Raw genomic sequence first — 57,150 nt, 5'->3', positions numbered from 1 at the left:
TGATACCATCGCCCTATCATGCAACTTCTCGTGTTTCATGAGTTGGGTTGGCCGTGATCGGAACACGTCAGTCATTCACGCAGGTTCAGGAAAGGAGAAGGTGCATGCATGGCCCTCATGAAGTGATCGTGATCGGCGGCAGCTTTGCGGGGCTGTCGGCCGCGATGCAGCTTGCGCGGGCGCGCCGCCGCGTGCTCGTGATCGACGCCGGCCGGCCGCGCAACCGCTTTGCCGCGCACGCGCACGGCTTTTTCGGGCAGGACGGCAAGCCGCCCGCGCAGATCGTCGACGAAGCCGCCGCGCAACTCGCCGCGTATCCGACCGTGCGGCGCATCGCGGGCGACGTGCGCACGGCCGGGCGCGCTGCGGACGGTCGCTTCCACGTGACGCTGGCCGACGGCAGCCGTGCGAGCGCCGACCGGTTGATCCTCGCCACCGGCATCCGCGACGAACTGCCCGCGCTGCCGGGGCTCGCGGAGCGCTGGGGCGTCAGCGTGCTGCATTGCCCGTATTGCCATGGGTACGAGGTGAGCGGCCAGCGGCTCGGCGTGCTCGCCACGCATCCGCTGTCCGTGCATCAGGCGATCCTGATTCCGGACTGGGGCCCGACGACGTGGTTCACGCAGGGTGCGGCCGAAGCGAACGAAGAAGAGGCCGCGTTGCTCGAGGCACGCGGGGTGCGCATCGAGCGGTCGCCGGTCGTTGAAATCCTGGGCGATGCGCCGCGTATCGAAGCATTGCGGCTCGCTGACGGGCAGGTCGTGTCGATCGATGCGCTGTTCGTCGGTGCGCGCACGGCCATGGCGAGCGATCTCGCGCAGCAGCTCGGCTGCGCATTCGACGACGGGCCGCTCGGCCCGGTCGTTCGCGTCGATGCGGGGAAGCAGGCGAGCGTCGCCGGCGTATTCGTGGCGGGCGACGCATCGACACCGATGTCCAACGCAACGTTCGCGTCGGCGTCCGGTGTGATGGCCGGGGTCGCCGCGCACCGGTCGCTGATTTTCGGGCTCGACCGGTAACGGTGTGTGGTGCCGCGGGCTGCGTGATGCGAAGCGGCGATCCGATTCGATTCGATTCGATTCGATTCGATTCGATACACGGTCACCGCGATCCGCATCCGCATCAATGGATTCGCGTCATGCGAAGCGTTGGTGTGATCCAGTTCGATACGCTGACACTGCGATCCCCATCGATGGATTCGCGTCGCGATGTGCGGTTTAATGCTCGGCACATCCAGCATTAAGAGACATGAAATGCTCGACCTCGACGACCTTCGACTCGTGCGCGCGATCGGCACGTCGCGCTCGCTGGCCTCGGCCGCGCGGCTGCTCGATCTCACGCCGCCCGCGGTCACGATTCGCCTGCAGCGGATGGAAGCGCGCCTGAACGCACGGCTCGCCGTGCGGCAGCCAAAAGGGATCGCGCTGACCGACGAAGGGCAACGGCTGTACCAGGAGGCCGTCGACATTCTCGAGCGCGTGGAGGCGCTGCCGGTCAGCATCTCGGGCGACCACGGCGACGTGCGCGGCACGCTGCGTGTCGTCGCCCCGCTCGGCTTCGGGCGAAAGTACGTCGCACGGATCGTGCGCGACGTGCAACGCGCGCATCCGAAGCTCGACATCGCGCTCCACCTGTCGGAGAGCCCGTTGACCGGTGCATCGGGGGCCGACGTGGTCGTTCACGTCGGCAGCCTCAAGTCGTCGTCGTGGATCGGGTATCCGCTCGCGCCCAACGCGCGCTTTCTGTGCGCGAGCCCGGCCTATGCACGCCGCCTCAAGGAACTGAACCATCCGTCCGACCTGGCCCGCTACGACTGCCTGTGCCTGCGCGAGAACGACGAGGACATCCCGCGATGGCGCTTCTCGCAAGGCGGTGACGCCAAGGGCGAGCCGAGGCGGTCCGCCGTGATCCGCGTCACCGGCGCGCTGTCCTCCAACGACGGCACCGTCATCACGGAATGGGCGCTGGCCGGCCTCGGGATCGTCGAACGCTCCGAGTGGGACGTCGCCCCGCTGCTGGCGAACGGCAGGCTCGTCCGCTTGCTGCCCGACTGGCATCTGCCGCCCGCGCCGGTGACGGCGCTGCTGCCGTCGCGCACCGGCCGCTCCGCGCGGCAACGAGTGTTTCTCGAAGCCGCGACGCGGTTTCTGAGCCCGCCGCCGTGGCGCGGCAAGGCGTGAGCCGCGTCACGATCCGCACGATCCGCACGATTCGGTCGATTAAGCGGCGTTTAATGCCGGATTAGCCATGCGTTAAACACGGGGCCCGTCGACACCCCTACAGTGTCCGCATCGGCAACCCTCCGAAGCAACGCATCGTGGACCTTCAAACCCTCAACACCCCGGCCGCCCTGATCGACGTCGGCCGCATGCGTCACAACATCGGCCGCATGCAGGCGCATCTGGACGCGCTCGGCGTCAGGTTCCGGCCGCACGTCAAGACCACCAAATGCGCGCACGTCGTCGATGCGCAGATCGCCGCCGGCGCGCAGGGCATCACGGTGTCGACGCTCAAGGAAGCCGAACAGTTTTTCGCGCACGGCATCCGGGACATCGTCTACGCGGTCGGCATCGTGCCCGCGAAGCTGGGCCAGGCGCTCGCGCTGCGCCGGCAAGGTTGCGACCTGAAGCTGGTCGCCGACAGCCTGCCGGCCGCGCACGCGATCGCCGAATTCGGGCATGCGCACGGCGAGCGCTTCGACGTGTGGATCGAAGTCGACGTCGACGGCCACCGGTCCGGGATTCCGCCCGAGGCCGACCTGCTGATCGACGTGGGCCGCGCGCTGGTCGACGGCGGGATGGCGCTCGGCGGGGTGCTGGCGCACGCGGGCTCCAGCTACGAATACGACACGCCCGACGCGCTGGCGGCAATCGCCGAGCAGGAACGCAGCCGCACCGTGCGGGCGGCGGAGCGCCTCCGGGCCGCGGGGCTGCCCTGCCCGGTCGTGAGCATCGGCTCGACACCCACCGCCCTCGCGGCGCAACACCTCGACGGCGTCACCGAGGTGCGTGCCGGCGTGTACGTGATGTTCGACCTCGTGATGCACAACATCGGCGTGTGCGGCCTGACCGACCTCGCGCTATCGGTGCTGACCACCGTCATCGGGCACCAGGAAGAGAAAGGCTGGGCGATCGTCGACGCGGGCTGGATGGCGATGAGCCGCGACCGCGGCACGCAGCGCCAGGCGCGCGATTTCGGCTACGGGCAGGTCTGCACCGAACACGGCGACGTGCTCGGCGACTACGTGATGAGCGCCGCCAACCAGGAGCACGGGATCGTGTCGCGCGCGGGTTCGCCCGACGGCGGCATCGCACAACGCTTTCCGATCGGCACCCGCCTGCGCATCCTGCCGAATCACGCGTGCGCCACCGGCGCGCAACATCCCGAGTATCAGGCCATCGGCGAAGACGGCGACGCGCAGACGTGGCCGCGCTTCTACGGATGGTGAGCCCAACCGCGCGACCGCGCCGCCCATCGATTCATTGACTATTTATCCAAATCTGGACAAAATTTAAACCCCCTCCCCGATTCGCCGTGCACCGGAAAGGCCAACCCGACATGCCGACAGACGCCCGACTCCTGCTTCTCGACCGCGACGCCGTCGAACCCGCCCTCCAGGCCCCGCAAGTAACGGCGGCGGTTCGCGAAGCCTTCGTGCTGCACAGTCAACGGGCCGGACGCGTGTTCCCGGTGGTTCGCGAGAAGCTGCACACCGGCGGCGTGTTCGGCATCAAGTCGGGCGACGTTGCGTGCCAGGATCTGCTCGGTTTCAAGGCGGCCGGGTTCTGGCCCGGCAACCGGGCGCTCGGCGGCGAACCGCATCAGGCCACCGTCGCGCTGTTCGATCCGGCCACGGGCCGCCCGCTGTGCATCATGGACGGCAATGCGATCACCACCGCGCGAACCGGTGCGGCCGGCGGCCTCGGGCTGCAACTGCTCGCGCGTCGCGACAGCACGCGAATCTGCGTGTTCGGCACGGGCGTGCAGGCACGGGTCCAGCTCGACTACGCGCTCGCGCTGCTGCCGCAACGGTGCACGGTGCAGTACGTGAACGTCAGCGGCGAGCCGGATCCGGTGTTCGAATCGGCCTTCCGGGAACGATGCGCGATCGGCGTGGCCCGCGACCGGAACGACGCGGTGGCCGACAGCGACGTGGTCATCACCGCAACGCCGGGCGGCGGCGCGCTGTTCGATGCGGATGCGGTTCAGCCGGGCACCCACCTGACCTGCGTGGGCGCCGATACCGCCGGCAAGCGCGAGCTTCCGGCAGGCGTGCTGGCACGCGCGCGCATCGTCGTGGACGATCACGATCAGGCGCGCAGCATTGGCGAATGCCAGTGGGCGCCGGATTTGCCACGCACGGAAATCGGTGACATCCTCACCGGAACCGCGTCGGTCGAGCGCGCACCGCACGAGATCACTGTCTTCGACATGACCGGGCTCGCGCTTCAGGACCTGACCGTCGCACGCTTCCTGTATCGGCAGGCCCTCGAAAACGGCACCGGAATCGCCATTCCGTGGCCCTGGTAAACGAAACTCCCCGTCAATCGCCATGCGTCTCACCCAAGTTTCCGCCCTCTCGTTCGACCTGGACGACACCCTGTGGCCGTTCGGGCCGGCCGTCGTACGGGCCGAAGCCGCCCTCCGCGCGTGGCTGATCGAGCATGCGCCCGGTACCGCGAGCGTGCTGCCCACGCAGCAGGCGCTGAGCGAGCTACGTGAGGAATACGAACGATTGTGCCCCGAGCTCGCCGGCGACTTCCGAGCGATGAGAATCGGCTCGATCAGGCTGGCGCTGGAGCGTGCGAACGAAGATGCCGCGCTCACCGAGCCTGCGTACGCCGCCTTCTATGCCGCACGCAACCGGGTCGAATTCTATGAAGATGCGCTGCCGGCACTCGCGTGGTTGAGCGCGCGCTTCCCGTTGATCGCGGTGACCAACGGCAACGCGGATCTGCAGCTGACCGGCGGCGGCGAATTCTTTCGTGCGACGCTCAGCGCGCAGGCGTTCGGAGTCGCGAAGCCAGCGCCCGGGATCTTCCATGCGGCGGCGCAAACGCTCGATGTGCAGCCGGCGGAATTGCTGCATGTCGGCGACGACTATCACCTCGATATCGTCGGCGCATTGAACGCGGGACTTCAGGCAGCGTGGGTGGTGCGCGATACCCATCCGGAAACGGAGCGTGTTCAGCCGCAGGCCGGGACGCCGCACCTCACACTCAGCGACCTGTCGATGCTGTGTCGCGCGCTCGGCGGGCCTGACACCGTAGCGTGAGCGCCTGCGTGCGCCGCATTCGCGACGCACGCTTCCCCGCCATGACACGCGGCTGACCACCGTTCGCCGATGACGCAAATGCAGCGACCGGCCACGCCGATGCGACGCATGACCGGCCGCCGCCCATTCACGCCGCCTTGCGCGCGTCCGCGATCCGTTGCGGCGCCTTCGGCCGCGCATACAGCCGTTCGAGATACGCACGCAGCTGCGGGAACGATTCGATCAAGTTGCACTCGCCCGCCCAATCGATCAGGTAGGCCGTCACGCAATCGGCCACCGTCAGCGTGTCGCCGACGATGAACGCGCGCCCTTCGAGATGCTTGTCGAGGATCGCGGCCATCGTCTTGAAATCCTCGCGCGCCAGTTCGATATCGGCCGGCGAGCGCTTCTCCGGCGGATAGATGAACGAATGCCGCGTGATCCGCCACAGCGGCTGCTCGAGCTCCGTCACCGCGAACATCACCCACCGGTAAGCCTCGGCCCGCAGCGCCGGATCGACCGGCAGCAGCGCCTTCTCCGGGTACTTGTCCGCGAGATACAGCACGATCGCGGCCGACTCGGGAATCACGAGGTCGCCGTCCACCAGCACGGGCACCTTGCCGGCCGGATTGAGGCGCAGGAATTCGGGCCGCTTGTGCTCGCCCTGGAGCAGGTTCACCGAGATGAACTCGAAATCGGCATCCAGTTCTTTCAGCCCCCACAGCGCGCGTTGCGAGCGGGTGCCGGCAAATCCGTAAAGCTTCATCGCCAGTCTCCATCCAGAGTGTCGGGAAAATCTCCACTTGCCGGCCACGGCGCATCGCCGATACGCGATGCGCGGCCTCGCCCGTCGTTCACGCGCCGGGAATCGCCAGCACCGGCATCACGTCGATCGCCACGCCCGGGAACAGCGTGAAATGCGGATGGCCTTCGAACAGCGCGGCCGCGGCTTCGTGCGACGCGGCCCGCACGACGGTGAAACCGCTCATTGCGTTCGCCGTGTCCGTGACGCCGGCCGCATCGATGGTCTTGGTCTTGCCGAGCGGCCCGCCCATCTCGACGATCGCGTCGCGATGCCGGTCGACCCACGCATGCCATGCGGCGATGCCGTCGCGCTCGCGCGTGCGCCGCGCGTCTTCCGGCAGCGCCATCCAGGCCTTCATGGCCGGGCTATCCTTGGTCCCGAGAAATACCGCGAGATACAACTGCTGTTGAGCACTCATGCTGTCTCCTCCGGTGACGGACGCGACGGGCTGCCGCGCCTCGACCTTGACACGATAGGTTGATATCAACACAATTGCAACATGGCACGAAAAGAAAAGCTCCCTTTCGAAACGACGCTGATGGTGCGCGATTGCTGCCTGTGCCTGCACATGCAGCGCGCGGCGCGTAATCTTGCGCGGATTTTCGACGATGTGCTGCGCCCGCTGGATCTGACCAACGGCCAGTTTTCGCTGCTGATGTCGCTGAACCGGCCCCAGCCGGCGCCGATGAAATCGGTCGCGTCGCTGCTTGCGATGGACCGCACCACGCTCACGGCCGCGCTCAAGCCGCTCGAGCGGCGCGGCCTGGTCACGATCGCGCAGGATCCGGACGACCGGCGCAGCCGCCTGCTCGAACTGACGCCGGCCGGGAACGACCTGCTGGCCGAAGCGTTTCCGCTGTGGCAGCAGGCGCATGCCGAGATCGAACGGCCGTTCGCGCCCGGGGAAGTCGATCAGTTGCGCGGCCAGTTGCGCGCGCTGTCGGTCGATCCGGCCGCTCGCGACTGAACTGGCGCGCGGTTCGCAGCGGCGGCTAGGACGCTTGCTTCCGCCCCTTTTTCGGCAACAGCAGTTGCGCGAATTCCTGCAGGAAGGCCACGGGCCCGTGCGCATGCAGCGCCTGCCCGCTGCTCAGCGCACCGTCGATGACGGTCGCGAGCCGCAATGCGAAGGTTTCCGGCTCGTCGACGCCGATCGCCCCTGCCAGCTCGGTCAGCCGGCGCCGTAGCTCCTGCTTGTGCGCGACGGCCACCTTGCGGGCCGGATGGTTGCCGTCCGCATATTCGGCGGCGATGTTGATCTGCGGGCAGCCGCGATAACCGGGGCGCGCAATGCGTTCGCCGAGCCATTGCAGCTGCGCATCCAGTTCCTCGCGCGGCGTGCGCCGGTATTGCACGGCCACCGCATCCCAATGCGCCCAGAAATCGGCGTCCTCGCGCAGCAGGAACGCTTCGATCAGGTCGTCCTTCGTCGCGAAGTGCCGATAGAGGCTCGTCTTCGCGACGCCTGCCTGCGCGACGATCAGGTCCACGCCGACCGCGCGCGTGCCCTCCCGGTAGAACAGCTCACTGGCCGTTTGCAGAATGCGTTCGCGCGTATCGGGCGCGTTCGCTGATGTACCTGTTTCCTTTTTCATCCCGACCCGGCCGTGCTGGCCGCCCCTACCGCAACAGTGATCGGATCATAGCACCGCGTGCTTGACGACGCTACAGGTCTGTACTATAAAACAGACCGTTCTGTAGCGGAGTTGATCATGGATGATCGAATGACGGTTGCAGTCTATGGCGCCACGGGTCATACCGGGCGGTTTGTGGTCGCCGAACTGGCGCGGCGCGGCCTGCGCGCGATCCGCATCGGCCGCGATGCCGCGCGGCTCGCCGAAGACGGCGGCGACACGACGCTCGCGCGCGTCGCCGCGATCGACGATCCGGCCGCGCTCGACGCCGCATTGCGCGGCGCGGCCGCGGTGATCAACTGCGCGGGCCCGTACCTCGATACCGCGCTGCCGCTGGCCGATGCCGCGCTGCGGTCCGGCATCCCCTATCTCGACCTGACCGCCGAGCAGCCGTCGGTGCTGGCACTGGCCGAACACTGCGATGCGCGGGCGCGCGCCGCGGGCGTGACCGTCGTGCCGGCCGCGGCGTTCTACGGCGGCCTGGCCGACCTGCTCGTCACGGCCGTCGTGGACAAGAACCAGCCGATCGAGCGCGTCGACATCGCAACCGGGCTCGACCGCTGGCACCCGACGCGCGGTACGCGCGTGACGGGCGAACGCAATCGCGCGGTGCGGCTCGTGCAGAAGGCCGGCAAGCCGACGCCGGTGCCGTCGACCGCACGCGAACGCGCATGGCCGTTCCCGCCGCCGATCGGCCGCGTCGACGTGACGCTGCTGCCGTTTTCGGAAGTGATGACGCTGTCGCGTCACCTGCGCATCGATACGATCGAATCGTGGCTCGCGACGCTCGCGCTGCGCGACGTGCGCGATACGGCCACGCCGCCGCCCGAGGCGACCGACTCACTCGGCCGCTCGGCGCAGCAGTTCGCGATGGACGCAATCGTCGTGCAGGGCGGCACGACGCACCGCGCGACGGCGTCCGGCCGCGACATCTACGCGGTCAGCGCCCCGATCATCGTCGAGGCAGCCGTGCGCCTGATCACGGGCGACACCGTGACGTCAGGCGGCGTGCGCAGTCTAGGCGAGTTGTTCGACGCGCGCGACTTTCTCGCGGCGCTCGATTCGGTGGCAGTATCGTTCGGCACGACAACCGACCCGGTTTTCCACAAGGAGACACAGGCATGAGCAGCAATGAGAAAGGCGCGTATTTCCGTTCGCTTCACCGCGCGGGCCAGCCGCTGGCGCTGTTCAACGTGTGGGACGCCGGCAGCGCGCGCACGGCGGCCGACGCGGGCGCCGTCGCGCTGGCAACCGGCAGCTGGTCGGTCGCGGCGGCCAATGGTTTCGTCGACGGCGAGCAGATGCCGCGCGCGCTGATGATGGAAGTGCTCGAACGGATCACGCGTGCCACGGACCTGCCCGTCACCGTCGATCTCGAAAGCGGGTACGGCGAGCGGCCGGAAGATGTCGCCGAGACAATCGCGCTGAGCATCGACGCCGGCGCGATCGGCTGCAACCTCGAGGACAGCTTCCCGGCAACGGGTGAATTGCGTGACGTCGATGCGGCGGCGGCCCGTCTCGCGGCAGCCCGCCACGCTGCGGATCGCGCGGGCGCCGACTACTTCATCAACGCGCGTACCGACGTGTTCTTCAAGGCGCCGGCCGATACGCACGACGAGCGCCTGCTCGATGCCACGCTGGCCCGCGCACGCGCGTACGCAGCGGCCGGTGCCGACGGGTTGTTCGTGCCGGGGCTGCGCTCGCCCGCGCTCATTCGTGCGCTGACGGCCGCCTCGCCGCTGCCGGTGAACGTGATGCGCGTCACGGCCACACCGACGCTCGCCGAATTCGCGGCATACGGCGTGGCCCGCATCAGCCACGGGCCGTATCCGTACCTGCAGGCGATGAAGACGCTGGCGGAGATGGTCAGGCAAGGCGGCTGACGCACGTTTCATCGCGATCCAGGGCGGGCCGGCATCGCAATGCCGGCCGCACGCCGCACCGACCGTCACAGATCGCCGGGCTTCTCCCAGACCTTGACGTGCTCCATCGCCCGCTCGACGTCGTCCATGTCGTCGGCGCCGAGCGACCGATCGAATTTCGCGGTGATGATCTTTCGCACCTCCGCCAGCCGCCGGGTCACGCGGCCCTCGTCGATGAACCGGTTGGTTTCCTGCGCATAGTCCGGATCCGGGCCGGCAGCGGCTGCCGGGCCAGCGTGATAGTAGCGGCCGATATTGCGCAACGAGATGAGGATGTACTCGATCTCCGCGAGCACACGCAACGCCTCCTCGCCGGACAGTTCGATCGTTTCGTTATCCTTCTTCATCTCGCGTTCCGTCGTGCGCATGCGTCGATTGCCTGGCTATTTCCGGATGTCGATACCGTCGCGCCCGACGGTGTGGTCGAATTCGATCTCGCGAACGTCGAATGCGGGATCGGGTGCCCTGCCGGCCAGCACCTGAAAAACATCGCGAACATAGTTCTCCTTGTCGGTCACGTCGTCCAGCGGAATCGCGTGCGGCACGATGCCACGCCAGTGCGCCAGCCATGAACCCGACACCAGCACATACTCCAGTGCGTCGACGACGCGCGACCGGGATTCGGCACCGTACCGCTCGAATCGGGTTTTCATCTGCTGGAGCAGCCACGCCCGCCCGTCATCGGAGTTGATGGTGAAATCGTCCAGCTCGTCATCGGTCATGATGAACAAGCACGTGTACAGCGGCGACAGATAATTGAAGTTGATTACCGTCTTCATTGACCCAAGCGCTTCAAGAATGCTGTTGTTGCGTGGAAAAATCCGGGAAGCCCGTCGCGCCGCGCATGCGAACGGCCAACGCGGCCGCGCCCTCCCCCCAACACCGGCCAACGATCGCCCGCCCTTTCCGGCCACCGGCACCAGCATCGCGCCACGGATGCTCGCACATCATACGATCGCATGCGCGCGCCACGCGAATCGGCCCGCTGGACCCGGGTGTGCCGCGCGATCGATGCGCGCCGTTCGCCGCCCCGTCACGCCGGATGATTACATCGCATGTAATTGGCGCACGACACGACCGCTCCTACGCTTCGGGTGTCGCGCCGCCATTCCGGCGGCGCCCCTCCCCCGGAGACATCATGTCCGCCTATCCGCTTCACACCATCGACTCCGCGCCGGCCGAATCGAAGCCCGTCCTCCAGCAGCTCCAGCACACCTTCGGCGTGATTCCGAACATCGCGGCGGCCATGGCCGCATCGCCGGTGCTGATCAACGGCTTCATCGGCCTGTTCGAGCGCGTGCACGCCAGCAGCCTCACCGAGCCGCAGATCCAGACGCTCCTGCTCACCAACGCGGTCACGAACGCGAGCGAGTGGCCGGTCGCCTTCCATACCGCGCTTGCGCTGAAACAGGGTGTGACCCACGCCGACGTCGATGCGATCCGCCGCGGCGGCCTGCCCGGCGATGCGACACTGGCCGCGCTGTCGGCCACGGCGCGCAAGCTGATCGACACCCGCGGCCGCCTGGCCGATGCCGACCGGCAGTCGTTCCTCGACGCCGGCTTCAGCGCCGAACAGTTGCTGGAAGTGATCGCGGTGGTCGCCGCGTCGACGATCACGAACTACGTCGGCAGCGTGACGCGGCCCACGCTCGAAGCGCCGTTCGACGCATTCGCGTGGCATGCGAACGCCGCGTGAGTCCGATATAGTCGATCGGTCGCTCATGGAACGCCGAGGGAGGCACGATGCACGCCAGCCGTCGCGATCGGCACGCGCCGCAGCATGAACTGGGCCAGTTGCTGCGCTACTGGCGCGACGTGCGCGGCGTGAGCCAGCTGGACCTGTCGCTCGATGCGGGCATTTCGCAGCGCCAGATCAGTTTCATCGAAAGCGGGCGCAGCGTGCCGGGCCGCGACACGCTGCTGACGCTCGCGCAGACGCTGGACGTGCCGCTGCGCGAGCGCAACGCGCTGCTGCTCGCGGCCGGCTATGCACCCGTGTATTCGGAAGCGCCGTGGGACGCGCAGGAGATGCAGGGCGTGATCGGCGCGCTGGAACGGGTCGTGCGCCAGCACGATCCGTTTCCGGCGATCGTGATGGACCGTCACTGGAACGTGCTGATGACCAACGACGCGGCGCCGCGCTTTTTCGGCTGCTTCATCGACATGGCCGCGCGCGACGGCCCGCGCAACCTGCTGCGCCTGATGTTCGATCCGCACGGCATGCGGCCGTTCCTGGCCGACTGGGATACCGTGTCGCGCAGCCTGCTGCAGCGCGTGCAGCGCGAATCGGTCGGCCGCGTGATCGACGACGACACCCGGCGGCTGCTCGACGACCTGCTCGCCAGCCCCGATGCGCCGCGCGACTGGAAAACGCCGCTGGCGCCGGCCGCCGCGCCGTCGCTGCCGGTCATCCCGATCGGCTTCGTGCACGAAGGCGTCGTGCTGCGTTACTTCTCGCTGGTCACGACGGTGGGTACGCCCCAAAGCGCCGCCGCGCAGGAGCTGCGCATGGAGTGCATGTTCCCCGCCGACGACGCGACCGAAGCGCGCCACCGGCAGTTGCTCGACGCGCACGCACCGGTGCGCTGAGCGGCGGGCCGAACGGCCCGCCGGTGCGACTCACTCCGCCAGCGGCACGGACACCACGCCGACACGCTTCGGCACGCCGGTCACGATCGTCGCAACCGCGACGGCCAGCACGACGGCTGCCGCAACGAACACGCCGGCCGCGCCGTTCGCGTCGAATACGACACCGCCGGCTGCCGCGCCCGTCGCGATCGCAAGCTGGATCGCCGCGACGATCAGCCCGCCTGCGCTCTCGGCTTCATCGGGCACGGTACGCGTGACCCACGTCGACCAGGCGACGGGCACGCCGCCGAACGCCATCCCCCACAACGCGACGAGCACCGCGTCGATCATCGGCGCACGGCCGAGCGCGACGAGCGCGACGCCGAGCACGACCATCAGCGCCGGCATCCCGATCAGCATCGGCCGCAACCGGTGTTCGAGCACGCGGCCGGCGAGCGACGTGCCGACGAAGTTCGCGATGCCGTAGCCGAGCAGGATCGCCGACAGCCCGTTCACGCCGACGCCCGCGACCTGTTCGAGGAACGGCCGCAGGTACGTGAAGAACGCGAAATGCCCGGTGAACACGAGGATCGTCGCGAACATGCCGAGGCCGACGGTCGGCCGGCGCAGCACGTCGATCAGCGTGCGCAGCCGCGTCGTGCCGCTCGGCGGCATCGACGGCAGCGTGATGATCTGCGACACGAACGAAACGGCGCCAAGCACGGCCGCGATCAGGAACACGTTGCGCCAGCCGATCAGGTGACCGAAGTAGCTGCCCATCGGCGCGGACGCGATCGTTGCGACCGCCACGCCGCTGAAGATGATCGACAGCGCGCGCGGCACCATCGCCGTCGGCACGAGCCGCATCGCGGTGGCCGTCGCCATCGTCCAGAAACCGCCGAGCGCAATGCCGAGCACGACGCGGCCGACCAGCAGCACGCCCAAGTTCGGCGCGAACGCGACCGCCAGGTTCGAGGCGACGAGCAGCACCGAGAACACGAGCAGCACGCGCCGCCGGTCGATCGTGCGCGTCAGCGCCGAGATCAAGAGGCTCGTGACGAGCGCGACCGTCGCGGTGGCCGTGACGGCCTGCCCGGCCACGCCTTCGGTCACGCCGAGGCTGTCGGCCATCGGCGTCAGCAGGCTGGCGGGCAGGAATTCGGCCGTGACGAGCCCGAAGACGCCGAGCGTCATCGCGAATACCGCGCCCCAGGCCGGTTCGCGGGGGGCCGCCGTCGAGGCGGCCGTGGAGATTCCGGGATTCATGCGTGGTTCCGTGTCGGTTAGGGAAAGTACTGATGAGGGCGTATCGTAAGGAACCACGTCAGGACGGTCTATGACATACAATCCGCTCTTGTTGATCGATCGTCCGAATCTCAAAATGTCCGAGCCCCTGCTGCCTCCCATCCCCGACGTGCACGACCTCGTCAGCGAGCTGCTGCTGGGGATGCGCCTGAGCGGCGTCCAGTACCGCCGCATCCAGGTCGCGCGGCCGTTCGGGCTGAATTTCGGCCATGTGACGGGCCGCGCGCAGTTCCATTTCGTCGGGCGCGGGCCGGTGCTGCTGCGCGACGCGTCGGGCAACACGATGCGGCTCGAGGCCGGCGACGCGATCCTGCTGCCGCATGGCGGCATGCACGCGCTGGTGTCGGACCCCGATGCACCGTGCCGCGAGATCAACGGTTTCGAGGTCGCGAAGATCTGCGATACGGTGGCGTCGGTCGCGTCGGCCGGCGTGTCGCCGGCCAGTTGCGCGACGACCGAGCCGGGCGCCGGCGATGCGCTGATCTTCAGCGCGTGCATGGAGCTCGACCTCGGCGGCATGCAGCCGCTGGTCGGCACGATGCCCGAGTTCATGCACGTCGGCACGCTGCTCGCGCGCTACCCGGAAATCCGCCCGATGCTCGACGCGATGGAGCGCGAAGCATGCTCGGCGCGCGCGGGTTTCGCGGGCATCCTCGCGCGGCTCGCGGACGTGGTCGCAGCCTTCATCGTGCGCGGCTGGGTCGAGTGCGGATGTGGCGATGCGACGGGCTGGGTGCAGGCGCTGCGCGAGCCGAAGCTCGGCCGCGCGATCGTCGCGCTGCATCGCGACCCGGGCCGCAACTGGAGCGTGGCGGAACTCGCGACCGAAGCGGGTGTGTCGCGCTCGGTGTTCGCCGAGCGCTTTCTCGCGGCCACCGGGATGACGCCCGTGCGCTACCTGACCGAACTGCGGATGCGGCTCGCCGCACAATGGATCACGCGCGACCACGAGACGATCGAGGCCGTCGCATACCGGCTCGGCTACGGCTCGCTCGCCGCGTTCAGCCGCGCGTTCAAGCGCGTGGTGGGCAAGCCGCCGGGCGCGGTGCGCGCGGACGGCGAGGTGGTCAGCCCGCACTGAACCTCGCCGGCAATCACCGGATGCATCATCAACGCGACTAATACAAAGAATCAGAAAACGCACTTTTACTTATTGTTTTTGGCTTCCGATAAAGGCGCACATGCCGCGCACGCCGCGCGGTCCGTCATCTCAACGCTGACCGCCCCACCCCGGAGAAAGCCATGGCCACGGTTCGTCCCGCCGCCTCATCCCCCGCCCTTCCTGCTGCGCCCAACGACCTGAAGCGCATCGCCATCGCGAGCGTGATCGGCACGACGGTCGAATGGTATGACCTGTTCGTCTTCGCCACCGCGTCCGCGCTCGTCTTCAACAAGGTGTTCTTCCCGAGCTTCGTGCCGCTCGTCGGTACGCTGCTCGCATTCGGCACCTTCGCGTCCGCGTATCTCGCGCGCATCGTCGGCGCCGCGCTGTTCGGCCATTTCGGCGACCGGCTCGGACGCAAGTCGATGCTGCTCGTGTCGCTGGTCCTGATGGGCTGCGCGACGTTCGCGATCGGCCTGTTGCCGGGCTATGGCGCGATCGGCATCTGGGCGCCCGTGTCGCTGCTGACGCTGCGCATCGTCCAGGGGCTCGCGCTCGGCGGCGAATGGGGCGGCGCGGTACTGATGGCGGTCGAGCATGCCCCGGCCGGCAAACGCGGCCTGTTCGGTTCGTGGGTGCAGATCGGCGTACCGGCCGGCACGCTGATCGCGAATCTCGCGTTCCTCGTCAGCAGTGCGATGTTGTCGCCCGCGGCGCTGCTCGCGTGGGGCTGGCGCATTCCGTTCCTCGCGAGCGCACTGCTCGTCGGTGTCGGCCTGTATATCCGTCTGAACACGACGGAAACGCCGACCTTCGCGAAGGTCAAGGAATCCGCTGCGCAGGTGAAGCTGCCGATCGCCCAGGTGCTTGGCCGCTACGGCAAGCAGGTCGTGCTTGGCGGCGTCGCGACGATGTCGACCGGTACCGCATTCAACCTGATGGTCGCGTTCGGGCTCACCTACGGCACCCAGACGCTCGGCTATTCGCGCGGCGCGATGCTGTCGATCGCGTTGATCGCCTGCGCGCTCTGCATCGTGATGCTGCCGCTGTTCGGCCGCCTGTCGGACCGCATCGGCCGCAAGCCCGTCATCATCGGCGGCATTCTGGCCGAGGCGCTGTTCGCGTTTCCGATGTTCTGGCTGCTCGACAGCCGCGAGTTCTCGCTTGCGCTCGCCGGCTACCTGCTGATGATGACCGCGTTCGCGGCAAACTACGGGCCGATCGCGACCTTCCTCGCCGAACTGTTCGGCACCGAAGTGCGCTATTCGGGGCTGTCGGTCAGTTACATGCTGTCGGGCCTGCTCGGCAGCGCCGCCACGCCGATCGTGACGACCGCGCTGCTGTCCGCGACCGGGCGCGGCTCGTCGGTCGCGTGGTACATGGTTGCGTCCGCACTGGTCTCCGCGCTCGCGCTCCTGCTGCTCACGGAAACGCTGAAACGCGACCTGTCCGCGCACGCGCACCGCGACGAACCGGTCGGGGAACGCGCATGAGTCCGGCCAGCCGAACGGCGAATCCCGTGACACCCGCCCTCGATCCGTCGCTCGTGCAGCAACTGCGCGACGTGAGTCTGCCGACGCTCGGCCATTTCCTCGACACCGGCTTCGCACAACCGATACTGCGTGCGCTCGTCCCCGGCGTAAAGCTGGTGGGCCGCGCGGTCACGCTGCAACTGCGCAGCCCTGACGCGGTCGCGGTCAATCGCGCGCTGGCCCGCCTCGCGACGGGCGACGTGCTCGTGATCGACATGCAGGGTGACCACATGCATGCGTGTGTCGGCGCGGTCACGGCGACGGCCGCGCAATGTACGGGGGCGGCCGGCATCGTCGTCGACGGCGCGGCGACCGATCTGCACGAGCTTCGGCAGATCGGACTGCCCGTCTTTGCGCGCGGCACGAGCGCGTTGACGACCAAGCGCCTCGACGACGGCGCCAGCGCATTCGGCCTGTCCGTCCAGTGCGGCGGCGTGACGGTCGCGCCAGGTTCGATCGTGATGGCCGACGACAACGGCGTGCTGTTCGCCGACCCGGCGACGCTCGCCGCCGTCATCGACGCCGCGCTCGCGTCGGATCGCGCGGAACCGGCCCTGCTCGCCCGCCTGCGGGCCGGCGAACCGCTATCCGACGTGCTGTCCGTCACCGCGCAGCACGACCATTCGCCACGCTAATGATCCGCATTAGCACAATGAAATTGACGGGCCGCCCCGCGCGGGCGAACACTACCCCGCCATCAATGCCTGAACATGGAGAGACACCGATGCGATCCTTCGAAGACGCACGCCTGCCGGCCGGCGCGCACGACTGCCCGCCCGACGAATGGGCGATCCGTACCGACCTGGCGGCACTGTACCGCCTCGTCGCGCATTTCCGCATGACGGACATGATCGACACGCACATCTCGGCGCGCCTGCCCGGCGACACACCGACTTTCCTGATCAACCGCTACGGTGTGCTGTTCCACGAGATGCGCGCGTCCGATCTCGTGAAGATCGACGCGCACGGCAACGTGATCGACACGCGCGCGGCCAGCGAGCCGGCGCGGTTCCGCGTCAACGCGGCGGGCTTCACGATCCATTCCGCGGTTCATGCCGCACGGGACGACCTGCACTTCGTCGTCCACACGCATACCGCGGCAGGCATCGCCGTGTCCGCACAGGAACACGGCCTGCTGCCGATCAGCCAGCATGCGCTGAAGTTCTATGAAAAGCTGGGCTATCACGACTACGAGGGCATTGCGCTCGACCTCGCCGAACGCGACCGGCTGGTGCGCGACCTGGCCACGCACAAGGCGATGATCCTGCGCAACCACGGCCTGCTTGCGGGCGGCGCCACCGCCGCCGAGGCGTTCCACGAAATCTACTTCCTCGAACGCGCGTGCCAGGCGCAGGTGCAGGCGATGGCCGGCGGCGCGAAGCTGATCGTACCGCCCGCCGACGTCTGCCGGCGCACGGCCGCGCAATTCACGCGCGACGATTCGGCCGACATCGCCGACACCGCGTGGCGCGCGGCGCTGCGCCTGATCGACGATCCCGCGTCCGACTACCGCTGCTGATACTCCTTCGTCATGCGCCGGCCCTCCGTGCCGGCCTCTGCCACTGCTCCCGATGACTACAATCGCACTCCTCAGTAAAAACTATGACATGTCGCACCTCGTCGAATCGATCCGGCGTGCGGCGCCGGCCTTCGACGTCGTGATGCACGGCGAACCGGGCGCTGCCGACGCGGAAATCGCCGCGTGCTGGGATCCGCCTCACGGCGCGCTCGCCGCGATGCCGAACCTGCGGCTCGTCCACAGCATCGCGGCCGGCGTCGACAACATCCTCGCCGATCCCGCGCTGCCCGCGTTGCCGCTGTGCCGTGTCGTCGATCCGCAGCATGCGCGCGGCATGAGCGAGTTCGTCGCCTGGGGCGTGCTGCATTTCCACCGCCGGCTCGACCTCGCGATGCGCAACCAGCAGGCGGCGCGCTGGTTTCGCCCGGACCAGGCGCATCCGTCGCAATGCACGGTCGGCATCATGGGGCTCGGCGAGATCGGCGGCCGTGTTGCCGTCGATCTCCAGCAACGCGGTTACGCGGTCCGCGGCTGGGCGCGCCAGCCGCGCGCGCTGCCCGGTATCGACCTGTTCGAGCACGACGACGGCCTGCACGCGTTTCTCGCCGGCACCGACATCCTCGTCTGCCTGCTGCCGCTGACGGATGAAACGCGTGGCATCCTGAATGCGACCACCTTCGATCGGCTGAAGCCCGGTGCGAAGCTGATCCACGTCGGACGCGGCGAGCATCTCGTCGTCGCCGATCTTGCCGCGGCGCTCGAACGCGGCCAGCTCGGCGGCGCGCTCGTCGACGTGTTCCCGGTCGAGCCACTGCCCGCCGACGATCCGCTCTGGCGCGCGCCGAACCTGATCGTCACGCCGCACATGGCGTCGGTCGCCAGTTCCGACACGATTGGCCAGCAGGTCGCGCAAAACGTACAGCGGCTGCTGGACGGCGAACCGCTGCGCAATGTGGTGGATGTCGCACGCGGCTACTGAACGCCGGCCGCCGCCCGAGTCACGGCGCGGCCGGTGCGTCGGGCGCCTCGTGGCGGTCGAGAAACGCGTTCAGCGCGTCGACGAACGCCGCCTCGGCCGCATTGAGCTTGCGGTCCTGCGACCACAGGAAGTGGATGTCGACGTCGGCCACGCCTTCGTCGGGCGGCAGGCGCTGGAAACGTCCGTGCGCGATGTCATCCCGGACGATGTGCTCGGGCAGGCAGCCGATCCCGAGCCCCGCGAAGATGAAGCGCTTGACCTCGGCCATGCTCGACGACGATGCGATCACGCGCCCGGTGAATCCCATCTCGTCGCGGAAGATCGTCAGCGGCGACATGTGATCGCCGACCTTGTCGCCGGTGAACGACACGAACGGCAGACCGGCCAGGTCCGCCGTGCGCAGGCCGTCGCGCCCGAACAGCGGATGGTGACGCCCGCAGAACAGCGCGTAATGCTGGCGCAGGAACACGCGGGCGTCGATGCGTTTCGGCAGCGCGCGGCGCGGCGTCAGCCCGAGCGTCAGCGCCCGCTGTTGCAGGCTGTTGACGACGTCGGCGCTGCGCATCACCTGACTTTCGAACTCGATGCGTGGATAGGTCCGATGAAACTCGGCGAGGAAATCGTCGTACGCGGGAAAGTCGATGCCGCTGACGATCCCGATGCGCACGGTGCCCGAAATGTCGTGATCGCGATCGACGTCGGCCAGCGACAGCCGCGAGATCGTGCCGTAGATGTCTTCGGCGATCTGCTGCACCTCGATGCCTGCCTGCGTGACCTCGATGCGCGGCCCGTGGCGGTCGACGAGACGCAGGCCGAGTTGATCCTCGAGCCGCCGCAACGCCTGGCTCACGGCCGGCTGCGTGAGGTGCAGGCGCATCGCCGCGCGACTCACGCTCTGCTCGCGCGCAATCGCGAGAAAGGTGCGCAACAGGTTCCAGTCGAGGCGGTCGTTCAGGTAGGTGTCGGGGCGGTCTTTGCTCATCACGGGGCTCGCGGCTTCATTATTCGTGAAAATTATACTCAGGATAACGATTAAAAATTGGACTAATTATTTTTGATTTTCGATAAAGACGACACGATGAACACCGGCCCTTGGGCGGCCGACCGATCAGGAACCTCGACGATGCTGAAGATCAATGCGGAGCGGCTCTGGCAGAGCCTCATGGACATGGCGCAAGTGGGCGCGACCGCGAAAGGCGGTGTGCGCCGCCTCGCGCTGACCGACGAAGACGCGGCCGGCCGCGCACGCTTCGAGACGTGGTGCCGGGACGCGGGGCTCACGCTCACCGTCGATCGCGTCGGCAACCTGTTCGCGCGGCGCGCGGGCCTGCGGCCGGACGCGGCGCCCGTCGCGAGCGGCAGCCACCTCGATACCCAGCCGGAAGGCGGGCGCTTCGACGGCGTGTATGGCGTACTCGCCGCGCTCGAGGTCGTGCGCACGCTGAACGACGCGGGGATCGCCACCGAACGGCCGATCGAGATCGTCGTGTGGACCAACGAGGAAGGCGCGCGGTTCACGCCCGCGATGCTCGGCTCCGCCGCGTTCACTGGCGTAATGCCGCTCGACGCCGCGCTCGCGTCATGCGATGCGGCGGGCGCAAGCGTCGCCGATGCGCTCCGCGCGAGCGGCTATGCGGGCGAGCGCGCCGTGCCCGGCGCGCCGTTCGACGCCTATTTCGAAGCGCATATCGAACAAGGGCCGGTGCTCGAGGAAAACGGCGTGCCGATCGGCGTCGTCACGGGCGGCCAGGCGATCCGCTGGCTCGACGTGCGCGTCGCGGGCCAAGCCGCCCATGCGGGCACGACGCCGATGCAGTACCGGAGAGATGCGCTGTTTGCCGCCACCGACATGGCGGCCGAACTCGAGGCGATCGCCGCCGAATACTTCCCGCTGGGACTGACGACGATCGGCGAATGGCAGATCCGCAACGCGTCGCGCAACACGATCGCGGGCGACGTCACGTTCACGGTCGACCTGCGCCATCCGGACGACGCGGCGATCGCCGACATGGAAGCCGCCGTGCGCGCACGTTTCGGCAAAGTGGCCGCGCGGCGCGGCGTGTCGGTCGCGATCGAGCAACATTGGGTCAGCCCGGCGACGCCGTTCGATCCGGCCTGCGTCGACACCGTTCAGCACGCGGTCGACACGCTCGACTATCCGAACCAGCGCATCATCAGCGGCGCCGGACACGACGCGATCCATCTCGCCAAACACTGCCCGACCGCGATGGTGTTCATTCCGTGCGTCGGCGGGTTGAGTCACAACGAAGCCGAAGACGCGCTGCCGGCCGATGTGGCGCGCGGTGCGGACGTGCTGCTGCACGCGATGCTCGCACGAGCGGTGCGCGCGTAAGCGGCCCATCCCCACGTTGCGCCACGCGAAACCGCCCCCTTTCCGACCCCGACATTGCTCCCGACCGTGACCCGCTACCCTGACCGACCGCTTGCCGCGCTGCGACGCGCATGGCTCTTCGTCCCCGGCGCCGATGCCGCCGCTCACGCCGCCGCGCTCGGCACGTCTGCCGACGCGATCGTCGCCGACCTGGAGGAAATGACCGCGCCCGCGGACCGGCCGGCCGCGCGCCAGCGCATCGTCTCGCTGCTTGGCGACGCGGCCGCCTGCGGCGCACTCGGCGCGGTGCGGATCAACCCGCTCGAGCAGGACGGCCCAGCCGATCTCGAAGGCGTGATGCCCGGCCGCCCCGGCGCGATCTTCCTGCCGCATGCGGAAACGCCGGCGCAGCTCGCACGGCTCGCCGACGCGCTGACGGCGCTCGAAGCGCGGCACGGCATGCCGGACGGCTCGACGGAGATCGTGCCGACGATCGAGTCGGCCCGCGGACTCGTGCACCTGGGCGCGCTGCTCGCGGCAAGCCCGCGCATCCGCCACGCGATGCTGGCGGTCGAAGATCTCGCGGCGAGCCTCGGCGCGCGCCGCACGCGTGACGGGCTGGAGCTGCTGCACGCGCGCAGCCGCTTCCTGATCGAATGCATCGCGGCCGGCTGCCAGCCGATCGACCTGCCCTGCACCTACCTCGCGGCAGACGTCCTCGAGCACGATCTCGACACGTCGACCGGGCTCGGCTTCCGGTCGAAATGCGCGGTGTTCGCCGCACATGTGGACGCGATCAACCAGGCGCTGACGCCGTCCGATGCGGACGCGCACGCGGCACGCGCGCTGCTGGACGCCTATCGCGCGCAATCGGCATCCGGCCACGCCGCCGCCCCCGGGCGCATCGATGCGCCCGACGCGAACAATGCGCGCCGGCTGCTCGAACGGCACGCACAATGCCGGCGCGTAGCCGACGCGCATGCGCAGGCGGCGAGCATAAACGCCGCTAATGCTCGGAATTAAAAAACAGAATTTTACGCACGCATATCGGCGACGGATAAACCGCATTGCGGCACGCCAGGGCCACGCGCGACAGAACATCGCGGCACGGCCGGCGCCCTCATACGAACGACAGGACAGCCCATGTCTCAACCTGCCCCCCACACGCATCAGCCCGTGCGCGCCGCCACCGCGGCGTTCATCGGCACCGCCGTCGAGTTCTACGACTACTACACGTATGCGACCGCCGCCGCGCTGGTGCTCGGCGACGTGTTCTTCCCGAGCGGCAACCACTTCCTGAGCACCATGGCGTCGTTCGGCACCTTTTTCGTCGGCTTCGTCGCGCGGCCGCTGAGCGGCGCCGTGTTCGGCCACCTCGGCGACCGCATCGGCCGCAAGAAAATGCTCGTGCTGACCATGTTCCTGATGGGGATCGCGACGACCGGCATCGGTCTGTTGCCCGGCTACGCGACGATCGGCATCTGGGCGCCGATCCTGCTGGTCCTGCTGCGGATCCTGCAGGGCATCGCGGTTGGCGGCGAATGGGGCGGCGCCGTGCTGATGGCGAGCGAACACGCGCCGGCCGGCCGCAAGACGTTCTTCGCGTCGTTCCCGCAAATGGGCAGCCCCGCCGGGCTGATCCTGTCGCTGCTCGCGTTCCGCTTCGTCACGTCGCTCGACCACGACAGCTTCGTCAGCTGGGGCTGGCGCCTGCCGTTCCTCGCGAGTTTCGTGCTGCTGCTCATCGGGATGGCCATCCGGCTCGGCGTGAAGGAATCGCCCGAATTCGAACGCGTGCGCGATACCAACGCAGTGGCCAAGTACCCCGTCGCCGAAGTGCTGCGCACCGCGTGGGTACCGATCCTGCTGGCCGCCGCGGCAACGACGATCGGCTCGGCCGGATTCTTCTTCACGAACACGTTCATGATTTCGTACGTGACGACCTACCTCGGCATGTCGAAGTCGTTCATTCTCGATTGCCTGTTCGTCGTCACCCTCATCCAGCTGCTGTCGCAACCCGTCTCCGCGCTGCTCGCGCAACGCTTCGGCGAGACGCGCTTCCTCACCTGCGCGGCCGTGCTGTCGATGCTGACACCCTATCCGATGTTCCTGCTCGTTCAGACCCAGAACCCCGTCGCGATCGTTGCCGGTATTTCGTTCTCGGTCGTCACGCTGTCGGCGATCTACGCAGTCATCGCCGGCTTCATGACCCCGGCGTTTCCGACGCGCGTCCGCTATTCCGGCATCTCGATCGCGTACCAGCTGTGCGCGATGGTCGCCGGCGGTACGACGCCGCTGATCGGTACGATGCTCGCACAGCAGTTTCGCGGACAATGGCTGCCGCTCGCGGCGTTCTTCACGCTGCTGTCGTTCGTCTCCCTCGTCGGCATTGTCGGGCTCGGGCGCTACTGTCAGCGTCAGCGCACGACCGTTCGCGGCACGCTGGCGACCAGCCCGTGATACCGGACCGGCAAGCGCGGCGCGCGCGACGCATGCGCCCGCCCGCTCAGCCGCTGCGTGCCTCGAGCCGGTCGACCAGTGCCGTCGCGCACTGCACGGCGAGCGCCGCGCACTGCTCCGCATCCACGACTGCGCCGCTCGCGACGGTGCCCTGCACGATCCGGCCCAGCAAATCCTTCGAGAGATCGGCGATCTCGTAGTCCCGTTCCGTCATGATGTCCCTCCTGCGCGTCGATCGATGGCCTCGACGCGCGCACGTCCCCTGCCCGTTCAACGCCCTTTCGCCCGCACGACGATCTGCGCCTGCGTGTCGCGTTCGATGTGTTCGAGCGACGCCCGCAGCGCCGTGAATTCGTCCGGCGTACACACCTGACGGCCGAAATCCGCGGTCATCCGCCGCGTGACCTGTACGACGCGCGCGGCCGCGTCGAATACGTAATGCGACGTGAAGTCGACGAAGCGGTCGTGCACGACCGTATCGGGCGGCAGGTCGGTCACCGCGACGTCGGCCGGCAGCGCGATCTGGCCGGTTTCGTCGAACGTGCCGCCGATGCAGCCCCACGGTTGCGTGCGCACCGGTTCGGCCAGCCAGCGCTCGACCTGCGTCGCGATGCCGCCCGTCAGGCTCGACAACGCGGGCAACGCGGTCGTGCCGTCGGGCCACACGAAATGATCGAGCGTGCCCGAGATCGTCACGTCGAACGGCCCGTCGGTCACGCGCCGGTCGCTGGTCGACAGTTGTGCGCGGCCGCGCAAGCCGCTTTGCCGCAGGCGGTCGTTCGCGAGCTGCGCGATGAGGTCGGGTGTCGCACGGCGAAACAGGTTGCGTTCGAGTTCGGCCGTCCAGCCGTCGTCCTCGACGTACGCATGAAAACGCGTGGCGCCGGGCCCGGCCGCATCGATCTCGACCCGCGCGATGCGGCCGCGCGGCTGCGTGGCCGGCGTGCGCGACAGCACGCCCGTGTCGACGAGCAGCGCGGGACGATCCATCACGATCGGCGGCAGATAGCCGAACGCGATGCCGGCCGTCGTCGTGTCCGCATACAGTGCGAGATCGGGCAGCCACGTGATCGCGTGGTTGATCGCGCCGCCGCCGTAACCGGGTACCGACGGCAGCGTGTAGACCGACCCGAGATTGAGCAGCACCGGTTCGCTACGGATGCCGACCGCCGCGAGCAGCGCACCGAACAGCGCGACATGGTCCTTGCAGTCGCCGTAGCGGTTGCGCAGGATGTCCGTGACGCGATGCGGCGCGGCGGCCGTTTCGCCGAGAAACAGCCCGACGTAGCGGATGTTCGCCTGCACCCAGTCGTACAGGATGCGCGCCTTGTCGCGCGGATCGGCGGTGCCCGCCGTGAGCGTGCGCGCCAGTTGCGCAACGGCCGGATCGTCCGTGCCCGGATCGACGGCCGCGTTGCGGTAGCGCGCGGCGAACGCCGCATAGTCGGGCAGCGTCGACACGACGAGCCGGTCGCCGTAGGTCGCGTAGCCGACCGCGCCGTTCTCGATGCGGTCGTACGGGCCGTGCCGGTAGTCGAATTCGTAGCGCGTGCGGCCGTTCGCGGTGACCGGCGGCAGCGCGACGTAGCCGCGCGCATCCGCGTACAGCGGCATGTCGGCCGGCACGTCGAAGATCAGCCGCTGGCTGTCGACCGGCTCGCGCGACGGCTCGACGGTGTAGCCGAAGTAGCCGCGGTTGACCGGCTTCGTGCGGGTCTTGCGGAACGCCACGCGCGTGCTGGACCCGGCTTCGACGCCGGGGAACACGACGGTGCGCAACAGCCCGTCCTGGAACGTCGGTGCGCCGGCCGAGCGCGGTTCCTGCACGTCGCGGATGCCGTCCGCGCCGACCGGATGCGCGACACCGTCGCGGTCGATCGTCTCGGCCGCCAGCAGGTCCACCTTCTCGAGATTCTTGTCGAACCACACGTAGCGCTGCGCGACCGCGTCGATGCCGCTCGCGTTGTTCGCGCGCAGCGTCGAGTCGTCGTGCTCGTCGAGCGAACCGTCGTGCTGGATCACGAATTCGTGGACATCGCTGACGATCGTGACGGGCGCGTCGGTGCCCGTATCGAGTGCGTTGCCTGGGTCGCGTACATCGGCCACGGCAGCGCCTGCGCCAGCGCCGAGCGCGATCGCGCACGCAAGCAGGTGGCCAGTCCAGCGGGAAGGAAAAAGCACCACGTCGAAGCTCTCCGCGCGTTCGTTGCCGGGCGCCAGGGCCGCGCACCGGCGCGGACGGTTCGATCCGCATGACGCGCACATGACGGCTCGCGCGCCGCGTGCCCGTCGTGCGAACCAGTGTGGGTGACGTGCCGGCGAGCGTCAAGCCGCGCGGCGGCGAGCCGGCCGCGCGTGCATCACCCGCTTCGCCACGCCGGCATGCCGCCCCCGTGCGCGCTGTCCCGGACGGGAGGGCTTTTTTGTATCACGTTGCGACATATAATTCAGTCAGATCCTCCATGCGTGCGACGTCGACGGAATGACACGCTGCCGGACACGACACGCCGACATGGGGAAGGAGGCATCATGCCAATCATCAATAGCGACTTCGAGATGGGTTATCTCGTGATCGCGTTCACGCTGCTGGGCCTGGTCCTGTTTGGCGCACTGCTGACGGCGCTACATCTACGGTGGCATCCGAGACTGGTCGGTGCCGCGATCGGTGCGTTGCTCGGCATCGCGCTGATCGAAGCGATACCGATGCTGACGTGAATACGGCGCGGCGCCCATTCGTCCGATCACGCACCGCACGGGGTCGGAACGATCTGCGCCTGCCACGGAGGCCGTCATGGCTTCGCCGCTCTGCCTGACCTATCGCCAGTGCGGGATTCGCGCGATCGCGCTCGTCGACCCGGTAGCCGGTGAAGGGCTCGAACTCGGCGCGCTGTACGAGCCGCTCGCCGTCGTGGTCTGGCACGACGCCCGCGGATGCCACGAGGCGCACCTGCTCGACCCGAAGCATCACGTATTCCGCAACGACGCGGATGCGGTCAGGATCTCGATCGCGCTGGCCAAGCGCTTCATCGACACGATGCTCGCCGGCCCGTTCATGCCCGCCGGCTGACGGCCGGTCGCGGCGCCCTTGGTCCCTCGTCATGCTGGAGGCGACATGGAAAACGGTCTCGTCCAGGCGCTCTTGCTGATCGCGCTTCTCGTGTTCGCGGTGCTGTTCTTCACGGCCGGGCGCGGCCGCGACCGCACGCGCGACAGGCTGCTGCACCGGCCCGCGCGACGCTCGTCACGCTCGCATACGCATCATCATCCGTAGTCGCGTTGGCGCGCCGCGCAAAAAAAACGGCCGGCGGCCGCGCATCGAATGACGCGCTTGCCGCCGGCCTTCCAGCGGAGGTCCGGTACCGCGGGCGGCACGCGCGATGCGCGCCTACACGCCCCACATCACGTGCCGGCCCTGTTCGCGGGCCGCACGCATCATGTCCAGCAACGGCCACGCGCGCTGCGCGAGCCCGCCCGCATGCGGCGACACGTCGTCGCGCAGCGCCTGCGTCGAATGCTCGTGGGCGCGCTCGCGCGCCGCATCGTCCCTGATGGCCTGTTCGAGCCGCGCGATCGCACCCGGCAGCTCGTCGGTGGAAATCACGCCGCGGACGTCGAGCCCCTTGCCGACCAGCCCGAGCAGATACTGCGCCAGATCGCGCAACATCACGATGTCGGGTGCGGCGGAGGAGCGAAACGTGATCAGCATCGTCATTTCCCCATGTCGTCGCCGCGAACCGTACGGCGCATCGTGCCGCCGGTCGCGGCGAGGCCCCGTGGCCATCCCGCTGCGCGTGAGCGCCGCCCGTTCTTCTGAACCGGACGTTCGCCCGGCACGATGCGCGCGTCGCGCGGCCGGGTTCGTTGGTGGCGTGGAGGCCGGATGGCACGTAGGCCTGCTTTGATTTTATATCACATTGTGATGTATTCAAGCGTACGGGCCCTGAATCGCACATCATCGTGCGGCGATGCGATGAGCGCGCGCGACGTGCGCCGCTACCCGACGTTCATCGGCAACAACACCATCTGCTTGCCTTCGACATGCAGGCGCGCCTGCAGCTCGACGGGCGTCTGGTTGTGCAGCCAGGCCGTGAGGAAATTCACGCGGCGGAAGATCAGCTTGCTCGCGAAGCACACCGAGTTCGGGTACTCGTCGAGCGTCGACGACGCGAGGTTCATGAATTCGACGACAGGATTCGTGCCGAACGCGATCCGGTAGTCGGCCGCGATGCCGTTGCGGCGGCAGTGCGCGACATAGTAGTCGAGCGATTCGGTGATCGCGTGGCGCAGCCGCTCGAGATGCTCGTGACCGTCGTACGCCTTCGCGTCGACTTCGCCGACCGCGAGGAAGATCACGTTGCGGAAGTGCCCGGGAAACAGCCGGTTGACCCACAGCAGCGCGTGCATGCTCGCGCCGCGATGCTTGCCGACCAGCAGCACGGCGGTCGGTTGCGACGGGTCGGGCTTGCCCGGCGCGGTGGCCTCGTCGATTTCGGGCGCCTTGCCCGAGAACAGTTCGTCCTCCTTGGCGAGCTGCGCGCGCGTGTAGGCGTAGTGGCGGTTGATCATGAAACACAGCGCGATCACCGCGCTCGTCACGAGCACCGTGAGCCAGCCGCCCGCCGTGAACTTCTCGATCAGCGTGATGACGAGCACGGTCGCCGTCACGCTCAGCCCGAGCGCCGACAGGAAGAAATGCTTGAACCAGCCCTGCTGGCTGCGATGATGCCACCAGTAAGTGCACAGCCCGAGCAGCGACATGCTGAACGTGAGGAACACGTTGATGCTGTACAGCACGACGAGCACGTCGACGTTGCCGTGCGTCCACAACAGGATCAGCAGGCTCGACAGCCCGACGACGATGATGCCGTTCTGCCGCACGAGGCGCCCCGACAGGTCGCGGAAATGGCGCGGCACCCACGAATCGGACGCCATGTTCGACAGCACGGCCGGGCCGTCGAGGAAGCCCGTCTGCGCGCCGACCAGCAGCAGCCCGGCCTCGAACGCAAGCACGGCCGCGAGCAACGCGTGGCGCGCGAACGCCGAACCGAGCCCGAGATGGTCGATCACGCTGCCGAACACGACCGCGTTCAGCGTCTCGCCTTCGACGGGCCGCGCATGCCACAGCATGTACAGCAGGATGATGCCGCCGGCCGTGAACGCGAGCGACGTCGACATGTACCACATCGTCACCTTGCCGTTCGGCACGCGCGGATCGGCGAGCATGTTCACGTTGTTCGACACGGCCTCGAGGCCCGTATAGGTACCGCCGCCGAGCGAGAACGCGCGCATCAGCAGCGCGAGCATCACGAATACGCCGAGCGACTGCGACATGCCGTGCGCCTCGTGCACCGCATCGGGCACGATCATCGCGAGGTTGCTGCCGTGCACGGCGACGCCATACACGATCAGCGCGAAGTGCAGGATCACGAAGCCGATGAATATCGGCAGCAGCACCATGATCGATTCGCGCATCCCGCGGAAATTGAGTCCCGTCATCATCAGGATCAGCACGATCTCGGTCGTGAGCTTGAACGCCTGCGCGCTCACCGGCAGCAGGCTGAAGAACGCGTCGACGCCGCTTGCGAGCGAGGTCGCCACGGTCAGCACGTAGTCGACCAGCAGCGCCGCGCCCGACACGAGCCCCGGCTTCGACCCGAGCAGCGACGTCGCGACGCGGTAGCCGCCACCGCCGGTCGGGAACAGCTCGATCACCTGGTTGTAGCCGAGCGCGATGATGAACACGGTCGCCGCCGTCGCGAGCGCGAGGAACAGCGCGAGCGGCGTGTGGTGCGCCAGCGCGAGGAACGCTTCTTCCGGGCCGTAGCACGACGACGACAGGCCGTCGGCGCCGAGCCCGACCCAGGCGAGCAGCGGCGTCACGGCGATCGCATGCCGCGTGCGCGGATCGAGCGGGTCGAGCGGTTTTCCGACGAGCAACTGCCACACTTTCTGGAATGCGGTCACGACTCCTCCGGAACGCCCGACGCATAGGCGACACTGTTCTAAAAGTAAATGAGTTCCGGGACAAGTTCCAGTCGGCGTATTCCATAAGCCGGCGTCGCGCATGGCCGGATTGCTTTCAGCACGCCGACACGTTTCAGACAGTCGAGTGACAGCCACACAGGCCGGACATGACGGTGCGGCCACGGCACGCGCGTGTTGCCCGCGGCGGCGGCACGGTCGGACGTGCAACAGGACGAGCATGCGTGGCAACGCGAGCGTCCATCCGATCGATGGGCGTCGGGAAGGCAACCTTCGTGCAAAGCTCGGCGGCCCGTGCAACGCGTCAGCCGGCCTCGCCCAACGCGCGGGCGAGCAGGCGCGACACGCCGACGAAGGCCGGATGCGGTGCGGTGATCACGAAGGTCGGAATCTTCGCGAGATAACCGGCAAAGCGCCCCTTCGCCTCGAAGCGGTCACGAAACGGCGACGCATCGAACCATGCACCGAGGCGCGGCACGACGCCTCCACCGATATGAATGCCGCCGGTCGCGCCGAGGGTCAGAGCCAGATTGCCCGCGAACGTACCGAGCATGCCGCAGAAGCACTCGAGCGTCGCCACGCTGCGTGCGTCGCCGTCGAGCGCACGATCGATGATGGCGGCCGTATCGGTCGCGTCGGCCCCGGGCACGTCGTAGCCGTCGCGCGCCGCGAGCGCCGCGTGAATCACCGCGATGCCAGGCCCGGCGACCAGCCGCTCGAACGATACGTGCGGCCAGCGCGCCCGCGCGTAGTGCAGCACGTCGGCCTCGCGTGCGTCGGCAGGCGCAAACGACACATGCCCGCCCTCGCCGGACAACGGCACCCATGCGTCGCCCGCGCGCACGAGTGCCGAGACGCCCAGCCCCGTTCCCGCGCCGAGCACGCCGATCGTACCCGCGGGCGCCGCGTGCCCGCCGCCGACCTGCCGCCGTTGTCCCGCGGACAGATGCGGCACGGCCATCGCCAGCGCCGCGAAGTCGTTGAAGACGCGCAGCGTGTCGAATCCGAGCGCGCGGCGCGTCGCGTCGATCGAGAAACGCCAGTCATGATTGGTCATGCTGACCATGTCGCCGTCCACGGGATTGGCGATCGCGATTGCCGCGTCGCGCACCCGCACGCCACCCGCGTCGCGCAGGAACGCGCGCACCGCGTCGTCCACACCGGCATGGGCGCGGCATCGATAGACGCGCACGTCGCCGATCCCGCCGCGCGCGGTCTCCAGCGCGAAGCGCGCGTGCGTGCCGCCGATGTCCGCCAGCAAGCGGGGTTCGTCGGCGCGCACGCCGCCTGGCGCAACCGGAGGGCCATTCATGATCGCTTCGCTCATCGTCTCTCCCGAGTTGTCATCGTGTGTCGATCGCCACGGTCATGGCACCTCCACGCCGCGCGCCGCGCTCAACAGCTCGAACCACTGCTCGCGCCCGAGCGGGATGCGGGTTGCCTCCACCGCTTCGCGCAGCGCCGCGATCCGGCCCGACCCGACGATCGGTAACGGCCGGCATGGCAGCGCGAGCAGCCACGCGAACAGCACCGTCGTCGCGGACACGCCAAGCGCGTCGCCGATCCGCGCCGCGGTCGCGCGCACGCGCGTCGCGACGGGCGATGCATCGGTCAACAGGCGTCCGCCCGCGAGCGGCGACCACAGCATCGGCGGACAACGCCAGCGCTGCGCCTGATCGAACGTGCCGTCGTCGAGCGGCGCGAGATGCAGCAGCGAACATTCGACCTGGTTCGTCGCGAGCGACATCCCGTGCGCCGCCATCCGGTCCTGCAGCAACGCTGCCTGTGCCGCCGTAAAGTTCGATATCCCGAACTCCCTCACCTTTCCGTCACGCCGGAGCGCGGCAAAGGTCGTCGCGACTTCGTCGGCATCCATCAGCGGATCGGGACGATGCAGCAGCAGCAAGTCGAGCCGGTCGATGCGCAGCGCGCGCAGCGACTGCTCGACCGACGCGACGACATGCGCGGCCCGCGTGTCGTAGTGCTTGATCCCGTGCGTGGGCCGGCGCGCGGATACGAGCCGGATCCCGCACTTCGTGATGATCCGCATCCGTTCGCGCAGGTGCGGCGCATCGGCCAGCACGTCGCCGAACAGGCCCTCGGCCGTATAGTCGCCGTAGATGTCCGCATGGTCGAAACTCGTCACGCCGAGTTCCAGCGCTGCCTCGATCAGCGCGCGACGCTCGCGGACCGACAACGCCCAGTCGCCGATCCGCCACATCCCGAACACGATGCGCGAGAACGGCGCGGCATCGGCACCCATCGATATCGTCGTACAACGCTCCGTCATCGCGCTCACCACCACCATTCAACCTGCGCACCGACCGTCGAACCCGTACGCGATGTGCCGAAGATACCCGTCGTCGACAGCGGATCCCCGGGCGCCGCCGCATCCTGCGCGGCCTGGTTCCAGCGCGCATACGTGTAGAACACGCGGAATTCGGGCCGCGACCAGAACGAGCGGTCCATCGCGAGCGTCAGCGCGACGCTCGCCTTCAGCAGCGTGCGCGTCGGGCCGCCGGACGGCGTCACGCGATCGTGCCCGAGGTCGCCCTGCAGCTTGATGTGCTGCGTGAACGCATACACCGGCCGCACGCCCACCGATACCCAGGTCTGCGACCCGCCCGACGGCGCGATGTCGCGCTGGTAGATGCCGACCACCTGTCCGCCGAAGTCTCGCGTCGCCTGCCAGTCGAACGCGTCGAGGACGCGCAGGCTCTTGTAGCGGTTGTCGTTGGTCAGCGTTCCCGTGTAGCCGAGGCCCGTGCCCGGACCGACGCCGTACTGGAACGCGAGCTTGTTCTTGCCGCCGAGCAGGTTGGTCTGCACGTGCTGGATCGTGAACGACCAGCCGCTGTGCGCGTCCTGCAGCATGCCGCCCGCATTCAGCACCGGCGCGCGGGCCGGGATGTAGGACAGCCCGAACTGCAGTTCGCCGCCGGGGTTCGGGTGCACGCCCGACAGTTGCAGGTCGTGGCGCGTCGCGTAGTTGGGCTGATCGATGTAGTCCTCGCGGAACAGCGCGTAGCTGAGCTTCAGGCCGCCGCCGATCGGCACGTTCTCGACGCCCGCGCCGAGGCCGCTCGGGTTCCAGTAGTAGAAGTCGTTCATGTGAACGTCGTTGCGCCGGTAATAGATGCGCCCGAACCAGATGCGCATGTCGTCGAGCCCCGGCAAGTTCGTGAGCTGCACATACGACTGCGGCAGGCGAATCCTTCCGTGATTGCCGTCGAAGGTCGGCGTGCGGTCGAGATCGTTGACGAGGCTCGCCATGCCGACTGCCGACAGCTGCATGCCGTTCGAAAACTTGTACAGCGTCTGGTCGATCTCCAGTTCGCTGTAGATCTGGCATTCGTTGCCGAGCCGGTATTTGCTCGGTGCGCCCGGCAACTGGAAGCAGGCCTGCGAATGGCCGTCGCTCGTGCCGACGCCGGCCCGCAGATAGCCATGGAACTGCGTCCACGGCGTCAGCTGGTTCCAGGCCGACGACGGCGTCGGCGTCGCCACGTTGGCGGCACTCGTGTCGGCCGGCACGACGCCGGTGGCCTGCGAGAGGCCGCCCGGCGCGCTGTCCGCGGCGACCGTCATCGGGTCCGGCGCCGCATGCAGCGCGGCCGACGCGACGGCCAGCGAGAACGCGGCGGCAAACCGCGTGAGCCTGAACGGGGTGCGTGCGGGGCCGCGCACGGCGCAGCCTGCTTCGTCGATCATGAACGTGTCTCCAAACGTTGTCAGTGCGCCGCGTGCGATGCGCGGCGTCATCGAATAGGTGTGTGTGCTGCGTCGTCCGCGATGCTGCCGGCCAGCCGGCGCGCTGGACGATCCGCGCGCCGGCCCCGCACGAACTCAGCCCGCGACTTCAGCCGGCGAGTCGAGATCGAGCACCGGCGGCACGTCGGCGGCCGCCGGTCCCGGTGCGTGAATGCGGATCGGCTCGCCCGCGGCTGCGCTCGCATAGATCGCGTCGAGAATTTCCATCACGATCAGCCCTTCCTCGCCGGGCGCGGGATGCGGAACGTCGCACAGAATCGCTTCCGCGTAGTCGTACATCGCCGAATGCGCGCCTTCCGCGGGCGGATTCAAGCGCATGTCGAATTGCGCGCCGTTCTGCTCGATGAACACGTGCGCATCGAACGTGTAGCCCTCGTTCAGGTTCTTCTGCAGCAACCCGGCACGCGTGCCGAGGAGGCGGGTTTCCATCAACTCCGCTTCCTGGATGTTGGTTGCCCATGACGCCTCGAGCGCGAGCGTCGCGCCGTTGTCGAAACGGATCAGCGCGGCCGCGAGATCCTCGACGTCGAACGTCTTGCCCGCGCGCGCGGCCAGTTCGCGCGCGATCGGATCGTAGGTGCTGCCCATCACCCATACAGGCTTCGGGTAGCCCATCAGCCACAGCGCGAGATCGAGGCGATGCACGCCGAGATCGATCAGCGGCCCGCCGCCCGCCAGCGCCTTCGTGCCGAACCAGCCGCCAAAACCGGGCATCCCCCGCCGGCGATGCCAGACCGTACGTCCGAAATAGAAATCGCCGAACAGGCCGCTTTCGACCTGCGCCTTCAGCGCGCGCGACTGCGCGCTGAAGCGGTACGAGAAATTGATCATCAGCCGCTTGCCGGCACGCTGCGCGGCGATCAGCATCTCGCGCCCCTCGTCCGCGTTCAGCGCCATCGGCTTCTCGCACAGCACGTGACAGCCGGCGTCGAACGCGGCGAGCGTCAGCTCGCGATGGAATTTGTTCGGCGTGCACACGCTGACGATGTCGAGCTTCTCGGCTGCAAGCATCGCGTCGGCCGACGCGTAGCGTGCGTCGATGCCGAACGTGTCGCCGACCTTTGCGAGCCGCTTCTCGTCGGGATCGGCAATCGCGACCACGTCGACATCGGGATGCTCGCGCCAGCCTTCGATATGCTTGCGGCCGATCCCGAGCCCGATCACGCCGACGCGCAGGCGCCGGCCGCGTGCGATCGCCGCCGCTTCCGGCAGCTCAACCTTGTAATCGTCGTTCATGCGAGGTCTCCTGCGCTTTGCTGGATGCCGACGTGCGCAAACTGCTTGCTCTTCTCGCTGAGCGTCTCGAGCGGCGGCGAGTTTGGGCAGCGGTCGGCGAGGGTCACGCGCGGTGCGGCCCACTGCACCGCGTTCGCGATCACGCGCTGCACGTTTCGGTCGTAATAGGTCGGGTAGGCTTCGTGCCCGGGGCGGAAATAGAAGATCCGGCCGTGGCCGCGTTCCCAGCAGCAGCCCGAGCGGAACACTTCGCCGCCCTCGAACCACGAGATGAACACGGTGCTGTCCGGTTGCGGGATGTCGAAGCGCTCGCCGTACATCTCCTCGTGCTGCAGTTCGAAATACTCGCCGAGGCCGGCCGCGATCGGATGCGACGGTTCGACGACCCACAGCCGCTCCTTCTCGGCCGCTTCGCGCCACTTCAGCGAACAGTTCGTGCCGAGCAGGCGGCGGAAGATCTTCGAGAAGTGCCCTGAATGCAGCACGATCAGGCCCATCCCTTCGAGCACGCGTCGCTGCACGCGTTCGACGATCTCGTCGGAGACCTTCGCGTGCGCCTTGTGCCCCCACCAGATCAACACATCGCACGCGGCGAGCCGCGCTTCGCTGAGTCCGTGCTCGGGCTGGTCGAGCGTCGCGGTGCCGATCTCGAGCGGCAACGCGCCGTGTCCGAGCGCCGGCGTCTCGGCGAGAGCCATGGCGATCACCTGGTGCAGGCCATCGGGGTAGATCGCGCGGACGCCCGCGTTTTCCCGTTCGTGCTCGAACTCGTTCCACACGATCACTGAAAGTTTCTTGTTTAGCATGACTATCCTTTATCGATGAGTTGGCGCCAATTCGACAGCGGCCATGCGCCGTGGCCGCCTGAAACCTGTGGCTGGATTCGCCGCGTGCCGCTCAGGCGATCGCGAGCGCCGGCGCGGCAGGCTCGCGCGGCGTCCGTGCCGCCGCGCGTCCGTCCGGATGAAACAGATGCAACGCGCCGGCCGGCAGGTCGACGCGCAGGCGGTCACCGATCCGCGCGCCGCCGGCATCGGTCTTCGCCACGATCGGCTGGCCGCACAGCGGTGTGTCGAGATACAGATAGGTGTGTTCGCCCATCTGCTCGACGTGCGCGACCTGCCCCGTCACCGCACCGGTGCCAACCCGTACGTGCTCGGGGCGGATGCCGAGCGTCACGCCGGTGCCCGCCTCGAGGCTGTCGCCGGACACGCTGGCGTCGAGCGGGTAGTTGCGTGCCAGCGCGCGAACCTCGGTACGGCTTGTCGCCGCAACGCTTGCCGGCAGGAAGTTCATCGCGGGCGAGCCGATGAAGCCGGCGACGAACTGGCTCGCCGGACGGTGATACAGATCGAGCGGCGTGCCGATCTGGGCGATGCTCTGGATCCCGCTGCGTCCTTCGAGCGGCCGCAGCAGCACGATCTTGTCGGCGAGCGTCATCGCCTCGACCTGGTCGTGTGTCACGTAGATCATGCTGGTGCTGTCGAGGCTGCGGTGCAGCTTCGCGATCTCGACGCGCGTCTTCACGCGCAGCGCCGCATCGAGGTTCGACAGCGGTTCGTCGAACAGGAACACTTTCGGCTTTCGGACGATCGCGCGACCGATCGCGACGCGCTGCCGCTGGCCGCCGGACAGTGCGCCGGGTTTGCGTTCGAGCAGCTCGCCGAGGCGCAGCGACTCGGACGCGAGCCGCACCCTCCGGTCGATCTCGTCCTTCGGCAAGCGGAGATGACGTAGCCCGAACGCCATGTTTTCGTAGACGGACATGTGCGGATAGAGCGCATAGCTCTGGAACACCATCGCGATGTCGCGCTGCGCGGGCGCGAACGTGTTGACACATCGGCCATCGATCCACACGTCGCCCGCGCTTTGCTCCTCGAGGCCGGCGACGATCCGCAGCAGTGTCGACTTGCCGCAGCCCGACGGGCCGATGAAGACGCAGAACTCGCCCGGCTCGACCGTGAGATTCACGTCGCTGAGAATGGGGGCCGTGCCGAACTGCTTGTGGAGGCCGTTCAACTTGATCTGACTCATGTTTTCCCTCTTGATCCTGATCGGGTCGAGACGCGTCAACCCTTGACCGCGCCGGCGGTCAGGCCGGAGACGATGTGTCGCTGAAACACCAGCACCAGCAGCACGAGCGGCACCGTGACGATGACCGACGCCGCCATGATGGTTCCCCATGGCAATTCGTAGCTGCTCGCGCCCGAGATCATCGTGATCGCCACGGGTACCGTGCGCTGCTCCGACGAGATCGTGAAGGTCAGCGCGAACAGGAACTCGTTCCATGCCGACACGAACGCGAGCAGCGACGTCGCGGCCAGGGCCGGCCGCAGCAGCGGCAGGAAGATCCGGAAGATCAGCGTGAACACGCCGACGCCGTCGACGAGTGCCGCTTCCTCCAGCTCGCGCGGCAACTCGCGCATGAACGTGACGAGAATCCAGATCGTGAACGGCAGCGTGAAGATCAGATCGGACAGCACCAGTGCGCCGAGGTGGTCGTACAGGCCGAGCGCGCGGACCAGCTCGAACAGGCCCGACAGGATCGCGACCTGCGGAAACATCGACACGCCGAGAATGCACATCATCAGCACCCCGCGCCCGCGGAACGACACGCGGCCGAGCGCATACGCGGCGAGCACCGACACCGCGAGCGACAGCGCGACCGCGCCGCCCGCGACGAGCGCCGAGTTCAGCAGGTACGCGCCGAACGGCTGGTCGCGAAACAGCTGGCGATAGTTGTCGAGAGACGGGCTCGCGGGGAACAGGGATGTATCGAACAACGCGTCACCATGCTTGATCGACGTGCCGATCATGTAGATGAACGGGAACAGCGCGATCACCAGCACGAGTGCCGACAGCAGCCCGTGAATCGCCATGTCGAGCGGATGCTTCTTCATGTCACGCCTCCTGCATCCGGCGGCGGCTGAGCGCCATGTAGCCGATGGTGAACAGCACGATCGTGGCGAACAGCAGCATCGCCGACGCCGACCCGAACCCGACCTGCTGGAAATCGATCAACTGCTCGCGCACATAGACCGACATGCTTTTGGTGACCCGGCTGTTCGACGTCATCACGTAGATCAGGTCGAACACGCGCAGCGCATCGAGCGAGCGGAAGATCATCGCGACCAGCACGCCGGGCAGGATGAGCGGCAGCGTCACCGACCGAAACACGCGCCAGCGCGGCACGCCGTCGACACGCGCGGCCTCGTAGCAATCGCGCGGCACGGTCTGCAGCGCGGCGAGCATCAGCAACGCCATGAACGGCGTGGTCTTCCACACGTCGACGAGCACGATGGTCGGGAAGACGAGCTGCGCATCGGCGGTGAACGCGAGCGGCTCATGGATCGCGCCGATCGACATCAGCATCGCGTTGACGATCCCGAACTGGTCGTTGAGCATCCAGCTCCAGATCTTCGCCGATACGACGGTCGGGATCGCCCACGGCACGAGCACGGCCGCACGCAGCAGCGTACGCAGCCGCGACGGCACGTCGAGCAGCAGCGCGACGCCGAGCCCGGTGCTCGTCTCGAGCACCACCGACACGACGGCGAACAGAACGGTATTGCCGACGGCCTGCCACCAGGCCGGATCGCGCAGCACGCCCGTTGCGCCGAGATAGTTGTCGAGGCCGACGAAATGACGCTGCGACAAGTCGGATAGCTGCGCGTCGGTCAGGCTGAACCACGCGGTGCGCAGCAGCGGCCAGCCGGCGATGGCCGCCAGCGCGAGCAGCGCAGGCGTCACCAGCAGCCACGCCTGGCGTCGGCGCGCGTGAGCGAGCCCGGTCCGCGCCCGGACGGGCACACCAGCAAATGAAGGACTGCTACTGATTTCGATGCTTCCGGTTCTCATTCGATGTCTCCTTTCAGGCCGGCACCCTACAAAGGCCGGCCCGATCGATCAAGCGCGCGCCGCGGCGCTCAGTGCCAGCTGCCGCCCGGCGCGAGCCGTTTAAGAGCGACCGCGAGCCGCGCGAGCGCGCCCGATGCGGTGTCGCTGCCGGCGAGCACGTCGTGCGCGGCGTTCCAGAACTGGTTGCTGACCTGGTTGTACTTCGCGCCCGTCACGGTCGATGGCCGTGCGACCGCCGTGCTGAAGGTCGGCAGCAGGTCGGCCATGAACGGGTTGGCCTGCAGGATGTCCTTGTCGCGATACAGCGCCGGAAGCGTCGGGTTGTACGACCCCTGGATCGCACGCATCTTCTGCACTTCCGCGCTCGACAGGTACATCACGAGATCGGCGGCCAGTTTCGGATTCGGCGAGTAACGCGACACGGCGAGCTGCCATCCGCCCAGCGCGGCGGCCGGGCGGCCGTCGGCGCCGCCCTTCGGCAGCGGCGCAATGCCGACCTTGCCCTTGATCGGGCTGCCCGTGCGATTCGCGATCGCCCACGCGTAGGGCCAATTGCGCATGAAAACGGCATTGCCGGCCTGGAACACGCCGCGGGCCTCCTCTTCGCCGTAGTTCAGCACGGCCTTCGGGCTGATCGTGCCGACCCATTTCGCCGACTGCTCGAGCGCCTTGACCGCGCCCGGGTTGTCGATCGTCACGCGCCCCTTGTCGTCGACCACCGTGCCGCCGTTGTAGCTGCTGATCCATTCGAGCGCATCGCAGGTCAACCCTTCGTACGCGCGCCCCTGCCACACGTAGCCCCAGACCTTTTCGTTGCCTGCGCTGCGCTCGCCCGACTGGATCCTGCGCGCGGTGGCGTCGAGCTCATCCCACGTTGCGGGTACTTTCACGCGATACTTGTCGAGCAGGTCCTTGCGGTAGTAAAGCAACCCCGTATCGATGAACCACGGCATCGCGACCAGCTTTCCGTTCACGGTATCGTTCGCGACGATGCTCGGGAACGACTGGCTTTCGAACCCTTTGCTGTACGGCTTCAGGTCGATCAGGTGGTTCGCGAGGATGCCCGGCCAGACCGTATCGATCTGCATCACGTCGATCTTGTCCGAACCGCTACCGAGCAGTTGCTGATAGAGCGCCAGCGTCTCGCTCGAGTTGTTTGGCATGCTGATGAATTCGACCTCGTTTCCGGTCTTCTCGGCCCAGCGCTTCGCCGAGACCTGGCAAATGTCCTGGTCGACGCCGGCTGCGCCACATGCGATCCGCAGCGTCGTCGCGCCGGCCGTGGCAGCCGTCATCGCGAGCGCCATCGTCAGCAAACCTGCCTTGAGCTTCGTCATTCGGTGTCTCCAGTTTTTTTCGAATCGTTCGAATCGCGCGCCGCGGTGTCGCGAGCGCGTCGCCGGGTGCCGTGGGTCTATGAGACTCCAGTCCGGTTAATCGAAAATTTCGGAAACGCGGCGCGCCATTAACAATCGAAACAATCGCCGTCGCGCGTCAGCCCAGCAGCGCGGCGAGTGCCGCGAGATCGAACGGCTTCGGCACGAACGGCAGGTCTGCGCGCCAGTCGGGATGGGTCTGATGAATCTCGGGCGGCAAGCCCGAGGTCAGCACGACGCGCTGCGCCGGCCAGCGCTCGGCGAGCCGCGCCGCGAACGCGATGCCGCTGCCGCCCGCGCCGAGCGAGATGTCCGACAGCACGAGCGTGACGGGGCCGTGCTCGGCCAGCCAGCGGAATGCCGCGTCGCCGGTCGCCACCGCGTCGGCCCGCGCGCCGAGCGCCGCGAACTGGCTGAGCGCCGTGTCGCGCACCTCGGGATCGTCGTCCACCACGAGCACGCGAGCACCGGCTTGTCCGGCAACGGGCGCGGCCGCAACGACGGCCGGTGCGCCGCGCCGTTCGGGTGCGGCGCACTCGGGCAGCCACAGGTCGACGCGCGTTCCCTGGCCGACCTCGCTGTGAATGCGCAGATCGCCGCCGCTCTGGCGCACGAAGCCGTAGACGCTGCTGAGCCCGAGCCCGCTCCCCTCCCCGGCCGCCTTGGTCGTGAAAAACGGCTCGATCACCTTGTCGAGCAGCACCGGCGCAATTCCGCAGCCCGTGTCGGTGACACTCAGCACGATCGCCGGCGGCGCCGCGGCACCGTCCGCCGCCGGCTCGCGGCGCGCGGCCAGCGCCAGCGTCCCGCCGTCCGGCATCGCGGCTGCGCTGTTGAGCGTCAGGTTGAGGACCGCGTTCTCGAGCTGGCCGCGGTCGACGTTCACCCACATCGCGTCGGCGGCCGGCTCCAGCACGACGGTCACGCGCTGGCCCGCCGAGTATTCGACGAGATCGAGCATCTCCGCGAGCATCGCCCTGACCGACACGCGTTCGGCCTGCAGCGGCTGGCGCCGCGCGAACGCGAGTAACCGCCGCGTGAGCCGCGACGCGCGTTCGGCCGCGCGGCGCGCCCGCTCGGCCATCGTCTGCGCGTCCTGCTGCCCGTCGAGCCGCGGCAGCAGCAGCTCCAGGTTGCCGAGTATCGCGACGAGGAAGTTGTTGAAATCGTGCGCGACGCCGCCCGTCAACTGGCCGAGCACGTCCATCTTCTGTGCCTGGCGCAACTCTGCCTCGACCGCGCGCCGGCTCGTCAGATCGCGGCAGACCGCCACCCATCCGCCGTCCGGAAGCGGCTGGCAGTGGAATTCGAGGGTCCGATGGTCGCGCAGGTGCAGCTCGGCCGAGGCGGCAATGCGCGCGCCGTCCGACGTGCGGGTCGCGGTCTCGCGCGACACCTGGCGCCAGCGCGCGGGCTGATGCATGGCCTGCCGCAGCGTCGCGAGCGACAGGCCCGCATGCAGCGCGCCCGGGTCGATCCCGAGCAGCGTCGCGAAGGTCGGATTCCACGCGATCAAGCTGCCGTGCGTGTCGTGGACGGACACCCCGTCGTTCATCGAGTTGAGCACCGACTCCTGCAGGCGGCGCTGCGACTCGAGCCCCTGGGTCAGTTGCTCTTTCTCGATCAGGTTGGTGCGGAACACCTCGAACGCGCGCGCCAGCTCGCCGATTTCGTCCGGCCGATGCGTCGACGGCATCTGGTCGGACGTGATCCCTTTCGCGAGTCGCGCCATCACGCGCGTCATCGCCTGCAACTTGTGCAGGATGCGGCTCGCATACGCGACGCCGAGCAGCGCCACGGCGACGCCCGCGACGGCCAGCAGCAACAGGCCCGACTGGCTCGACACCGCGACCTTGCGCACCTTGTCGCTGCGTTCGCTGGCGATCTGCCGCAACCGCTCGACGTAGCGCGCCGACTTGCCGCTCAGGTGGTCCGCGTGGCCGCGCAGGAGCGTGACGAGATAGCCCGTCTGCGCTTCGCTCGACAAGAACTCGCGGCGCACCGCGAACGCGTTGCGCGTACCGCCATCGAGGCGCTGCAGCGCGTCGGCAAGCGCCGGCTGGCGACGGTCTTCGCCGCGTTCACGCACGCGCAGCCACAGCGCCTCGTTATCGCTTTCCGCGCTGCCGAGCTCCGCCGCGTTCGCCGCCTGCAGCGCACCGGCCGTGCGTGCCCAGATCTCGAGCAGCGTCGGCGCGCGCTGCGCGATCACGCTCTTGTCGCGCGCGATGCTGTCGCCGATGCGGTCGTTCGCGAGGCGCAGGTCGCTCAACTCCTCCTTGAGCTGCCGCTGCCGGCCTGACACGATCAGCAGCCGGGCGAGATCCTGGTCGATCGCGTCGAGGTCGTCGATCACGGCAAGTTGTTCGCCCGCCTTCGCGGCGGGGCCAGGCTGTTTGCCGAAGCCGGGCGACAACCGCCGGATGTCGCCGAGCAGGCCGCGCAGCAGCTCGGTGTCGTTGTGAAGCAGGTCCGGCGAATCGGTCAGCATCATGCTCGGCGCGACCGCGGCGAGCTGCGCGACCTTGTCCGACAACTCGAGCGCGCGGGCAATCTCCGGCACGACGTTCGCTTCGTATTCGTCGAGCGCGTTCTGGTTCGCGCGCATGCCGAGCACGCCGACCACCACGACCGCGAGCGTGATGCCGAACAGCAGCAGAAACGTCGCGATCAGCTTGGCCCGGACACTCCAGGGCGGCACCAGCCTGAACGTCGTCCGCATCGCGTCACACGCGCACGACGGGTACCGCGAACACATAGCCGATACCACGCTGCGTGCGGATATAGGTCGGCTGCTCGGGGTTCGGCTCGATCTTGCGGCGCAGGCGCAGGATCAGCACGTCGATCGTCCGGTCGTACACGTCGATGCCGAAGCCGCGCGTATGTTCGAGCAACTGGTCGCGGGACCAGACGCGCGACGGCTGCTGCACCATCGCGGCGAGCAGCTCGAATTCGCCCTGCGTCAGCGCGCACGGATTGCCGCCGTGCGTCAGCGTCCGCGCGGCGAAATCGAGCGTCCAGCCGTCGAAGCAGAAGCGCGGGCCGCCGCCGTTCGGTGCGGGACGCGGCATCGACAGCTCGGTCGTGCGGCGCAGCTGCGCGCGCACGCGCGCGATCAGCTCGCGCCCGGACACCGGCTTCGTGATGAAATCGTCCGCTGCGGTTTCGAGGCCGAGCACGCGGTCCGTCTCGTCGCCCAGCCCGCTGATCATGATGATCGAGACGTCGGACCGGCGTCGCAGCTCGCGCGCCACCGTCAGGCCATCCTCGCCGCGCAGCTTCAGGTCGAGGATGACGAGCGCGTGCGGCGCGGCGGCCAGTTGCTGCTGCATCATCGCCGCGCTGTCGGCCGTCGATACGTCGAACCCTGCCTCTTCCAGCACGACCCTCAACCAGGCGCGCACCTCCGGATCGTCGTCCAGTACCAGGACCCGATGTTTCTCTGACATACGTGTTCTCCTCCATGCCGGCCGCGCTCGGAACGCGCGGCCGTGCCGGATGCGAATGTTGGCTGAAGCCGACCGACTCTGGCAAGTTCCGTCGGATGCCGGCCGCGGAGGAGATCTGCGTCCCTGCGTGCGGAACGGGGCGCGCAGATATGAACGGGCGCGCGATTCTAACGCCGCAAAAAATTTGCCGGATCCCCGTCGGCACCCGTGAATACCCTGCACGGCGAGCGGTCGCGACACGCTCCCCGCATTGCCAATGCGCGGTTACGACTGCCTGCGTCGCACGCGGCATTGCCGCGCCGTTCTCAAGTTTGCCGTCATGCGGCCTGCCCGCATTCCGTCGTCACGTCCGGAACGCCGCGATACCGGCCCGGCCGGACGCTCCCCGCTCCTCGACCGTTTGTCCTCGACCGCCGTCCTGCATGGGCCCGCGCGCCTTTCCGGTGACCCATTCCACAGATACGCCGAATGTGCGCGCGCAACAATGGCGATGCCTCGCGCCCGGCACCCGGCGGGAACTCGCCTCCCGCTCGGCACCGGGCGCGATGGTCTTCAAAAACCACATCTCACGAGGACATACCATGCAACTCCAATCCCATCCCGCGTGCCGCCCGTTTTATGAAGCCGGCGAACTCACGCAACTGACTGCCTTTTATGAAGAGGGACGTAATGTCATGTGGATGATGCTGCGATCGGAGCCGCGGCCGTGCTTCAACCAGCAACTCGTTACCGACATCATCCATCTCGCACGCGTCGCACGCGACTCGGGCCTGCCGTTCGACTTCTGGGTGACGGGCTCGCTCGTCCCCGAGCTGTTCAACGTCGGCGGCGACCTGAGCTTCTTCGTCGACGCGATCCGCAGCGGCAAGCGTGACCTGCTGATGGCCTATGCGCGCTCGTGCATCGACGGCGTGTACGAGATCTACACGGGCTTCGGTACCGGCGCCATCTCGATCGCGATGGTCGAGGGTAGCGCGCTCGGCGGTGGCTTCGAGGCCGCGCTCGCGCATCACTACATGCTCGCGCAGAAAGGCGTGAAACTCGGGTTCCCCGAGATCGCGTTCAACCTGTTCCCGGGCATGGGCGGCTATTCGCTCGTCGCGCGCAAGGCCGATCGGGGTCTCGCGGAGCAGTTGATCGCGACCGGTGAAGCGCACGCGGCCGAGTGGTACGAGGATCGCGGCCTGATCGACCAGACGTTCGACGCGGGCGACGCGTATCTCGCGACGCGCACCTTCATCGACGTGACGAAGCCGAAGCTGAACGGCGTGCGCGCGATGCTGCGCGCCCGCGAGCGGGTGTTCCAGCTGACGCGCTCCGAGCTGATGGACATCACGGAAGCGTGGGTGCATGCGGCGTTCACGATCGAGCCGAAGGATCTCGCGTACATGGAACGCCTCGTGATGCTGCAGAACCGGCGCGTGTCGAAGCTGCGCACGGTGTAATGCGACGGGCGCCGCCGCGTGCCGGCGGCGCCCGTTCGTGAACGAAGCTCAGGCGATCAGCCTGAGCTTTCTCGTCTCCGCGAGCCACGCCTCGAACGCCTGCGCCGGCATCGGGCGCGCGTAGTAGTAGCCCTGCGCGTGATCGACGTCGAGTTGCTTGAGGAACTCGGCTTCCGCATGCGTTTCGACGCCTTCGGCAACCACCGCGAAATTCAGCGCCTTCGCGAGCGACACGACCGAGCGCACCAGCGCCTGCGAGCGCGGATTGCGGTCGATGCCCGTGATGAAGCTGCGGTCGAGCTTGATCGCGTCGAGCGGCAGGCGCGACAGCTGCGACAGCGACGAATAGCCGGTGCCGAAATCGTCGAGATGGATCTCCGCGCCGAGCTGGCGGAACTGGCGCATCAGCCCGTTGGCCGCATCCTCGTCCTCGATGAAGCAGCTTTCGGTCAGCTCGATGTCGAGCAGGCCGGGCTTCAGCCCCGCGGCGTCGAGGATCGACGCCAGCTGGTACACGATGTTCATGTCCTGCAACTGCCGCGCGGACACGTTCACCGCGATCCGGATGCCGAGCCCCTTCGCCTTCCAGGCGGCGGCCTGCGCGGCCGCGCTGCGCATCACCCAGCGCCCGAGCGGCGCGATCAGGCCCGACTCCTCCGCGAAGCGGATGAACTCGACCGGCGCGACGAGCCCGCGGTCGGGCGACTGCCAGCGGACCAGCGCCTCGACACCGTGCACGTCGCCGGTCGCGATATCGACGACCGGCTGGTAGTGCAGCACGAACTGCTCCTCCTCGAGCGCCTTGCGCAGGTTCGTGTCGAGCCACATGTACTTCGCGACCTTCTGGTTCATCTCCAGCGAGAACACGCGATACGTGTGCTTGCCCTCTTCCTTCGCGACGTACATCGCGGTATCGGCGCTGCGGATCAGCGTCTCGAGCGAATCGCCGTGCTGCGGATGCATCGCGATGCCGATCGAGCAGCTCGTGTAGACCTCCATCAGCCCGAGATGGATCGGCGTGCGCAGCCGTTCGAGGATGATCTGCGCGGTCGCTTCGAGCAGCGGCCGCGTGCCGTGCTCGAACAGCACGAGGAATTCGTCGCCGCCGAGCCGCGCGAGCGTCGCGCCGGACGGCAGGCAGCCGCTGATGATCGACGACACGTCCTGCAGCAGCCGGTCGCCGGTGATGTGCCCGTAGTGATCGTTGACGCGCTTGAAGTTGTCGAGATCGAGGAACAGGATGCCGACCTGCCCGCGCGACGCGGCGGTCTCCGCGGCGATCGCCGCGTGGATGCGCTCGCTGATCGCATGGCGGTTCGGCAGCCCGGTGAGCACGTCGGTGTTCGCGAGTTCGCTGAGCCGCTGCTGCGCGCTGCGCTCCTCGGTGATGTCGATGCCCGAGCAGATCAGGAACTGCTCGTCGACGCCGCTGCCGCTCTGCACGAACTTGTTGCGGAACTGGAACAGGCGCGGCCCGTTGACCGTGTTGATGTAGCGCTCGACCGCGAACGAGTGGTTGCTCGCGAAAAAGCCCGAGATGTTGCTGCGCGACTGCGCGCCCTGCTCGGGGCTCATGAACAGCTCGAACGCGCTGCGGCCGATCACGTCGACCTCGCGCTTGCCCGTCACTTCCTCGCACAGGCGGTTGAAGCGCTGCACCATCCCGTTGCGGTCGAGAATCACGACGAGCGAATTCACTTCGGACACGACCTGCTCGGCAAACGCGAGCCCGTGCGCGAGATCGCCCGCGACGGATTCGGTATCGGAATACGCGGAGGCCGTGCCGGCCCAGTCGGTCGTGTCGACCTTCCGGCCGACGAGATGGAGGCTGACGGGCTGGCCGAACAGCGCGATGTCGAGCACGAGGTGCGACGTGACGCCGGTCAGCGCGCGGATGCGCGCGGCCTGTTCGACCGTCAGCGCAACCGCGACGTTGGTCAGGCCGCGAACGGCCGCCAGTTCGAGTGCATTGCTGTCGCTGCCGAGACGCCAGCAGGGGCTGCGCGTACCGACATGCGCCTCGAGCACCGCGCTATCGTTTTCGTCATCCATGGAGACGCCCCGATCCAGAAAAAACGCACAGTGTAGACGGAGCGAGCCGGCCGCCCGCCGTTCCGGGCCGCGCGTCGCGCGCACCCGGAACGGCGGCCGTGATTGCCGTGATGATGGGCCTCGTCCCGTACTTGTTTCCAGCTAATGCGACCCGGCGTTCGCGCGTGATGCGCGCAGGTTGTGCCTAACGAATGATGAGAGCCATCTTATCAAATGACGATCATGATGGGCACTCACATTTGGAGCAGAGTGTCAAGGAATCGGGACTCGATTGGCAAGCCGGATTTTTCATGATTGGCAGCCCGCTCAATCGCGGTTGCGGCGGTGCGCAACGGGTTCGGCGAGACGGGCTGAGCGCCCCGCCAGGCAGGCGTTTGCGGCTGATTCCAGCATTCGGTGGCAGCGATGTGACAAGATCGTGGCGACAGGGTCGGATCGCATGCCGGCGACCCGATTTTCCGTCATTTTTGATTCCGTTCGTGCGTTAATGCGCGGCTTTATTCCACAGTCCGTTGCAATGTCGCCTCGCACCCGGCGCGGGGTGCCCGCGCCGGGTGTATGGCTCAGCCCGCCGCGCCGTATCCGCCGCCGCCCGGGGTTTCGACGACGAACACGTCGCCCGGCGCCATCTGCGCGCGGCCGATATGGTCGAGCGCCTCGACCGTGCCGTCCGCACGCTCGATCGTGTTGCGGCCGAGCGCGCCGGCCTCGCCGCCCGCCGCGCCGAACGGCGCGTGGATCCGGTTGTTCGACAGGATCGACGCGGTCATCGGCTCGAGGAAGCGGATCCGCCGCACCGCGCCGTCGCCGCCGCGCCAGCGCCCGCCGCCGCCCGACCCGGCGCGGATCCGGTGCGAGTCGAGCCGCACCGGGTAGCGCCATTCGAGGACCTCCGGATCGGTGAGCCGCGAGTTCGTCATGTGCGTCTGCACCGCGCCGACGCCCGCGAAACCGTCGCCGGCACCGCTGCCGCCCGCAATAGTCTCGTAGTATTGGTAGCGATCATTGCCGAATGTGAAGTTATTCATCGTGCCCTGGCTCGACGCGACGCAACCGAGCGCGCCGTACAGCGCGTTGGTGATCGCCGACGACGTCTCGACGTTGCCCGACACGACCGCCGCCGGATACTCGGGGTTCAGCATCGAGCGCGCGGGCACGATCACCGTGAGCGGCTTCAGGCAGCCGGCGTTCAGCGGGATGTCGTCGCCGACCAGCGTGCGGAACACGTACAGCACGGCGGCCATGCACACGGCCTTCGGCGCGTTGAAGTTGTTGTCGAGCTGCGCGGACGTGCCCGTGAAATCGATTTCCGCGCGCCGCGCCGCCCGGTCGACGCGGATCGCGACGCGAATCTCCGCGCCGTTGTCGAGCGGGTAGCGGTACGCGCCGTCCTGCAGCGCGCCGATCACGCGCCGCACGGCCTCTTCCGCGTTGTCCTGCACGTGCCCCATGAACGCGAGCACGACGTCGCGGCCGAACTGCGCGACCATCCGGCGCAATTCGTCGACGCCCTTCTGGTTCGCGGCGACCTGCGCGCGCAGGTCGGCCATGTTCTGCTCGACGTTGCGCGCCGGGTAGCGGCCCGACGCGAGCAGCGCGCGGGTGTCCGCATCGCGCAGCGTGCCGGCCGACACGAGCTGCCAGTTGTCGATCAGCACGCCCTCTTCGTCGATGTGGGTCGAATCGGGCGGCATCGAGCCCGGCGTCGTGCCGCCGATGTCCGCGTGGTGGCCGCGCGAGCCGACATAGAACAGCGGCGCGTCCGAGCCGTCCGCGAACACCGGCGTGATGACGGTCACGTCCGGCAGGTGCGTGCCGCCGTGATACGGGTCGTTCAGCATGAACACGTCGCCGTCGCGCATGCGGCCGCGATTGCGCTCGATCACCGTGCGGATGCTCTCGCCCATCGAGCCGAGGTGCACGGGCATGTGCGGCGCGTTCGCGATCAGGTTGCCGTCGCCGTCGAAGATCGCGCACGAGAAGTCGAGGCGCTCCTTGATGTTCACCGAGTACGCGGTGTTCTGCAGCCGCAGCCCCATCTGCTCGGCGATCGACATGAACAGGTTGTTGAAGATCTCGAGCCGCACCGGATCGGCGTCGGTGCCGAGCGAGCGGCGTGTCGGCAGCGGCGTGACGCGCGTCAGCACGAGGTTGCCTTGCGCGGTCATCTGCGCGCGCCAGCCGGGCTCGACGACGGTCGTGCCGTTCTTCTCCGCGACGATCGCCGGGCCGTCGATCGCGTCCCCGGCCAGCAGCGTGTCGCGTACGTACAGCGCTGCGTCGTGCCATTGGCCGCCGGAATGGAAGCGCACCGCGGAATGGGCGCGCAGCGCGGCGTTATCGCCGTCGCCGCGCGGTGCGAGCGGCGCGATCTCCACCGGCGCGTCGGAGCGGCCGATCGCCTCGACCGATGCGAGTTCGGCCACGAGCGGCGTACCGGGCATCAGGAACGCGTAACGCTGCCGGTACGCGGCCTCGAACGCCTGCTGCATCGCCGCAACGCTGCCGGCCGGCACGTCGAGCGCCGAGTCGGTGCCCTGGTAGCGCAGGTGTACGCGGCGCTCGGTCGCGATCCGCTCCGGCGGCACACCCTGTTCGAGCAGCGCGCCGACCGCCTCGTCGGCCAGCCGGTCGAGCGCGGCATTCAGCGCCGGCAGCGAATCGTCCGACAACACGGCCTCGACCGCCCGCTCGCGCATCGCGGTCTGGTCGGCGAGGCCCATTCCGTATGCGGACAGCACGCCCGCGAGCGGATGCGCGAACACCTGCGTCATCCCGAGCGCGTCGGCCACGCCGCACGCGTGCTGGCCGCCCGCGCCGCCGAACGTCGTCAGCACGTAGCGCGACACGTCGTGGCCGCGCTGCACGGAGATCTTCTTGATCGCGTTCGCCATGCTGCCGATCGCAATCTCCAGGAAACCTTCGGCGAGCGCCTCGGGCGTCTCGCGCCGCCCCGTCGCCGCGTGGATCTCGTCGGCAAGCGCGGCGAACTTCGCGACCACGCCGTCGTGGTCGAGCGGTTCGTCCGCCTGCGGGCCGAACACGCGCGGGAAATGATCGGGCTGGATCTTGCCGAGCATCACGTTGCAGTCGGTCACCGTCAGCGGGCCGCCGCGCCGGTACGCGGCCGGCCCCGGGTTCGCGCCGGCCGATTCGGGCCCGACGCGCAGCCGCGCGCCGTCGAAGCCGAGCACCGAACCGCCGCCGGCGGCGACCGTGTGGATGCTCATCATCGGCGCGCGCATCCGCACGCCGGCCACCTGCGTCTCGAACACGCGCTCGAACTCGCCGTGGTAGTGCGACACGTCGGTCGACGTACCGCCCATGTCGAAGCCGATCACGCGCTCGAAGCCGGCCGCCTGCGCGGCGCGCACCATCCCGACGATGCCGCCGGCCGGGCCCGACAGGATCGCGTCCTTGCCCTGGAACGCGTCGGCGCGCGTCAGCCCGCCGCTGCTCTGCATGAACTGCAGGTTCACGCCCGGCATCTCGTGCGCGACCTGCTCGACGTAGCGGCGCAGGATCGGCGACAGGTACGCGTCGACCACGGTCGTATCGCCGCGCGACACCATCTTCATCAGCGGCGACACTTCGTGCGACACCGACACCTGCGTGAAGCCGATGCGGCGCGCGAGGTCCGCCAGCGCGCGTTCGTGCGCGGTGTAGCGATAGCCGTGGATCAGCACGATCGCGAGTGCGCGCACGCCCGAGTCGAACACGCGGCGCAGCGACGCTTCGGCACCCTGAACATCGAGCGGCACGACGACGTCGCCGTGCGCGCCGATGCGCTCGTCGATCTCGACGACGGTCTCGTACAGCGCGTCGGGCAGCACGATGTCGAGATCGAACAGACGCGGCCGGTTCTGGTACGCGATGCGCAGCACGTCGCGAAAGCCGCGCGTCGTCGCGAGCGCGGTGCGTTCGCCCTTGCGTTCGAGCAGCGCGTTGGTCGCGACCGTCGTGCCCATCTTCACCATGTCGACGCGCTGGGGCGTGATCGGCTCGCCGGCCGCGAGGCCGAGCAGGTGGCGGATCCCGGCCACGGCCGCGTCGCGGTACTGCTCGGGGTTCTCCGACAGCAGCTTGTGCGTGACGAGCGTGCCGTCGGGCCGGCGCGCGACGATGTCGGTGAACGTGCCGCCGCGGTCGATCCAGAATTGCCAGCGTGCAGCGTCGGACGGAACGGGGGAAAGGTGTCGGTCAGTCATGATGTCGGGTCGATGCGTCGTTGAATCGAAGGACGAGCGCCGCCGCACGGCGCGCGTCGCGCGCCGTGTCACGGAGTCGATGAAAGGGGAAAAAATTGAAGGGCGGAGCGCCCTGCCGCTTACGCGGCGTCGAGTTCGCGGCCGCGTGTCTCGGGCAGCGTCAGCGCGGCGACGATCACCACGCCGTACGCGGCGACCGCGAAGATGCCGATGCTCATGCCGAGCCCGTATTGCTTGGACAGCGCACCGATCAGGAACGGGAACAGCGCACCGATCGCGCGGCCCACGTTGTAGCAGAAGCCCTGGCCGGAGCCGCGCACGCGGGTCGGGAACAGTTCGGTGAGGAACGCGCCCATCCCCGAGAAGATGCCCGATGCGAAGAAGCCGAGCGGGAAGCCGAGCCACAGCATCGACGCGTTGGTCAGGTTCAGCGACGTGTACGCGAACGCGATCACCATCGAGCCGACCGCGAACAGGATGAAGTTCGGCTTGCGGCCGAGGCGGTCGGTCAGGTACGCGCTCGTCAGGTAGCCGACCCACGAGCCGAAGATGATCATCGCGAGATAGCCGCCGGTGCCCATCACGGTGAGGTGACGCTCGGTCTTCAGGAAGGTCGGCAGCCACGTCGTGATCGCGTAGTAGCCGCCCTGCGCACCGGTCGTCAGCAGCGCCGCGCGCAACGTCGTCGTGATCAGCTTCGGCGCGAAGATCTCGGTGAGGCGCGGTGCATCGGCCACCTTCGCCTGCGCGGCCTTCTCCTTCTCGTAGACGTCCGGCTCCTTCACGTAGCGGCGGATCGCGACGACCAGCAGCGCAGGCGCCAGCCCGACGAGGAACAGCGCGCGCCACGCCTGCTCGGCCGGCAGCACCGAGAACAGCAGCGCATACAGCAGCGCGCACAGGCCCCAGCCGATCGCCCAGCCCGACTGCACGAGGCCGACCGCCTTGCCGCGGTCGCGCGCGCGGATCACTTCGCCGATCAGCACCGCGCCGGCCGTCCATTCGCCGCCGAAGCCGAAGCCCATCAGTGCCCGCGCCGCGAGCAACTGGTGGTAGCTCTGCGCGAGCCCGCACAGCGCGGTGAACACCGCGAACCACAGCACGGTGAGCTGCAGCGTGCGCACGCGGCCGATCCGGTCGGACAGGATGCCGGCGATCCAGCCGCCGAGCGCCGACGCAAGCAGCGTGATCGTGCCGATGAAGCCGGCGTCGGCCAGCGAGATGCCCCAGGTCGCGACGAGCGTCGGGATCACGAACGACAGCATCTGCGTGTCCATCCCGTCGAGCATGTAGCCGACCTTGCAGCTCCAGAACGCGCGGCGCTCGCGCGGCTGCGCGTCCCCGTACCACGAGAACAGGCCGTTACGCTCGGGGCTCGCGGGCTCCGCGGTGTTCGCCGCGAGGGTCTTGCTTTCCATGGTGGTGCTCCTGTCGTTATGCGCCGTCGAATGGCGATCGTCCGTGCGGTATGTCGTGCGGGTCGTCGTTGCCCCGGCTCAGAATATGGCCAGCGACGCGTTCGTGATGTCGGTCATCAGCATGTGGCCCGGCGTGTGCGCAATCGCGATCGGCAGCTTCGCGTCCATCAGCGCGGTTTGCGGCGTCACGCCGCACGCCCAGAACACCGGCAGCTCGCCGTCGCGGATCGTTACCGCGTCGCCGAATTCGGGCGCGTTCAGATCGGCAATGCCCAGTTCGCGCGGATCGCCGAGATGGATCGGCGCACCGTGCACGCCGGGGAACCGGCTCGTGATCTGCACCGCGCGGATCGCGTCGGCGCCGCGCATCGGCCGCATCGACACGACGAGCTGGCCGCCGAAGATCCCCGCGCGGCGGTTCGGAATCGACGTGCGGTACATCGGCACGTTGCGGCCCTCCTCGACGTGGCGCAGGCCGATCCCTTCGCGGGCCAGCATGTCTTCGAACGAGAACGAGCAGCCGATCGCGAACACGACGAAATCGTCGCGCCACAGTGCTTCCAGCGATTCGACGCGCTCGGTCAGGCGGCCGTCGCGGTAGACGTTGTAGCTCGGCACGTCGGTGCGGATGTCGAGATCCTCGCCGAGGGCGTCGACCCGGAACGCGCCCGGTTCGCCGACACCCAGCAGCGGGCAGGCTTTCGGGTTCGCCTGGCAGAAGCGCAGGAAATCGTGCGCGACCGCTTCGGGCAGGATCGCGAGGTTCGCTTGCGCGTACGGGCCGCAGTGGCCGGCGGTCGGGCCGCGGAACGCGCCGTGGCGCACGGACTGGCGGAATTCGGAAGGCGTCATGGTGGTCAAGGCTTGTGGCAGATCGGTGTGTCGGCAGGATGACGATGGCGTGTCATCGGATACGGCGAAGAATAGAAAAGAAAAAATTTTGCCGCCAACGAGTTTTTTTGCGCTTGGTGTATAGAATTTCTTAACGGATCTCGGGGTTTTCCCCGGCTACGTTCACTTTTCCTCACCGGCACAGTGCGCCTCCACCGTCCGTCCGACCGCCATGAACACGCGTTTTCTCGAAACCTTCGTCACGCTCGCGAAGCTGCGCAACTTCCGTACGACGGCCGCCGCGCTGCACGCGACGCCGGCCGCGATCTCGCAGCGCCTGAAGGCGCTCGAGGACGAACTGCAGACGGTACTCGTCGACCGCGACAGCCGCGAATTCCGCCTCACGCCGAACGGCGAATACCTGCTCGGCTATGCGAAAGCCGTGGTCGAGGCGACCCAGGAGCTGCAGGCCGCCGCATCCGGCGAGAGTGCGCTGCGCGGCAAGCTGCGGCTCGGCGTGATCGAGACCGTCGTGCACAGCTGGCTGCCGCACTATATGCGGCGGCTCGCGGCCGATTATCCGCAGCTGGAAATCGACCTGACCGTCGACGTCAGCGTGGTGCTGCAGCGCCGGCTGATGGCCGGCGAGCTCGACCTGATCATCCGCGTGGAAGGCAGCGACGAGGCGTCGGTCGTGTGCGATGCGCTCGCGAACTATCCGGTGCGCTGGATCGCGCGTGCCGGGTTGCTGCCGAATGCGCGCACGGGGCTCGCGCGGCAGGTGCTGCGGCAGCCGATTCTCACCTACGGGCGCGGTACGGCGCCGCATCGTGCGCTGGAGGACATCGTGCGTACGCTCGCGCACACGCACGGCGTGCCGCTGTCGGACACGCGCATCACCGGCTCGCCGTCGATCTCGGTGATCGTGCAGCTCGTGCGCGACGGGTTTGGCGTGGCGGCGATTCCGAGTCTGTTCGTCGATGCGCTGATCGAAAGCGGTGAAGTCGTCGAGCTGCCGCTGCAACCGTCACCGCCGTCGATCGTCGTGTCGATGTCGCGGCGGGCGGATGCGCCGCGGTTCGTCCATGGCGCGGCGACTGCGGCGCGGGCGGCGTGTCATGAGTATTGCGAGAAGAGCAAGCGGTTGCTGGTCGAAGCGCTTTGATGCGGTGCCGGCCGGCGGGCGGCAAGGCCGGGTGTCCGGTGCGCATTCGACATCGCCGCGCGAATCGCCCACAATCGCCTGCGACGCGTGCGCGCCACGCGTCGTGAATGCCGGCACGGCCGTCCGGCATCGACCGCGTCGCTCGCCCCTGCACAACAAGAAGGCAACATGCAGACTCGTACCGCTTCCGCTCGCCTGAACCTCGCGCGCGCCGTCCTCGTCGCGCTGTACGTCGTGTCGCTGCTGCTGCCGGTCGCCGCCGAACCGCCGAATGCGATCGGCGCGGTGCACTGGTGGCGCGGTTACATGGTGCTCGTGATCGGCCCGCTCGCGATCCTCGACCTGCAATTCGCGTGGCTCGGCAACCCGCTGCTGATCGTGGCGCTGATCAAGCCGAACCGTGTCGTGTCCGCGCTGCTCGCCGTGGTCGTGGCCTTCGCGCTCGGATGGCACACGATTCCGACCGGCCCGGACTTCAAGCCGATCCACGCTTTCGGCATCGGGTACTACCTGTGGCTTGCGGCCATGATTGGCGGCGCCGCGTTGCCGTGGATCGGCGGGCGCGGGAACAAGGACGTCGTCGCGCCTGCAACGGGGATCGTGCCGGATGGCTCGGTCGATCCGATGGATGCGATGGATGCCGCCGCGCCGGCCGGTGCCGGCGACACGGCGCAACCGGGCACCGCACCGTCACCGCCCCTTTCGCCCGTCCCGCCGAGCCGCTGGGTCGTGACTACCACCGGTACACGCATCGAGGCGACCGACCCGAAGGGCACGACGCACGGAATCGCGCTGGCTGACCTCGGCGCGGTCGTGATCGAAACCAACGACCAGGGGCCCTACGAATCGGACGTGTGGTGGATCCTGTTCGATACGAACAAGCAGTTCGCGTGCGGGTTCCCGCAGAACGCCGACGGCGTGAAAGCGGCGGTCGATCGGCTGCTCGACCTGCCAGGCATCGATCACCGCAAGGTCATCGACGCGCAGACGTCGGTCCAGAACGCGATGTTCCCGATCTGGCAGCGCGCGGCGCAAGCGGAGCCGAAAGACGGCGAAGCGCAACGCACCGACTGAACCCGCGCTAAGACACAGTTGAAAGGCCCGGCCGCGGAAACGCGCAGCCGGGCCTCCGTCACCCGGTATCAGCCGGGGCTCGTTCGCCTCAGTGCGACCGCCCCGTATCCGTCCCCGGTGCGAACTCGATACCCCGCAGCACTTCCGCAAACTTCGCAGTCCGCAGCACGGCGAACTGCTCGTGCGCGGCCGTCGTTGCGCTCGTGTAAAAACAAACATCATTTGTTTAACGAAAGTCAAAGTCCGAAAAATCGTATTCATCCCATAGTCGGCGCCGAATTTCCGCGTTATCAATCTCGCTCCACGTGATTTGCGAGAGCGCTGATGAAGAATGCACTAGGCCATGAAATGGTCCGCCTGGGTGACTCAACCGACCACGGCGGCACCGTCATCGAAGCTGCCAGTGACCTGAAGCATCTTGGCATCGGTATCGCGCTTGACGGCCATGGTGTCCGTTGTCCGAAATGCGGCGGCATTTTCCCGTTGCTGGCGAGTGGCCCGCGTACCCATCACGGTCGGCGCGTGGGCTATCACGGCGACAAGAGCGGGTGCGGTGCGACCGTCATTGGTCAGCGAGCGACGGGGGCAGAGTAAATGGGGATTTTTGCTCAGGCTCGCACGCTGTCGATCGCGGGTGCGTCGCTACCGACCTACGGGATGGATGCACTGCCGGTATTCATTCCGGTGCGCCTGCAAGGCACCGAAACCATCGGCCGCCTCGATGAATGCCGCTACCTCGTCGCGCTGCGTACCGACGACGCCTATGCCGTTTCGCCGAGCCGCACGGCGGATCTCGATCTGGACAGGATAGTCGGAACGGAAGTCACCGTATCGATCCAGCTCGAAGGCAGAGGTCGGTTCATTCCGGGGATGGTAGGTGCCGCCGGACTTGGCAACATCGGAGCGGGTACGCGCGAGATCACCGGATTGGTCGAAACGGCACGGCTTGCCGGTCAGGATCGCGATGCGATCCTGTACGAACTGGAACTGCGGCCATGGCTCTATCGCGCGACCCTGACGCAGGATTGCCGCCTGTTTCAGGATATGACCGTCGTCGAAATCACCGATGCGGTGCTCTCGAAATATCCCTATCCCGTCGATAAGCGCCTGGGCGCATTCAGGGGCGTCTATCCGAAACGCGACGTACAGAGACAGGCATTTGAATCGGACTGGGTGTTCCTGCAACGCCTCTGGGAAGAATGGGGCATCTGGTGGTGGTTCGAACATGATGGCGGCCATCACCGTCTGGTCTTGTGCGACCCGATGGGCGGATACCAGCCGCACGGGGAGGCTTACGAGACTTTGCGCTATCTGCCACCCGGCGGTCAGCGCATCGACGAGGAACACATACACACGCTGTCCGTGACCAGTCGATTGACGGCGGGGTCCGTGAGCGTGACGGATTACGACTACACGCGGCCACGCGCGAGGCTGGGCGTTACCGTGGAAGACCCTCGTCCTACGGCCAACTCGAGTGGCGAGATTTATGACTGGGGAGACTACAGTCAGCCGCTCGCCGGCACGCAAGGGCTGACAGGCCAGCCGAACGATACGGAGCGGGAGGCGCGGCACTTCGCGCGTGTGCAGCTTGAGGCGCAGCGCTGCGTGGGGCGGCGTGCACACGGCAAAGGGAATCTGCGCGGCCTCACGGTCGGTCACACCTTCACGCTCATCGGCCATCCGCAGCAGGCGGCGAATCGCGAGTACGTCGTCGTGTCCTGCACGCTCGATATCGAGGAAGTCGGCGGGCGAGCCGGCAGCGCGCAGACCTATCGCGCCGAAGCGCAATTCGAACTGTTGCCGACGAACGAGCCATTTCGACTGGAGCGCAGCGTCCGCAAGCCCATTATGGGCGGACCTGAGAAAGCAATCG

Annotated in this window: 51 protein-coding genes and 1 pseudogene; 26 read left to right on the top strand and 26 right to left on the bottom strand. The window is 67.9% G+C overall.

Annotation, left to right across the window (positions count from 1 at the left end; genetic code table 11):
• Positions 1–104 precede the first annotated feature (104 nt).
• The 5 genes from G3N61_RS15540 (at position 105) to G3N61_RS15520 (ending at position 5,275) form a co-directional block, all read left to right on the top strand.
• Positions 105–1,019: an NAD(P)/FAD-dependent oxidoreductase gene (locus G3N61_RS15540; RefSeq protein WP_205822945.1), complete on the top strand. Its 915-nt coding sequence runs from the start codon at positions 105–107 to the stop codon at positions 1,017–1,019.
• A gap of 201 nt (positions 1,020–1,220) precedes the next feature.
• A complete protein-coding gene (locus G3N61_RS15535) occupies positions 1,221–2,180 on the top strand; it encodes a LysR family transcriptional regulator (RefSeq protein ID WP_089453637.1) in 960 nt (319 codons plus the stop codon).
• Positions 2,181–2,317: 137 nt separating this feature from the next.
• On the top strand, positions 2,318–3,448 hold the full coding sequence (locus G3N61_RS15530; RefSeq protein ID WP_205822944.1) for a DSD1 family PLP-dependent enzyme: 1,131 nt from the start codon (positions 2,318–2,320) through the stop codon (positions 3,446–3,448).
• A 110-nt stretch (positions 3,449–3,558) separates the two neighbouring features.
• Positions 3,559–4,530: an ornithine cyclodeaminase family protein gene (locus G3N61_RS15525; protein ID WP_205822943.1), complete on the top strand. Its 972-nt coding sequence runs from the start codon at positions 3,559–3,561 to the stop codon at positions 4,528–4,530.
• Between the two features lie 22 nt (positions 4,531–4,552).
• Positions 4,553–5,275, top strand: coding sequence for an HAD-IA family hydrolase (locus tag G3N61_RS15520; protein WP_205822941.1), 723 nt, complete (start codon positions 4,553–4,555; stop codon positions 5,273–5,275).
• Positions 5,276–5,402: 127 nt separating this feature from the next.
• On the opposite strand, the gene G3N61_RS15515 is transcribed toward G3N61_RS15520, so the two are convergent.
• Both G3N61_RS15515 and G3N61_RS15510 read right to left on the bottom strand, forming a co-directional pair.
• Positions 5,403–6,020, bottom strand: coding sequence for a glutathione S-transferase family protein (locus tag G3N61_RS15515; protein ID WP_043178344.1), 618 nt, complete (start codon positions 6,018–6,020; stop codon positions 5,403–5,405).
• Between the two features lie 88 nt (positions 6,021–6,108).
• The gene (locus tag G3N61_RS15510) at positions 6,109–6,477 is read right to left on the bottom strand and encodes a hypothetical protein (RefSeq protein ID WP_205822939.1); all 369 of its coding nucleotides are present in this window, start codon (positions 6,475–6,477) and stop codon (positions 6,109–6,111) included.
• Positions 6,478–6,558: 81 nt separating this feature from the next.
• Here G3N61_RS15510 and G3N61_RS15505 point away from each other — a divergent pair, with 81 nt between their 5' ends.
• Positions 6,559–7,026, top strand: coding sequence for a MarR family transcriptional regulator (locus G3N61_RS15505; RefSeq protein ID WP_205822937.1), 468 nt, complete (start codon positions 6,559–6,561; stop codon positions 7,024–7,026).
• Between the two features lie 25 nt (positions 7,027–7,051).
• Here G3N61_RS15505 and G3N61_RS15500 read toward each other — a convergent pair whose 3' ends face one another.
• A complete protein-coding gene (locus G3N61_RS15500) occupies positions 7,052–7,654 on the bottom strand; it encodes a TetR/AcrR family transcriptional regulator (protein ID WP_205822935.1) in 603 nt (200 codons plus the stop codon).
• 117 nt (positions 7,655–7,771) lie between these two features.
• On the opposite strand from G3N61_RS15500, the gene G3N61_RS15495 reads away from it, so the two are divergent.
• Both G3N61_RS15495 and G3N61_RS15490 read left to right on the top strand, forming a co-directional pair.
• A complete protein-coding gene (locus G3N61_RS15495) occupies positions 7,772–8,818 on the top strand; it encodes a saccharopine dehydrogenase NADP-binding domain-containing protein (protein WP_205822933.1) in 1,047 nt (348 codons plus the stop codon).
• The gene (locus tag G3N61_RS15490; RefSeq protein ID WP_043178355.1) at positions 8,815–9,576 is read left to right on the top strand and encodes an isocitrate lyase/phosphoenolpyruvate mutase family protein; all 762 of its coding nucleotides are present in this window, start codon (positions 8,815–8,817) and stop codon (positions 9,574–9,576) included. Before G3N61_RS15495 ends, G3N61_RS15490 begins: the two co-directional genes overlap by 4 nt.
• A 65-nt stretch (positions 9,577–9,641) precedes the next feature.
• On the opposite strand, the gene G3N61_RS15485 is transcribed toward G3N61_RS15490, so the two are convergent.
• Positions 9,642–9,983: a hypothetical protein gene (locus tag G3N61_RS15485; RefSeq protein ID WP_205822932.1), complete on the bottom strand. Its 342-nt coding sequence runs from the start codon at positions 9,981–9,983 to the stop codon at positions 9,642–9,644.
• A gap of 15 nt (positions 9,984–9,998) precedes the next feature.
• Complete coding sequence (locus tag G3N61_RS15480; protein WP_205822931.1) at positions 9,999–10,394, bottom strand: hypothetical protein; 396 nt, start codon at positions 10,392–10,394, stop codon at positions 9,999–10,001.
• 359 nt (positions 10,395–10,753) lie between these two features.
• Between G3N61_RS15480 and G3N61_RS15475 the strand changes: the two genes are divergently transcribed.
• Positions 10,754–11,311: a carboxymuconolactone decarboxylase family protein gene (locus G3N61_RS15475; RefSeq protein ID WP_205822930.1), complete on the top strand. Its 558-nt coding sequence runs from the start codon at positions 10,754–10,756 to the stop codon at positions 11,309–11,311.
• Between the two features lie 47 nt (positions 11,312–11,358).
• Positions 11,359–12,204, top strand: a complete 846-nt coding sequence (locus G3N61_RS15470) for a helix-turn-helix transcriptional regulator (protein WP_205822929.1) — start codon at positions 11,359–11,361, stop codon at positions 12,202–12,204.
• 30 nt (positions 12,205–12,234) lie between these two features.
• Here G3N61_RS15470 and G3N61_RS15465 read toward each other — a convergent pair whose 3' ends face one another.
• A complete protein-coding gene (locus G3N61_RS15465; protein ID WP_089453648.1) occupies positions 12,235–13,449 on the bottom strand; it encodes an MFS transporter in 1,215 nt (404 codons plus the stop codon).
• Positions 13,450–13,519: 70 nt separating this feature from the next.
• On the opposite strand from G3N61_RS15465, the gene G3N61_RS15460 reads away from it, so the two are divergent.
• The 5 genes from G3N61_RS15460 (at position 13,520) to G3N61_RS15440 (ending at position 18,620) form a co-directional block, all read left to right on the top strand.
• Positions 13,520–14,569 (top strand): AraC family transcriptional regulator, encoded by a 1,050-nt coding sequence (locus G3N61_RS15460; protein ID WP_205822928.1) that lies wholly within the window; start codon positions 13,520–13,522, stop codon positions 14,567–14,569.
• A 161-nt stretch (positions 14,570–14,730) separates the two neighbouring features.
• Positions 14,731–16,083, top strand: a complete 1,353-nt coding sequence (locus G3N61_RS15455) for an MFS transporter (RefSeq protein ID WP_043178367.1) — start codon at positions 14,731–14,733, stop codon at positions 16,081–16,083.
• 26 nt (positions 16,084–16,109) lie between these two features.
• Positions 16,110–16,757, top strand: coding sequence for an RraA family protein (locus tag G3N61_RS15450; RefSeq protein WP_244912127.1), 648 nt, complete (start codon positions 16,110–16,112; stop codon positions 16,755–16,757).
• Positions 16,758–16,846: 89 nt separating this feature from the next.
• Positions 16,847–17,641 (top strand): class II aldolase/adducin family protein, encoded by a 795-nt coding sequence (locus tag G3N61_RS15445; protein WP_089453651.1) that lies wholly within the window; start codon positions 16,847–16,849, stop codon positions 17,639–17,641.
• Positions 17,642–17,693: 52 nt separating this feature from the next.
• Entirely contained in the window at positions 17,694–18,620 is a 927-nt protein-coding gene (locus G3N61_RS15440; RefSeq protein ID WP_179258839.1) for a glyoxylate/hydroxypyruvate reductase A, read from the top strand.
• Between the two features lie 19 nt (positions 18,621–18,639).
• Here G3N61_RS15440 and G3N61_RS15435 read toward each other — a convergent pair whose 3' ends face one another.
• Entirely contained in the window at positions 18,640–19,602 is a 963-nt protein-coding gene (locus G3N61_RS15435) for a LysR family transcriptional regulator (RefSeq protein ID WP_043179194.1), read from the bottom strand.
• Between the two features lie 141 nt (positions 19,603–19,743).
• Here G3N61_RS15435 and G3N61_RS15430 point away from each other — a divergent pair, with 141 nt between their 5' ends.
• The 3 genes from G3N61_RS15430 to G3N61_RS15420 all read left to right on the top strand — a co-directional run bounded on the left by G3N61_RS15430 (position 19,744) and on the right by G3N61_RS15420 (position 23,412).
• The gene (locus G3N61_RS15430) at positions 19,744–20,973 is read left to right on the top strand and encodes a Zn-dependent hydrolase (RefSeq protein ID WP_205822927.1); all 1,230 of its coding nucleotides are present in this window, start codon (positions 19,744–19,746) and stop codon (positions 20,971–20,973) included.
• 66 nt (positions 20,974–21,039) lie between these two features.
• Positions 21,040–21,975, top strand: coding sequence for an aldolase/citrate lyase family protein (locus G3N61_RS15425; protein ID WP_205822926.1), 936 nt, complete (start codon positions 21,040–21,042; stop codon positions 21,973–21,975).
• A gap of 120 nt (positions 21,976–22,095) precedes the next feature.
• Entirely contained in the window at positions 22,096–23,412 is a 1,317-nt protein-coding gene (locus tag G3N61_RS15420) for an MFS transporter (RefSeq protein WP_043178373.1), read from the top strand.
• 46 nt (positions 23,413–23,458) lie between these two features.
• Here G3N61_RS15420 and G3N61_RS15415 read toward each other — a convergent pair whose 3' ends face one another.
• Together G3N61_RS15415 and G3N61_RS15410 are read right to left on the bottom strand one after the other, a co-directional pair.
• On the bottom strand, positions 23,459–23,626 hold the full coding sequence (locus G3N61_RS15415; protein WP_175025813.1) for a hypothetical protein: 168 nt from the start codon (positions 23,624–23,626) through the stop codon (positions 23,459–23,461).
• A 56-nt stretch (positions 23,627–23,682) separates the two neighbouring features.
• A complete protein-coding gene (locus G3N61_RS15410) occupies positions 23,683–25,596 on the bottom strand; it encodes a DUF3857 and transglutaminase domain-containing protein (RefSeq protein WP_205822925.1) in 1,914 nt (637 codons plus the stop codon).
• Positions 25,597–25,941: 345 nt separating this feature from the next.
• Between G3N61_RS15410 and G3N61_RS15405 the strand changes: the two genes are divergently transcribed.
• From G3N61_RS15405 to G3N61_RS15395, 3 genes are all read left to right on the top strand, one after another.
• Complete coding sequence (locus G3N61_RS15405) at positions 25,942–26,127, top strand: hypothetical protein (protein WP_043178375.1); 186 nt, start codon at positions 25,942–25,944, stop codon at positions 26,125–26,127.
• A gap of 76 nt (positions 26,128–26,203) precedes the next feature.
• Complete coding sequence (locus G3N61_RS15400; protein WP_043178377.1) at positions 26,204–26,479, top strand: hypothetical protein; 276 nt, start codon at positions 26,204–26,206, stop codon at positions 26,477–26,479.
• A gap of 45 nt (positions 26,480–26,524) precedes the next feature.
• A complete protein-coding gene (locus tag G3N61_RS15395; protein ID WP_179258840.1) occupies positions 26,525–26,683 on the top strand; it encodes a hypothetical protein in 159 nt (52 codons plus the stop codon).
• Positions 26,684–26,797: 114 nt separating this feature from the next.
• Here the strand turns inward: G3N61_RS15395 and G3N61_RS15390 are convergent, their stop codons facing one another.
• From G3N61_RS15390 to G3N61_RS15330, 13 genes and pseudogenes are all read right to left on the bottom strand, one after another.
• Entirely contained in the window at positions 26,798–27,118 is a 321-nt protein-coding gene (locus G3N61_RS15390; RefSeq protein WP_059240809.1) for a DUF1840 domain-containing protein, read from the bottom strand.
• A gap of 287 nt (positions 27,119–27,405) precedes the next feature.
• Positions 27,406–29,376: an APC family permease gene (locus tag G3N61_RS15385; RefSeq protein ID WP_043178378.1), complete on the bottom strand. Its 1,971-nt coding sequence runs from the start codon at positions 29,374–29,376 to the stop codon at positions 27,406–27,408.
• A gap of 346 nt (positions 29,377–29,722) precedes the next feature.
• Positions 29,723–30,706: pseudogene (locus tag G3N61_RS15380) on the bottom strand (glucokinase); the annotation flags it as partial.
• Positions 30,707–30,760: 54 nt separating this feature from the next.
• Positions 30,761–31,657: an aldo/keto reductase gene (locus G3N61_RS15375; RefSeq protein ID WP_241017759.1), complete on the bottom strand. Its 897-nt coding sequence runs from the start codon at positions 31,655–31,657 to the stop codon at positions 30,761–30,763.
• 32 nt (positions 31,658–31,689) lie between these two features.
• Complete coding sequence (locus tag G3N61_RS15370) at positions 31,690–33,105, bottom strand: carbohydrate porin (protein WP_205822922.1); 1,416 nt, start codon at positions 33,103–33,105, stop codon at positions 31,690–31,692.
• Positions 33,106–33,240: 135 nt separating this feature from the next.
• Positions 33,241–34,401: a Gfo/Idh/MocA family oxidoreductase gene (locus G3N61_RS15365; RefSeq protein ID WP_205822921.1), complete on the bottom strand. Its 1,161-nt coding sequence runs from the start codon at positions 34,399–34,401 to the stop codon at positions 33,241–33,243.
• The gene (locus tag G3N61_RS15360; protein ID WP_089453657.1) at positions 34,398–35,207 is read right to left on the bottom strand and encodes a ThuA domain-containing protein; all 810 of its coding nucleotides are present in this window, start codon (positions 35,205–35,207) and stop codon (positions 34,398–34,400) included. Before G3N61_RS15360 ends, G3N61_RS15365 begins: the two co-directional genes overlap by 4 nt.
• A 91-nt stretch (positions 35,208–35,298) precedes the next feature.
• On the bottom strand, positions 35,299–36,435 hold the full coding sequence (gene ugpC, locus G3N61_RS15355) for a sn-glycerol-3-phosphate ABC transporter ATP-binding protein UgpC (RefSeq protein WP_205822920.1): 1,137 nt from the start codon (positions 36,433–36,435) through the stop codon (positions 35,299–35,301).
• Between the two features lie 35 nt (positions 36,436–36,470).
• The gene (locus G3N61_RS15350; RefSeq protein WP_089453659.1) at positions 36,471–37,301 is read right to left on the bottom strand and encodes a carbohydrate ABC transporter permease; all 831 of its coding nucleotides are present in this window, start codon (positions 37,299–37,301) and stop codon (positions 36,471–36,473) included.
• Between the two features lies 1 nt (position 37,302).
• On the bottom strand, positions 37,303–38,151 hold the full coding sequence (locus G3N61_RS15345; RefSeq protein WP_346778573.1) for a sugar ABC transporter permease: 849 nt from the start codon (positions 38,149–38,151) through the stop codon (positions 37,303–37,305).
• Positions 38,152–38,327: 176 nt separating this feature from the next.
• Positions 38,328–39,596: an ABC transporter substrate-binding protein gene (locus G3N61_RS15340; protein WP_205822919.1), complete on the bottom strand. Its 1,269-nt coding sequence runs from the start codon at positions 39,594–39,596 to the stop codon at positions 38,328–38,330.
• 157 nt (positions 39,597–39,753) lie between these two features.
• Positions 39,754–42,357: a PAS-domain containing protein gene (locus tag G3N61_RS15335; protein ID WP_089453660.1), complete on the bottom strand. Its 2,604-nt coding sequence runs from the start codon at positions 42,355–42,357 to the stop codon at positions 39,754–39,756.
• A gap of 4 nt (positions 42,358–42,361) precedes the next feature.
• Positions 42,362–43,084 (bottom strand): response regulator transcription factor, encoded by a 723-nt coding sequence (locus G3N61_RS15330; protein WP_043178396.1) that lies wholly within the window; start codon positions 43,082–43,084, stop codon positions 42,362–42,364.
• A 581-nt stretch (positions 43,085–43,665) separates the two neighbouring features.
• Here G3N61_RS15330 and G3N61_RS15325 point away from each other — a divergent pair.
• Positions 43,666–44,529, top strand: coding sequence for a crotonase/enoyl-CoA hydratase family protein (locus G3N61_RS15325; RefSeq protein WP_043178398.1), 864 nt, complete (start codon positions 43,666–43,668; stop codon positions 44,527–44,529).
• A gap of 48 nt (positions 44,530–44,577) precedes the next feature.
• Here G3N61_RS15325 and pdeR read toward each other — a convergent pair whose 3' ends face one another.
• From pdeR to G3N61_RS15305, 4 genes are all read right to left on the bottom strand, one after another.
• Positions 44,578–46,581: a cyclic di-GMP phosphodiesterase gene (pdeR, locus tag G3N61_RS15320; protein ID WP_043178401.1), complete on the bottom strand. Its 2,004-nt coding sequence runs from the start codon at positions 46,579–46,581 to the stop codon at positions 44,578–44,580.
• A 563-nt stretch (positions 46,582–47,144) separates the two neighbouring features.
• Positions 47,145–50,789 carry a hydantoinase B/oxoprolinase family protein gene (locus G3N61_RS15315; protein WP_205822917.1) on the bottom strand — a complete coding sequence of 1,215 codons (3,645 nt, stop codon included), beginning with the start codon at positions 50,787–50,789 and terminating at the stop codon, positions 47,145–47,147.
• A gap of 119 nt (positions 50,790–50,908) precedes the next feature.
• On the bottom strand, positions 50,909–52,207 hold the full coding sequence (locus tag G3N61_RS15310) for an MFS transporter (RefSeq protein ID WP_205822916.1): 1,299 nt from the start codon (positions 52,205–52,207) through the stop codon (positions 50,909–50,911).
• A gap of 78 nt (positions 52,208–52,285) precedes the next feature.
• Positions 52,286–53,059 (bottom strand): putative hydro-lyase, encoded by a 774-nt coding sequence (locus G3N61_RS15305; protein WP_175025675.1) that lies wholly within the window; start codon positions 53,057–53,059, stop codon positions 52,286–52,288.
• Between the two features lie 211 nt (positions 53,060–53,270).
• Here G3N61_RS15305 and G3N61_RS15300 point away from each other — a divergent pair, with 211 nt between their 5' ends.
• From G3N61_RS15300 to tssI, 4 genes are all read left to right on the top strand, one after another.
• Entirely contained in the window at positions 53,271–54,203 is a 933-nt protein-coding gene (locus G3N61_RS15300; protein WP_089453664.1) for a LysR family transcriptional regulator, read from the top strand.
• Positions 54,204–54,371: 168 nt separating this feature from the next.
• The gene (locus tag G3N61_RS15295; RefSeq protein ID WP_089453665.1) at positions 54,372–55,277 is read left to right on the top strand and encodes a hypothetical protein; all 906 of its coding nucleotides are present in this window, start codon (positions 54,372–54,374) and stop codon (positions 55,275–55,277) included.
• Between the two features lie 324 nt (positions 55,278–55,601).
• On the top strand, positions 55,602–55,871 hold the full coding sequence (locus G3N61_RS15290; protein WP_205822914.1) for a PAAR domain-containing protein: 270 nt from the start codon (positions 55,602–55,604) through the stop codon (positions 55,869–55,871).
• Positions 55,872–57,150: type VI secretion system tip protein TssI/VgrG (gene tssI / locus G3N61_RS15285; RefSeq protein ID WP_205822912.1), on the top strand; the 1,279-nt coding region annotated here is incomplete at its 3' end.

It is taken from the genome of Burkholderia sp. Ac-20349, assembly GCF_017104865.1.
Taxonomy (GTDB): Bacteria; Pseudomonadota; Gammaproteobacteria; order Burkholderiales; family Burkholderiaceae; genus Burkholderia; species Burkholderia aenigmatica.
Note: the sequence above shows the minus strand (reverse complement) of the source record. Positions and strands in the feature narration are given on the sequence as shown.

Bases quoted from the DNA above. Each gene is read 5' to 3' on its own strand.
- G3N61_RS15440 (WP_179258839.1), top strand. From the start codon at position 17,694: ATGACTACAATCGCACTCCTCAGTAAAAACTATGACATGTCGCACCTC.
- G3N61_RS15390 (WP_059240809.1), bottom strand. From the start codon at position 27,118: ATGCTGATCACGTTTCGCTCCTCCGCCGCACCCGACATCGTGATGTTG.
- G3N61_RS15365 (WP_205822921.1), bottom strand. From the start codon at position 34,401: ATGAACGACGATTACAAGGTTGAGCTGCCGGAAGCGGCGGCGATCGCA.
- G3N61_RS15535 (WP_089453637.1), top strand. From the start codon at position 1,221: ATGCTCGGCACATCCAGCATTAAGAGACATGAAATGCTCGACCTCGAC.
- G3N61_RS15490 (WP_043178355.1), top strand. From the start codon at position 8,815: ATGAGCAGCAATGAGAAAGGCGCGTATTTCCGTTCGCTTCACCGCGCG.
- G3N61_RS15315 (WP_205822917.1), bottom strand. From the start codon at position 50,789: ATGACTGACCGACACCTTTCCCCCGTTCCGTCCGACGCTGCACGCTGG.
- G3N61_RS15395 (WP_179258840.1), top strand. From the start codon at position 26,525: ATGGAAAACGGTCTCGTCCAGGCGCTCTTGCTGATCGCGCTTCTCGTG.
- G3N61_RS15455 (WP_043178367.1), top strand. From the start codon at position 14,731: ATGGCCACGGTTCGTCCCGCCGCCTCATCCCCCGCCCTTCCTGCTGCG.
- G3N61_RS15405 (WP_043178375.1), top strand. From the start codon at position 25,942: ATGCCAATCATCAATAGCGACTTCGAGATGGGTTATCTCGTGATCGCG.
- ugpC (WP_205822920.1), bottom strand. From the start codon at position 36,435: ATGAGTCAGATCAAGTTGAACGGCCTCCACAAGCAGTTCGGCACGGCC.
- G3N61_RS15295 (WP_089453665.1), top strand. From the start codon at position 54,372: ATGCAGACTCGTACCGCTTCCGCTCGCCTGAACCTCGCGCGCGCCGTC.
- G3N61_RS15445 (WP_089453651.1), top strand. From the start codon at position 16,847: ATGCGATCCTTCGAAGACGCACGCCTGCCGGCCGGCGCGCACGACTGC.
- G3N61_RS15375 (WP_241017759.1), bottom strand. From the start codon at position 31,657: ATGGGTGCCGATGCCGCGCCGTTCTCGCGCATCGTGTTCGGGATGTGG.
- G3N61_RS15340 (WP_205822919.1), bottom strand. From the start codon at position 39,596: ATGACGAAGCTCAAGGCAGGTTTGCTGACGATGGCGCTCGCGATGACG.
- G3N61_RS15305 (WP_175025675.1), bottom strand. From the start codon at position 53,059: ATGACGCCTTCCGAATTCCGCCAGTCCGTGCGCCACGGCGCGTTCCGC.
- G3N61_RS15540 (WP_205822945.1), top strand. From the start codon at position 105: ATGCATGGCCCTCATGAAGTGATCGTGATCGGCGGCAGCTTTGCGGGG.
- G3N61_RS15435 (WP_043179194.1), bottom strand. From the start codon at position 19,602: ATGAGCAAAGACCGCCCCGACACCTACCTGAACGACCGCCTCGACTGG.
- G3N61_RS15300 (WP_089453664.1), top strand. From the start codon at position 53,271: ATGAACACGCGTTTTCTCGAAACCTTCGTCACGCTCGCGAAGCTGCGC.
- G3N61_RS15475 (WP_205822930.1), top strand. From the start codon at position 10,754: ATGTCCGCCTATCCGCTTCACACCATCGACTCCGCGCCGGCCGAATCG.
- G3N61_RS15310 (WP_205822916.1), bottom strand. From the start codon at position 52,207: ATGGAAAGCAAGACCCTCGCGGCGAACACCGCGGAGCCCGCGAGCCCC.
- G3N61_RS15370 (WP_205822922.1), bottom strand. From the start codon at position 33,105: ATGATCGACGAAGCAGGCTGCGCCGTGCGCGGCCCCGCACGCACCCCG.
- G3N61_RS15400 (WP_043178377.1), top strand. From the start codon at position 26,204: ATGGCTTCGCCGCTCTGCCTGACCTATCGCCAGTGCGGGATTCGCGCG.
- G3N61_RS15330 (WP_043178396.1), bottom strand. From the start codon at position 43,084: ATGTCAGAGAAACATCGGGTCCTGGTACTGGACGACGATCCGGAGGTG.
- G3N61_RS15470 (WP_205822929.1), top strand. From the start codon at position 11,359: ATGCACGCCAGCCGTCGCGATCGGCACGCGCCGCAGCATGAACTGGGC.
- G3N61_RS15430 (WP_205822927.1), top strand. From the start codon at position 19,744: ATGCTGAAGATCAATGCGGAGCGGCTCTGGCAGAGCCTCATGGACATG.
- G3N61_RS15495 (WP_205822933.1), top strand. From the start codon at position 7,772: ATGGATGATCGAATGACGGTTGCAGTCTATGGCGCCACGGGTCATACC.
- G3N61_RS15465 (WP_089453648.1), bottom strand. From the start codon at position 13,449: ATGAATCCCGGAATCTCCACGGCCGCCTCGACGGCGGCCCCCCGCGAA.
- G3N61_RS15500 (WP_205822935.1), bottom strand. From the start codon at position 7,654: ATGAAAAAGGAAACAGGTACATCAGCGAACGCGCCCGATACGCGCGAA.
- G3N61_RS15460 (WP_205822928.1), top strand. From the start codon at position 13,520: ATGACATACAATCCGCTCTTGTTGATCGATCGTCCGAATCTCAAAATG.
- G3N61_RS15290 (WP_205822914.1), top strand. From the start codon at position 55,602: ATGAAGAATGCACTAGGCCATGAAATGGTCCGCCTGGGTGACTCAACC.
- G3N61_RS15415 (WP_175025813.1), bottom strand. From the start codon at position 23,626: ATGACGGAACGGGACTACGAGATCGCCGATCTCTCGAAGGATTTGCTG.
- G3N61_RS15420 (WP_043178373.1), top strand. From the start codon at position 22,096: ATGTCTCAACCTGCCCCCCACACGCATCAGCCCGTGCGCGCCGCCACC.
- G3N61_RS15480 (WP_205822931.1), bottom strand. From the start codon at position 10,394: ATGAAGACGGTAATCAACTTCAATTATCTGTCGCCGCTGTACACGTGC.
- G3N61_RS15350 (WP_089453659.1), bottom strand. From the start codon at position 37,301: ATGAAGAAGCATCCGCTCGACATGGCGATTCACGGGCTGCTGTCGGCA.
- G3N61_RS15525 (WP_205822943.1), top strand. From the start codon at position 3,559: ATGCCGACAGACGCCCGACTCCTGCTTCTCGACCGCGACGCCGTCGAA.
- G3N61_RS15505 (WP_205822937.1), top strand. From the start codon at position 6,559: ATGGCACGAAAAGAAAAGCTCCCTTTCGAAACGACGCTGATGGTGCGC.
- G3N61_RS15520 (WP_205822941.1), top strand. From the start codon at position 4,553: ATGCGTCTCACCCAAGTTTCCGCCCTCTCGTTCGACCTGGACGACACC.
- G3N61_RS15510 (WP_205822939.1), bottom strand. From the start codon at position 6,477: ATGAGTGCTCAACAGCAGTTGTATCTCGCGGTATTTCTCGGGACCAAG.
- G3N61_RS15360 (WP_089453657.1), bottom strand. From the start codon at position 35,207: ATGCTAAACAAGAAACTTTCAGTGATCGTGTGGAACGAGTTCGAGCAC.
- G3N61_RS15325 (WP_043178398.1), top strand. From the start codon at position 43,666: ATGCAACTCCAATCCCATCCCGCGTGCCGCCCGTTTTATGAAGCCGGC.
- G3N61_RS15335 (WP_089453660.1), bottom strand. From the start codon at position 42,357: ATGCGGACGACGTTCAGGCTGGTGCCGCCCTGGAGTGTCCGGGCCAAG.
- G3N61_RS15515 (WP_043178344.1), bottom strand. From the start codon at position 6,020: ATGAAGCTTTACGGATTTGCCGGCACCCGCTCGCAACGCGCGCTGTGG.
- G3N61_RS15485 (WP_205822932.1), bottom strand. From the start codon at position 9,983: ATGCGCACGACGGAACGCGAGATGAAGAAGGATAACGAAACGATCGAA.
- pdeR (WP_043178401.1), bottom strand. From the start codon at position 46,581: ATGGATGACGAAAACGATAGCGCGGTGCTCGAGGCGCATGTCGGTACG.